Source organism: Enterococcus sp. LJL51 (assembly GCF_054871795.1).
Genome location: NZ_JBTXLW010000012.1, coordinates 1 through 57,671, shown reverse-complemented (window position 1 = coordinate 57,671; position 57,671 = coordinate 1). Strand labels below are relative to the sequence as shown.

47 protein-coding genes and 1 pseudogene (1 of these 48 running past the window's edge) are annotated in these 57,671 nt (G+C 41.0%); 6 read left to right on the top strand and 42 right to left on the bottom strand.

The window, feature by feature from the left end:
- The 6 genes from ACYSNQ_RS11820 to ACYSNQ_RS11795 form a co-directional block, all read right to left on the bottom strand.
- Positions 1 to 703 carry the 5' portion of a WxL domain-containing protein gene (locus tag ACYSNQ_RS11820; RefSeq protein ID WP_426083584.1) on the bottom strand. 59 nt of this gene lie to the left of the window's left edge, so the window shows 703 of its 762 coding nt (coding positions 1–703); it begins with the start codon at positions 701 to 703; its stop codon lies beyond the left edge, outside the window.
- A 31-nt stretch (positions 704 to 734) separates the two neighbouring features.
- Positions 735 to 1,532, bottom strand: coding sequence for a WxL domain-containing protein (locus ACYSNQ_RS11815; protein ID WP_426083582.1), 798 nt, complete (start codon positions 1,530 to 1,532; stop codon positions 735 to 737).
- Between the two features lie 4 nt (positions 1,533 to 1,536).
- Positions 1,537 to 1,905, bottom strand: coding sequence for an LPXTG cell wall anchor domain-containing protein (locus ACYSNQ_RS11810; RefSeq protein WP_426083580.1), 369 nt, complete (start codon positions 1,903 to 1,905; stop codon positions 1,537 to 1,539).
- Positions 1,906 to 1,924: 19 nt separating this feature from the next.
- Positions 1,925 to 6,322 (bottom strand): pectate lyase-like adhesive domain-containing protein, encoded by a 4,398-nt coding sequence (locus tag ACYSNQ_RS11805; RefSeq protein ID WP_426083578.1) that lies wholly within the window; start codon positions 6,320 to 6,322, stop codon positions 1,925 to 1,927.
- A 220-nt stretch (positions 6,323 to 6,542) separates the two neighbouring features.
- Positions 6,543 to 7,241: a winged helix-turn-helix domain-containing protein gene (locus ACYSNQ_RS11800; protein ID WP_426083576.1), complete on the bottom strand. Its 699-nt coding sequence runs from the start codon at positions 7,239 to 7,241 to the stop codon at positions 6,543 to 6,545.
- A 305-nt stretch (positions 7,242 to 7,546) separates the two neighbouring features.
- Entirely contained in the window at positions 7,547 to 8,638 is a 1,092-nt protein-coding gene (locus tag ACYSNQ_RS11795; RefSeq protein ID WP_426083574.1) for a tyrosine-type recombinase/integrase, read from the bottom strand.
- 531 nt (positions 8,639 to 9,169) lie between these two features.
- Here ACYSNQ_RS11795 and ACYSNQ_RS11790 point away from each other — a divergent pair.
- Positions 9,170 to 10,603, top strand: a complete 1,434-nt coding sequence (locus ACYSNQ_RS11790) for a helix-turn-helix domain-containing protein (protein WP_426083572.1) — start codon at positions 9,170 to 9,172, stop codon at positions 10,601 to 10,603.
- 228 nt (positions 10,604 to 10,831) lie between these two features.
- Here ACYSNQ_RS11790 and treR read toward each other — a convergent pair whose 3' ends face one another.
- From treR to ACYSNQ_RS11770, 4 genes are all read right to left on the bottom strand, one after another.
- The gene (gene treR / locus ACYSNQ_RS11785) at positions 10,832 to 11,545 is read right to left on the bottom strand and encodes a trehalose operon repressor (protein ID WP_426083570.1); all 714 of its coding nucleotides are present in this window, start codon (positions 11,543 to 11,545) and stop codon (positions 10,832 to 10,834) included.
- A gap of 102 nt (positions 11,546 to 11,647) precedes the next feature.
- The gene (locus ACYSNQ_RS11780) at positions 11,648 to 13,447 is read right to left on the bottom strand and encodes a penicillin-binding transpeptidase domain-containing protein (RefSeq protein ID WP_426083568.1); all 1,800 of its coding nucleotides are present in this window, start codon (positions 13,445 to 13,447) and stop codon (positions 11,648 to 11,650) included.
- Between the two features lie 147 nt (positions 13,448 to 13,594).
- Positions 13,595 to 14,245 (bottom strand): beta-phosphoglucomutase, encoded by a 651-nt coding sequence (pgmB, locus tag ACYSNQ_RS11775; RefSeq protein WP_426083566.1) that lies wholly within the window; start codon positions 14,243 to 14,245, stop codon positions 13,595 to 13,597.
- A complete protein-coding gene (locus ACYSNQ_RS11770; RefSeq protein WP_426083564.1) occupies positions 14,245 to 16,956 on the bottom strand; it encodes a glycoside hydrolase family 65 protein in 2,712 nt (903 codons plus the stop codon). Before ACYSNQ_RS11770 ends, pgmB begins: the two co-directional genes overlap by 1 nt.
- A 285-nt stretch (positions 16,957 to 17,241) precedes the next feature.
- Here ACYSNQ_RS11770 and treP point away from each other — a divergent pair, with 285 nt between their 5' ends.
- Complete coding sequence (treP, locus tag ACYSNQ_RS11765; protein ID WP_426083562.1) at positions 17,242 to 19,224, top strand: PTS system trehalose-specific EIIBC component; 1,983 nt, start codon at positions 17,242 to 17,244, stop codon at positions 19,222 to 19,224.
- Between the two features lie 57 nt (positions 19,225 to 19,281).
- Here treP and ACYSNQ_RS11760 read toward each other — a convergent pair whose 3' ends face one another.
- The gene (locus tag ACYSNQ_RS11760; RefSeq protein ID WP_426083560.1) at positions 19,282 to 20,169 is read right to left on the bottom strand and encodes a LysR family transcriptional regulator; all 888 of its coding nucleotides are present in this window, start codon (positions 20,167 to 20,169) and stop codon (positions 19,282 to 19,284) included.
- Positions 20,170 to 20,290: 121 nt separating this feature from the next.
- Between ACYSNQ_RS11760 and ACYSNQ_RS11755 the strand changes: the two genes are divergently transcribed.
- Both ACYSNQ_RS11755 and ACYSNQ_RS11750 read left to right on the top strand, forming a co-directional pair.
- Positions 20,291 to 20,866: a chromate transporter gene (locus tag ACYSNQ_RS11755; RefSeq protein ID WP_426083558.1), complete on the top strand. Its 576-nt coding sequence runs from the start codon at positions 20,291 to 20,293 to the stop codon at positions 20,864 to 20,866.
- On the top strand, positions 20,866 to 21,423 hold the full coding sequence (locus ACYSNQ_RS11750) for a chromate transporter (RefSeq protein ID WP_426083556.1): 558 nt from the start codon (positions 20,866 to 20,868) through the stop codon (positions 21,421 to 21,423). Before ACYSNQ_RS11755 ends, ACYSNQ_RS11750 begins: the two co-directional genes overlap by 1 nt.
- A 186-nt stretch (positions 21,424 to 21,609) precedes the next feature.
- Here ACYSNQ_RS11750 and ftsY read toward each other — a convergent pair whose 3' ends face one another.
- The 9 genes from ftsY to ACYSNQ_RS11705 form a co-directional block, all read right to left on the bottom strand.
- Positions 21,610 to 22,809, bottom strand: coding sequence for a signal recognition particle-docking protein FtsY (gene ftsY / locus ACYSNQ_RS11745; protein WP_426083554.1), 1,200 nt, complete (start codon positions 22,807 to 22,809; stop codon positions 21,610 to 21,612).
- Positions 22,809 to 23,636, bottom strand: a complete 828-nt coding sequence (locus tag ACYSNQ_RS11740; protein ID WP_426083552.1) for a Cof-type HAD-IIB family hydrolase — start codon at positions 23,634 to 23,636, stop codon at positions 22,809 to 22,811. Before ACYSNQ_RS11740 ends, ftsY begins: the two co-directional genes overlap by 1 nt.
- 18 nt (positions 23,637 to 23,654) lie before the next feature.
- Positions 23,655 to 27,233, bottom strand: a complete 3,579-nt coding sequence (gene smc / locus ACYSNQ_RS11735; protein ID WP_426083550.1) for a chromosome segregation protein SMC — start codon at positions 27,231 to 27,233, stop codon at positions 23,655 to 23,657.
- Between the two features lie 253 nt (positions 27,234 to 27,486).
- Positions 27,487 to 28,179: a ribonuclease III gene (rnc, locus tag ACYSNQ_RS11730; protein ID WP_426083548.1), complete on the bottom strand. Its 693-nt coding sequence runs from the start codon at positions 28,177 to 28,179 to the stop codon at positions 27,487 to 27,489.
- Positions 28,180 to 28,478: 299 nt separating this feature from the next.
- On the bottom strand, positions 28,479 to 28,718 hold the full coding sequence (gene acpP, locus ACYSNQ_RS11725; protein WP_426083546.1) for an acyl carrier protein: 240 nt from the start codon (positions 28,716 to 28,718) through the stop codon (positions 28,479 to 28,481).
- A gap of 163 nt (positions 28,719 to 28,881) precedes the next feature.
- Positions 28,882 to 29,877 carry a phosphate acyltransferase PlsX gene (plsX, locus tag ACYSNQ_RS11720; RefSeq protein WP_426083544.1) on the bottom strand — a complete coding sequence of 332 codons (996 nt, stop codon included), beginning with the start codon at positions 29,875 to 29,877 and terminating at the stop codon, positions 28,882 to 28,884.
- A gap of 54 nt (positions 29,878 to 29,931) precedes the next feature.
- Positions 29,932 to 31,971 carry an ATP-dependent DNA helicase RecG gene (gene recG, locus ACYSNQ_RS11715; protein ID WP_426083542.1) on the bottom strand — a complete coding sequence of 680 codons (2,040 nt, stop codon included), beginning with the start codon at positions 31,969 to 31,971 and terminating at the stop codon, positions 29,932 to 29,934.
- A 483-nt stretch (positions 31,972 to 32,454) separates the two neighbouring features.
- Positions 32,455 to 34,134 (bottom strand): DAK2 domain-containing protein, encoded by a 1,680-nt coding sequence (locus ACYSNQ_RS11710; protein ID WP_426083540.1) that lies wholly within the window; start codon positions 34,132 to 34,134, stop codon positions 32,455 to 32,457.
- A 68-nt stretch (positions 34,135 to 34,202) separates the two neighbouring features.
- Positions 34,203 to 34,565, bottom strand: coding sequence for an Asp23/Gls24 family envelope stress response protein (locus ACYSNQ_RS11705; RefSeq protein ID WP_086348579.1), 363 nt, complete (start codon positions 34,563 to 34,565; stop codon positions 34,203 to 34,205).
- Between the two features lie 454 nt (positions 34,566 to 35,019).
- Here ACYSNQ_RS11705 and rpmB point away from each other — a divergent pair, with 454 nt between their 5' ends.
- Positions 35,020 to 35,208, top strand: a complete 189-nt coding sequence (rpmB, locus tag ACYSNQ_RS11700; protein ID WP_426083538.1) for a 50S ribosomal protein L28 — start codon at positions 35,020 to 35,022, stop codon at positions 35,206 to 35,208.
- 232 nt (positions 35,209 to 35,440) lie between these two features.
- Here rpmB and ACYSNQ_RS11695 read toward each other — a convergent pair whose 3' ends face one another.
- The 16 genes from ACYSNQ_RS11695 to ACYSNQ_RS11620 all read right to left on the bottom strand — a co-directional run bounded on the left by ACYSNQ_RS11695 (position 35,441) and on the right by ACYSNQ_RS11620 (position 52,015).
- A complete protein-coding gene (locus tag ACYSNQ_RS11695; RefSeq protein WP_426083536.1) occupies positions 35,441 to 36,349 on the bottom strand; it encodes a DMT family transporter in 909 nt (302 codons plus the stop codon).
- Positions 36,342 to 37,163 (bottom strand): helix-turn-helix domain-containing protein, encoded by an 822-nt coding sequence (locus ACYSNQ_RS11690; RefSeq protein WP_426083534.1) that lies wholly within the window; start codon positions 37,161 to 37,163, stop codon positions 36,342 to 36,344. The genes ACYSNQ_RS11695 and ACYSNQ_RS11690 overlap by 8 nt, the downstream gene beginning before the upstream one ends.
- Before the next feature lie 158 nt (positions 37,164 to 37,321).
- Positions 37,322 to 37,960: a thiamine diphosphokinase gene (locus tag ACYSNQ_RS11685; protein WP_426083532.1), complete on the bottom strand. Its 639-nt coding sequence runs from the start codon at positions 37,958 to 37,960 to the stop codon at positions 37,322 to 37,324.
- Complete coding sequence (rpe, locus tag ACYSNQ_RS11680) at positions 37,957 to 38,610, bottom strand: ribulose-phosphate 3-epimerase (protein ID WP_426083530.1); 654 nt, start codon at positions 38,608 to 38,610, stop codon at positions 37,957 to 37,959. Before rpe ends, ACYSNQ_RS11685 begins: the two co-directional genes overlap by 4 nt.
- Before the next feature lie 60 nt (positions 38,611 to 38,670).
- Positions 38,671 to 39,591 carry a ribosome small subunit-dependent GTPase A gene (rsgA, locus tag ACYSNQ_RS11675; RefSeq protein WP_426083528.1) on the bottom strand — a complete coding sequence of 307 codons (921 nt, stop codon included), beginning with the start codon at positions 39,589 to 39,591 and terminating at the stop codon, positions 38,671 to 38,673.
- Between the two features lie 139 nt (positions 39,592 to 39,730).
- Positions 39,731 to 41,908, bottom strand: a complete 2,178-nt coding sequence (gene pknB, locus ACYSNQ_RS11670; protein WP_426083526.1) for a Stk1 family PASTA domain-containing Ser/Thr kinase — start codon at positions 41,906 to 41,908, stop codon at positions 39,731 to 39,733.
- Positions 41,905 to 42,654 carry a Stp1/IreP family PP2C-type Ser/Thr phosphatase gene (locus ACYSNQ_RS11665; RefSeq protein ID WP_426083524.1) on the bottom strand — a complete coding sequence of 250 codons (750 nt, stop codon included), beginning with the start codon at positions 42,652 to 42,654 and terminating at the stop codon, positions 41,905 to 41,907. The genes pknB and ACYSNQ_RS11665 overlap by 4 nt, the downstream gene beginning before the upstream one ends.
- Positions 42,655 to 42,668: 14 nt before the next feature.
- Positions 42,669 to 44,033, bottom strand: a complete 1,365-nt coding sequence (gene rsmB, locus ACYSNQ_RS11660; protein WP_426083522.1) for a 16S rRNA (cytosine(967)-C(5))-methyltransferase RsmB — start codon at positions 44,031 to 44,033, stop codon at positions 42,669 to 42,671.
- 1 nt (position 44,034) lies between these two features.
- Positions 44,035 to 44,976 carry a methionyl-tRNA formyltransferase gene (fmt, locus tag ACYSNQ_RS11655; protein ID WP_426083521.1) on the bottom strand — a complete coding sequence of 314 codons (942 nt, stop codon included), beginning with the start codon at positions 44,974 to 44,976 and terminating at the stop codon, positions 44,035 to 44,037.
- Positions 44,969 to 45,463 carry a peptide deformylase gene (def, locus tag ACYSNQ_RS11650; RefSeq protein ID WP_426083519.1) on the bottom strand — a complete coding sequence of 165 codons (495 nt, stop codon included), beginning with the start codon at positions 45,461 to 45,463 and terminating at the stop codon, positions 44,969 to 44,971. The genes fmt and def overlap by 8 nt, the downstream gene beginning before the upstream one ends.
- Before the next feature lie 163 nt (positions 45,464 to 45,626).
- A complete protein-coding gene (gene priA / locus ACYSNQ_RS11645; protein WP_426083517.1) occupies positions 45,627 to 48,053 on the bottom strand; it encodes a primosomal protein N' in 2,427 nt (808 codons plus the stop codon).
- Between the two features lie 241 nt (positions 48,054 to 48,294).
- A complete protein-coding gene (gene rpoZ, locus ACYSNQ_RS11640; protein ID WP_426083515.1) occupies positions 48,295 to 48,600 on the bottom strand; it encodes a DNA-directed RNA polymerase subunit omega in 306 nt (101 codons plus the stop codon).
- 4 nt (positions 48,601 to 48,604) lie between these two features.
- Entirely contained in the window at positions 48,605 to 49,219 is a 615-nt protein-coding gene (gmk, locus tag ACYSNQ_RS11635; RefSeq protein ID WP_426083513.1) for a guanylate kinase, read from the bottom strand.
- Positions 49,220 to 49,461: 242 nt separating this feature from the next.
- A complete protein-coding gene (locus tag ACYSNQ_RS11630) occupies positions 49,462 to 49,995 on the bottom strand; it encodes an FUSC family protein (protein ID WP_426083511.1) in 534 nt (177 codons plus the stop codon).
- Positions 49,996 to 50,259: 264 nt separating this feature from the next.
- Positions 50,260 to 51,162 (bottom strand): glycosyltransferase family 8 protein, encoded by a 903-nt coding sequence (locus ACYSNQ_RS11625; RefSeq protein WP_426083509.1) that lies wholly within the window; start codon positions 51,160 to 51,162, stop codon positions 50,260 to 50,262.
- On the bottom strand, positions 51,155 to 52,015 hold the full coding sequence (locus ACYSNQ_RS11620) for a glycosyltransferase family 8 protein (RefSeq protein ID WP_426083507.1): 861 nt from the start codon (positions 52,013 to 52,015) through the stop codon (positions 51,155 to 51,157). The genes ACYSNQ_RS11625 and ACYSNQ_RS11620 overlap by 8 nt, the downstream gene beginning before the upstream one ends.
- 416 nt (positions 52,016 to 52,431) lie before the next feature.
- Between ACYSNQ_RS11620 and ACYSNQ_RS11615 the strand changes: the two genes are divergently transcribed.
- Complete coding sequence (locus ACYSNQ_RS11615; RefSeq protein WP_426083506.1) at positions 52,432 to 53,307, top strand: hypothetical protein; 876 nt, start codon at positions 52,432 to 52,434, stop codon at positions 53,305 to 53,307.
- Positions 53,308 to 53,381: 74 nt separating this feature from the next.
- Here ACYSNQ_RS11615 and ACYSNQ_RS11610 read toward each other — a convergent pair whose 3' ends face one another.
- The 6 genes and pseudogenes from ACYSNQ_RS11610 to ACYSNQ_RS11585 form a co-directional block, all read right to left on the bottom strand.
- Positions 53,382 to 53,669, bottom strand: coding sequence for a hypothetical protein (locus ACYSNQ_RS11610; protein WP_426083504.1), 288 nt, complete (start codon positions 53,667 to 53,669; stop codon positions 53,382 to 53,384).
- A 74-nt stretch (positions 53,670 to 53,743) separates the two neighbouring features.
- A complete protein-coding gene (locus ACYSNQ_RS11605; RefSeq protein ID WP_426083502.1) occupies positions 53,744 to 54,628 on the bottom strand; it encodes a YicC/YloC family endoribonuclease in 885 nt (294 codons plus the stop codon).
- 16 nt (positions 54,629 to 54,644) lie between these two features.
- Positions 54,645 to 54,863, bottom strand: a complete 219-nt coding sequence (locus ACYSNQ_RS11600; RefSeq protein ID WP_426083500.1) for a YdbC family protein — start codon at positions 54,861 to 54,863, stop codon at positions 54,645 to 54,647.
- Positions 54,863 to 56,554: a patatin-like phospholipase family protein gene (locus ACYSNQ_RS11595; RefSeq protein WP_426083498.1), complete on the bottom strand. Its 1,692-nt coding sequence runs from the start codon at positions 56,552 to 56,554 to the stop codon at positions 54,863 to 54,865. The genes ACYSNQ_RS11600 and ACYSNQ_RS11595 overlap by 1 nt, the downstream gene beginning before the upstream one ends.
- Before the next feature lie 206 nt (positions 56,555 to 56,760).
- The gene (locus ACYSNQ_RS11590; RefSeq protein ID WP_426083496.1) at positions 56,761 to 57,090 is read right to left on the bottom strand and encodes a hypothetical protein; all 330 of its coding nucleotides are present in this window, start codon (positions 57,088 to 57,090) and stop codon (positions 56,761 to 56,763) included.
- A gap of 244 nt (positions 57,091 to 57,334) precedes the next feature.
- Positions 57,335 to 57,671: pseudogene (locus ACYSNQ_RS11585) on the bottom strand (transposase); the annotation flags it as partial.

Here is a 57,671-nt window from a genome sequence, read left to right as displayed (position 1 = left end):
CGTTAGTTCCTGGTACATTCAATGTAATCCCATCGTATGTGCCAGCTTGTGCATTTGCATTATCATCAAACATTAACTCAAAAACACCGAAACCTTTACCAGCTTCTCTGTTAGTGTAAAATTCTTTTTCTGCATTTAGTGCTAATGTTTGAGTCGAAGTTGCTGGAGCTAATGGTTTAGTTGCTGCATTTGTACCTGTTACTAATGTGATGTCTTTGTAATCCAAAGTTGCACCAGTTAACTCTTGGTTATTAGCGTTTGTGAACTGTTTAGTCATTTTAGCTTTTACTGTCCACCAGTTGTTTGTTGTTGCTGCATCCGCACGAATATCTTGGAAACGGATGAAGTGAGCAGTCGTTTGACCAGTACCTGGATCAGTAAATGGTAGTGCATCATAAGACTTATCTGTATCATTTGCTACGATTTTATGTGTATCGAAGTCCATGTTTGTTACAGAAACGATTTTCAATGGTCCTGGATTTGGGTTTTGTGTTGGTTCAGTCATTGGTGTTCCAGTAGATTGACCTGGCGGCAGGTTCGTTGGGTTTGTTGAATCGTCTGTAGTAAATTTGATTTTACCTTCGCCAACGCCTGTTTTTGCATCTGGATATCCTGGTGCTGCTTTTGTCATTGATGGTGCTGCAAGTCCTAGTCCTAGTGCTGCTAATAGTGCAGCTCCAGCTAATTTGTGTGAAGTTTTCATTTGTGTTTTCCTCCTAATATGTGTGTGTTATTTATGGTAGCTCGGACAAAATCCAAGTTATCACCGTTGAGTAAGCTACCGGATCTTTTTTGGTTGCCCCCGGTATAGACAAGCTTAATGCTTTATTTTGATAAATCGCTTTGTTATCGAACGTAGGATCAGTCACAGGATTGCCTTCAGCATCCAAGCGTGGAATTAGGGTATCTGTCATGCCATTTTCATTTTCAATTGATGCCCCGAAAATGATTGCCCATGAACCTTCTCCAGTTCCAGTCTTTGCCTCAGCCAAATTGTAGGTCTGTCCAATATTATCGATACGAATCACATCTTTTTGGACGATGGGTGCCTCATCAGCACTTCTCGTTGAATTTGCCCAGGAATCCCCAAGCGAAATCACCGCACCATCCAGTTCTTTACTCTCTGCTGTATCATTTTTGAGCTGCGTTTCTTGGCGAACCTGCAGCAGCCAGCCTTTACCAGTTCCGCGAAAATCCGATACTTGGACAAAGTTGCCTCGAGCACCTGTATCTCCGTGAAACAGCTGCGCATTGCCGTAAATCATTACATCTTCATCCACCTTGGCATTTGCCCAGAAGTTGAATTGCGGGACAAAATCGATACGTAGATCGCCGTCTGTTGACGGGCTGTCGCCTGGATCAGCAGCTTGATCAGGATGTTCCGGGTCTCTAATTTCTTTTTCATACGACCCTTCAAAACCGACCTTTCCGTTGCCAGACCATGATTCTGCTCTGGCCGTTTCAGAAAAACCAAACAGGGCTGCAGAGAATAGCGGCAGCAACAACAACGTTGCCAGTTTGACTTGCTTCATGTTGTTAAGACCCCTTTCCTTCTCCAGATGCCTGTTCTTTTCTCCGTTTGACGTAGAACAGAATTAGCGCAATCAGTACTAATGCCGCTCCGCTAATACCTAAACTTTTCTTCACCAGTTCACCGGTTGAAGGGTATTTTCCAGCCGGCTTAGAGCCGGAAGGCTTTGTTGGCGTAGTGGTTGGCTCTGTTGTAGTGCTGGGTTCTGTTGAACTACTTGGTTCGGTTGTCTCTTCATAGAAAGAGACAACACCGTTCGTTTGTACTGCACCGCCGTTTTCTGCTGCCAGGCTAATTGCTGGTCTGCCCATAAAGATAAACGCCATGACGACAACAGAAATAAAGAGCGATGAGAATAGCTTAAATCGTTTCATGTTTCTTTCCTCCATTGCGTTATTTCGTTTCTCCTAATGTCCAGACGATGGTTGCTTTGTATTCGCCTAGCTCACGAACAGCTCCGGCAGGAACATCCAGCTTGAAGCCGCGTTCGCCTGTCGCCCATTTTTCACTGACATCATATTGACCTGGTGTTGAATGGGTGTCCACCGTAATATCTTGATCCGTATCGTTCAAGATAATTTCACTGTCTTTCCCGTCACCAACTCGATAGCGAATAGCATCTGGTAAGACTTTTGTGCCTGTACCGCTGCCGCTTGTCAGATAATCATCTAACCGTGCTTTTAGAGTCCAGCTAGTTGGTGTTGTTCGGTTATCCCAAACAACGAGTTTGTCATCAAAGCTTGGATTATCCACACGAACACCAAAGATTCCCGCATTTCTTGTACCGAAATCGATTGATGTCGGATAAGAATAGATGAATAAAGTACCGTTAAATACATACTGAACAGTTGACGCATTTTCCGTTACCGGAATGGCATCTTCTGGAGATGGGCTTGTCTTCACTTGATAATTCTCTCCAAGTAATGCAGTTATCACATCTTGAACAGCTGTATTCGTAGTCAAATCAACTGTACCGCCAATATTACCGCTGACAGCAATTGGATCACGGAGCTTTTGACCTTTGTCATCGATAAATTCCACATTTACTGTAGAAATACTCTTATTGATTGTAACTGTAATTTCTTTTTCAACCTTCGAAGTACCACTTCCATACGAAAGAGTTACTTTATAGGCGCCATCTGGTACAACACCGCCGCCAGTTGCCGGTCCAGGCAATGTACCTTTATCGATGGAAATTAATGTTGGATCAAGTTTAGTATTTGATGTAGCATCAAATTCCCAAAGCTCCAGCTTTCCTTTATCACGAATCATCGTTAAAATATCCGCATCACTGGTTGGGTAATCCTTCGCTGCTACGGCGAAGTCTGAACCATCCAAAATATATTTATCACTTGAAACAGCTTTATCCTTCACAAAGATTGGAACAACCACTTCTCCAACATTTCCGGCTTCATCTGTCAGGTTGACAATAAATGATGCATTGCCTTGTTTAGATACAATATTTGCAATATCCTGCCCAGGTTTCAAAGAAGCCGTAATCTTATCGTTCGCTGAAATGTTATCTGAGTATGCATTTAAGAATGCTTTGTAATCAGCGGCATTTTCAATTGCAGCTTTGTCACCTAAATCAATAATTGTAAATTTACCTGTTCCAGTCGGTTTGGTCTTATCATTGAACGTTACGTAAATAGTATGGGTTGCTGTATCACCATTTGACGTGACAGTCAATACAATCGGATAGGCTTGCTCTTCATCTGTTCCTACAGCAGAAGCATCAATAGTCAATTTAGCCTTGTCATCTGTGACATTTTCCAAAGCATTGTTAATAACTTCCCAGGCTCGAACATTCCCTTGGGCAATCACATAAGCTCTCAAGGTATCCGCAGTTGCCGTATTCGTCGTCCAATCTGAATAATCAACTCTAAAGTCGTTACCCTCGACTGCTACTGAACCATTAGGCATACTATCCACTACATAAACCGGCACTCTGATTGGTGCACTGTCATTGCCAGCCAAGTCGGTAAGAATAACGAAGAACTCGCTATCACCAGTATTAGCAACAATGGCATCAAAATCAGTGTTATCTGCAAAACGCACAGTAACTTGATCTTTCGGTGTTACATCATCATTCCAGTCAAGCAGGAATTTAGTTAAGTCTGTTTCATCCCGAATATATGCAGCATTTCCTTTCGGCGCCAGTGTTAGTTTTCCCGTTCCTGTTGGCGCTGTCTCATCTAAGAAAGTCACTGTGATTTCCTTCGTTAAGTCCGTCGCCAAACCAGAATCTGCTGCTGTAACAGTTAGAGTTACTTTGTAGGAACCACCCGTTGAGCTGGTTGTTAAACCACCCAAATCTGTTACTTGAATTTTATCGGTTAGATCCGTTTGAACCCCATCCACAATCTTGTAAGATGCTGCTTCACTTTCTTGAATAATATATGCCTTAAGCTGTGCTTCTGTCATACCATTCAAGATTGTTGCGCTAGCTTCGACATCTTTCGCTGTAAGTGCATTTAATGTTTCATGAACAATCAGCTTCGATTTAATCTTTGTTTTGTTTGGAGCAGGAGCGCCAGTGGCATCTACTGCTTCATCCAAAAGATAAACATACACATCATACTCTCCCTGAGTTGCCATCATTGCAGCAACCTGAGCTGGCGTATTTTCTTCAGCAAATTCATAGCCAAAGTTTGGTGTTACAGGGTTAGTATCTGTTGGATTTTGAACAAACTCACTTGGTGCTGGAGCTGTTTCTCCCACCGCTGAATGAACAGTCCGGGGATCTCCTGCAGGTGGCGTTGTATCCAAAACCGTCTTGATATCAAATGCTTCTTTCCCGTTTAACCAACCAACAGCTTTAATTTTCTGACCTGCTTCCAGAGTAACGCCTGCAGGTAATGTATAAGAAAAGCTACCAGTTGTTGGATCAGCAATTGTATGGAACTTTCTTGAATCTCCTTCAATTGGTGAATCTGTTGTTGCTGGTGTTAACAGCACATCCTTGCTCGGATCATTTTCATCCACAACCAGATAGAACAAAATCGCTGTTCCGTTCATATAGTCTGGATCGGGATTCACAACCCCCGAAAGAACTTTGCTGGATGTTTCCGCTGGATTATCTGTTGGTTGATTCAAACCGATAATAACATCCGGAATATACTCATAAAGTACCCTTGAAAACCCAGCATGTGGTGTGCCTGTCGCAGTTGTTCTGTAGTTTGCTAAGAAATCATTTGTAACTAGCGTCGTAACACTTTGTCCAAGAACATTTGTAGTATTTCTTCCACTATAGGTTACATCTACTCCGTAAATCGGGTTCCATATTTTAAATGGATCGTCGCTTACTGGTGTTTTCACCCAAGCAGATACCTTTTGAACATCTGCAATAAAGTGACCAGGATTAGTCATATTAATTAGATGAGCATTAGTGTTCGCACGAGCATCCAAATCAATAGAGTAGGCATCCGCGAAGCGGAAGATCCCCCGAGCGCCAACATTAATTAGATTCCTCACACCAGTACCGTCATGAAGTTTAATATTGAAGGTTGATTTCTTACCAACAACAAACTCACTATCTGCACCTGCTGTGATAACATCACGTGTATTTGTTCCCTGATTTTTCAAATCAATTGTTAGCTTTCCTTCATCAGAAACGTTAAACTTGGAGTCACTTCCCAATGTAATGGCATTTTCACCATCCATTGGTCCATTAATCGCAATATTGAACTCTGCACGGTCGGCAATAGAGATGGACGTATCCGAACGAAGCCACACACCGCCACGAGTCGTTCCGTCTCCAGTAGTAACCTTTACTTTGGCATCTTCTTCCAAAGTTAGACTTCCTTTATAAAGACCCATTGCATTATCACCCGTTGAAACAGCTTCTCCGCTATTTCCATTTGTGGTAATATCCAATACTGCACCTTTTTTTACTTGAGCATATCCTAGCTGACCACTTGTTGACCCTGTGTTTCCAAGGTAACTTGCCAAAATAAAGCCGTTACCGTTTTGTACAGTAACTGTGGTGTTGCTGCCTTCTTCATAGATAGCGCGGAAAGCTTCTAATCCAGACTGATTCGCCCAAGTATTTTTAGTAGTTCCAGGATTCAATGGCGCCTCATAAGAGTTCACTGAATGAAATTCGTTGGTACCTTTAAAGTACATTGTAGCCTGCCATGAAGCACTCAACTGAGACCCTCTGTAATACACATTGTCATAAGTAATTGTTGAAGTAATTGTTGATGTATCACCAATCGCAAATGGTCCATAGGCACTTTGTCCATACATCTTAATATCTTTGATATAGATGTTTCTATCTCTAGATGTACTTGCTGCCCATGTATATCTAACTGTATTGAAATCAACGATATGATTTTGTCCATCAATAACATAATCCACACGAGTCGCTGGTGCATTCCTTCTCGTATCACCTGTACCAAGGTTCCCAGGATTTTCGATATCCGCAGTTATTTTGATATAATCCGCATCATTTTTGTAAGCCTCTGCTCCTGTATAGGTGTTCATAATGGCTTTATTCAGTTCATCCCAAGTACTAACCTCAACAACATTTGTCGCTGCAGCTTCTGTCCCCCATCCTGCCGCAGCCATTGGCGCAACTGCATCTAGTGTCTGAATTGGCGACTCCAATGGTTCCAGTTCAACTGATTCTTCAGAAGTCTCACTTTCTACAGAAGCCTCCTCAGAGCTCATCGTGGAAGAAGTATTCGTCTCCTCGTTTGCCTTGATTGGTTCAGAAATACTCCAAAAAGCTGTTAGCAGTAATCCTACTGATACTATCCCTATAAGATAACTTTTTTTTCCGATTTTCATTATTTTTCTCAACTCCTCCCTTATATAGATAGTTGTGTGTCTTTGAAAACACACTATATTTCAATTTTTCAATCCTTCATCTCTACTACTAGAGTGACTGATGAAAAAATGAAACCTAATTTACTAGATTTTGTTATACTTGTTAGTCAATGTAAGCTATCCAAATTTTATTTCTACTATTGGATATAGTAGAAAAATTCTCACACCACCGAAGCTCAGACTAAGTCAAATTAAGAAAGTAGCCTTTTGACCGCACTGTAATAATGAACTGGGGCTGATCAGGATTATTCTCCATTTTTTTTCTTAAATGGAAAACCAGATTTGATACTCTGAACTTATAATTTTTATCCGGCTTTTTCCAAAGCCTCTTAAACAACTCTTCATAGGTGAAAGCCACATTTGGTTTACTATACAAAATTTTTAAAAGTTGGTATTCTAATTTGGTTAATGGTATTTCCCGTTCGTTGTCGATGACGACACTAACATTCTGATCTATCAGTTCGAAGCTACTTTGCTTTTCAACAACAGGCGTTTTCTTTAATTGATTGGATGGTACATTATTCGCTTGACGATTGATGGCATTATTAATAATCAGTTTAAATTCATTTGGATCTACTTGAGAATTCAAATTTCCGTCTGCGCCCAGCTGCAAAAAAATCAGACGGTTAACTGGATTTGGTTCCTTTGTCATAACCCATACCAAGGGATTCCTATCTGCTTTCAGCTCCAATAGAATACTGCAAATTTGCGCAACATTTTCCTGAGTGTCATCATTAATAATGACTGCATCGACCTGCTCCATTTTTTTATTAATTTCAGATGGGAGAACTTCGATGACTTGGGTTTCGTTGGTTTTTAGTGCATTTATGTAATTGTCGCGAATACTACCTGAAACTGGAATTACTCCTATGTTAAACATGTCTATCCCTCCAAAATAAAAAGTCGGTATTAACGTAATGCTTCAGTTTCTTGTTTTTTATACAAACAAGAAACTCTCTTAAAAACCTTTAATGCAATTATAGTTTTTCATTTGCTGACGGCGATTTTGACGATGTATCTTGGATTATTTTTTTCATATCTTAAAAAAAAAACATATTTTTAAGATAATCAATAGATTGCCTATATTTTTTTATTTCTATTCAAAAAAAGACACAACAAAAAAGCTAGTCTATATAATATTTCTTACAAAAACTAACTTTTTTTAACTAATTCAATTTTATCTAATTATTCAGAAACTAGTTCAATTGCTCTTCGTTCATTGTTTCTATTTGAGTTCGCATAAATATCTAATGTAGTTTTTACTGATGAATGTCCTAACAAAGTTGCGATAACAGCAGCACTTACACCTTTTTCTAAACATTTACTAGCAAAGGAATGACGTAGAGAGTGGAAATTCATCCAGCTCATATTTATTTTTTTCATTATTTTTTTAAAATAATTTGTTATCGTTCGAGGTTCTGTCGGTTTATTATTAATTGAAATGACATAGTCACCCGCACTAACTGCTGCCCTCTTTTTAAGAAGCTTTACCATTTTTTCTGACAAAGGAATTTCTCTTTGAGACAGAAAAGTTTTAGGCGTATTCTCTATAATGATTGTTTGATTCATTTCATAATTTTGTATTCTTTGACGGGTCCTATTAACAACCAAAGTTTTGCTAATGAAATTGATATCCTGCCATTTCAAACCAGCTATCTCTCCAATGCGCAAACCAGTCTCCAACGCTAGTAAAATTGGTAAACCTTTTTCGTCTTCGTTTGCTAAATGACGAATTTTTTTTTCATCTTCTGTTGTTAATGTTCGAATTCTTTTTTTATGAATTTTTGGTAATGAAACAAACTGAAGAAGCCCTCTTTTCACAAGGCTTTGCTTTTCTGCTTCATATAGTCCAGTTTTCACCACTTGAAAGACAGACTGCACAGAACTTGAAGAGATTTTTCGGCCTACTTCTTTTACAAAATTGTTTAAATCAATACTAGTTAGCTCATTAAGTCTTTTTTTCCCTAAAAAAGGCTTGATATGCTTTTCAATTTTACTTTTATAACTGCTGTAAGTACTTTGTTTAATTTCTTTTTTAGCAATTTCTTCCAACCAATAATCAAACCATACACCTGTAGTCCCACAAAAATCTTTAGTAGTCGGATCTGTTTGGCGAAGGAGCAATTTCTTTTCAAGTAATTTTTCTTTTACTCCTCGATAAGTCGAATCATAGACATACCCATAGTATATACGACCATTATTTTTTCTTCCTTTAATAAATCGACCTTCCCAGCGACCATCTTTACGTTTATAAATGTTCTCCCCTTTTCGACTCATAACTCTTCCTTCTTTCCTATATAATTGACGGAGATTTTGACGGCGAAAAAAAAATTCTAAATAAAAAAAATTTGTTTTCTCTCATTTTTTTATTTTTTTTGTAAAAAAATTGATAAAACTTTTCCGAAAGAATGTTGTATAATGATTTTCGAAGTAAAAAATTAGAATTTTTTCTCTGTTTCCTATTATTTTACCTATCAAAAAATCATTTTTTTGATATAATTGCTTTTTTGATGCTTTGCTATTCAGTTCTTGTTTGTATAAAAAACAAGAACTTTTTTTATTTTCTATATAGTTATTATTTAAAAACGCCGCTTCTCCATCCTCATTCCACACATCAACCTGATTTGTTATACTTCTTTTTCTGAAATTAGTATGATAGTTTTTGTTATTTTTTTCACTTACATTTTTTGTAAAAGATAAAACAGAAACTGATAATAACTAAATATAACTGATGTTACACTAAAAAGACTTGTTTTTCTTTTTATTTACGGTTATAATCACTGATATTTTAAACTAGGGAGATTAGTTATGCTATTAGATATACAAGACCGCAGAAAATTGAAATTGCTGCACTCTTTATTTACCTATGAACCTCATGAAGAAATTTCTTTAAAAGAACTGGCACAAGCTATTCATATGGATAAACGTAGTATCATTTCTCGAGTGGAAGAACTTTTTGAAGACATTGTAAACAGTAAATCCGGTCATGCTGAATATTCTATTTCAGGCGGGCAATTAACAGTTTACTTTTCAAGTGATTTTGATGAGTGTAAGGTATTAGCTTTTTATTCCCAGAGATCTGTTCTATTTATTTTAAGTCTTCAATTATTGAAGGGTGAATTCACTACTATAGAACGTTTTTCCGAAGAGCATTACATTAATCCGCTGACTCTTTACCGCAAGCTACCGATTCTAAAAAAAGAACTGGCAAAAATGAACATCTCCATAAATTGGAAAACCTCTGAGAAGTTGATTGGAGAGGAACGTCAAATCCGCCTGTTCTATTACTATCTTCTTATTGATATATTTAACTATCTTGACTTTGATTGCGAATCGTTGATGATGAATAATTCAGTCTTTCTTTCCACGGAAAAACTTTGGTTATTTATTACTTATCATCGATTGAAAGGAAATCACTTTGTTAAAATAAAGGATGAGATTGATAAAATAAGTACATTTCCTGTTTCTTATGAGCAATTTACTCTGAAATATGCTGCATCCCTACATACTTTTTTTGAAGAATTTAGTCTTACTAAATCAATCTTAACTATTGAACTTCGGGTAATGTATAACTTTTTTGGCTATTACTTTCTTATTACCTCCGACTACCACACTCTGTCCGCCACAGCTCTTAGCCGTAATGCTGACGATTATCTCAGCCTGATTGAAAAAAATTGTGTATCCTGGATTGATCTATTTTCTGAGTTTTTTGGTCTAAACCTCAATAACCAACAATTTTCTTATTTATTTTTTTTGATTTTAGCCAAACAAACAACTGAATATTATATTAATAAAGAAGACATGCACTGGTTTTTTAGAGATATTAATATTGCGCTTTTACATCGACCTGTATCTATGCTCAAACAGAAAATTACTGCCTTTTTAGATTTTCTAACTACTCGTCAGTGGTTTGAAAAAGACTATGACCAAACCAGCAAAGTTTGGTATGGCGAACTACTCTTATCCGTATTGCCTCAATTAATACCTCCGTTGAAAGTATCAATCCTTTCAAAACATAAGCCAGGTCATAATTTTTACATACGCAACTTAATTGAATCTATCAGTACCGTCCCTATTAAAATTACCAATAATTTCTTTGAAGATATCCAGTTAGTTATTTCTGACTACCATACTGATTTAGATTTTTCTGTTAAAGTTATTAGAATTGGGGTCCGACCTCATATTTTAGAATTAAATAAAATCAAAAAGTTACTTGAAGAACTTTATTACCAACAATTATAGCGGCAGTTGTTAGATTTCATACTCATCGGGCATAGAAGATGAGGCAGTCGCTAATTTTTTGATGGTTTATATTTTACTAACTAAAAAACACAGAAGCGGTCAACCTATAACTGCTTCTGTGTTTTTTAGTAGATATAATTTTTGGGTATATATCTGATTAAGTTATTCAATTGGGTATTGCCGCCACATGGCTAACAGCTTTTTATCGCATTTACACCAGTCTCTCTCTTAGCCTTTACGACGTCGGGCAAATTCAATAAAACGAAACTTGTCTAGCCGGTGAATCGACTCAGTGTATTCAAAGCAATTCGTATCTTCCAAGTAAACCAGACTGCGGACAACAACGACATGACTGTCACCGTGGAGCGTCATCAGCTCCTGCATCTCTTGAGTAACCGGTTCGACAGTAATCTCTTTTTGTGCATAAGAGATGGCCAGCTGCAAGTCATTTTCAAAGTAGTCATAGATTGAGTCCTGCGCCCGCTCCTCAGGCAATTCCGGTATCACCGATTTCAACAGATAGTCCTTATCCAAAATAACGATTTCTCCATCAATTTTACGTTGACGAATAAGCTTCCAGGCTGGCTGCCCCACTGTCCAGCCAGTTTTTTCATTCAGCTTTTCTGTCACAGGAACCTCCTCCAGCACTCGGACAATGGTTTCACTGGGAATACGCTGAGCTTCTTGAAGTTCTTTATAGCTGGTTAGTCCAGCAATTGGAAAGTCAAAACGATTCATATCTAAAACAATCGAGCCTTTCCCTTGTTTCTTCTGAATGTAGCCGGCATTCAGCAGCAGGCTCAGTGCTTTACGAATCGTTTCTCTTGAAACACCGTAAATCTGTATTAGCTGATTCTCGCTAGGCAACAGGGTATGCGCAGGATATTCATTAGCTAGTATTTTCTTTTCCAGATCCAAAAAAATCTCATTAAACTTATTCATCATGATCCTCCTACTTCCATAGGGTAATTATTGTAAGTTCTTCTTTAAGTAGTCTACAGACTGATTTGGGTTATTCTAGTATGCTGTACTAATACCAAAACCTTATTCAGTCTTTTCTCTAATTGTCATTGCCCGTGTCAACATATGGTTGGAGACACTTGAAATGATATCATTTGCGGTTGTACCATCTAGATTCGGCGCTTTAATCGTCATGTAGAAAATGTATTTAGGGTCTTCTCTCGGAACAATCTGTACCACTGAATGGAGATACTTCTGCTTATTATACGCACCATCTTCAAAAAACTCAGCTGTACCGGTTTTAGCGGCAACATTTATGCCATCGATGGCATATTGTTTTCCTGTCCCGTACTCTGGATCGTTTACTACATCTCCCATGTATTCCAGCACTCTGCCGGCAACCTCTTTTGAAATCGGGGTGCCTACTTTTTCCGGCTCAGTGATTTTTTCGCTGCCGTCTGGATAAATAATCTTATCAATCAGATACGGCTTCATCATGTTTCCTTCATTTGCTACTGCGGTATACGCCTGCTGCATCTGCAAATGGGTGACTGAAATTGCCTGACCGTAAGAAGTCATCGCCCGGTCAACTGTTGTTTCATTTTGAATCGTACCTGGAAGCTCATTAGATATGCCAATGCCGGTTGGCTCTAAAAAACCAAAGGCCTTAATGTATTCCTGCCATTTTTCCGGCATTCGTTCATGGAGATTGACCATGCCCACATTACTTGACCAGGCAATCGCCTGACGAAAAGTCATGGCGCCTTTCCCTTCACCGTTATTCCAATCATTGATTACACTGTCATAGAACTCTAGGCTTCCAGAAAGAAATTGTTCATTCTCCTCAAAGACACCTTCTGACATTGCTGCTGCAACTGTGAATGGCTTCATCGTTGAACCGGGTTCATAAACATCCTCGGTTAATAGATTGAGCCAGACGGCATCCTCCTCATCCAACCCTTTCAGTGTTTCCGGCTCAAAGGTAGGACGCTGGGACAATGCCAACAGTTTGCCGGTTTCCGCCTCCATTAAGCTGGCCGTGATTAGCTGAGGCTTATACTTCTCAGCTGTTTCCCGCAGCAGCTCTTCCAGATTAATCTGCAGCACGCTATCTAGTGTTGTCACAATCTGAGCGCCGTTCTGAGCAGGTTCAATGACCTGCTCCGTTCCTGGAACACTCTTTTGATTTTTATCTTTTTCATAGGTGATGGAGCCTTCCGTCCCCTTCAGTATCTCATCATAGGCTGCTTCGATCCCCATGACACCTATCTCTTCTTCATCTACTATATTCGTATAGCCTAAAAAGTAAGAGGCAAATTCACCATTCAGATACAAACGTTTTTTACTTTCTCTAAAGTAAATACCAGAAATCTTTCCTTTTTTCAGTTCATCCTCAACCTTCCGCTTTACTTCAAAGCTGAGTCCTTTTCCTTTTTTACCGAACTCCACAGTCGTAATTGCTTCACCCGCTTCATTTTTTTGAGGGGTCAGCTGCTTTATAATCAAATCCTTTTCGATGCCGACGTGGCGATGGAGTATATCTGCAATTGACTGTCTGTGCTTTTCCTGTACGTATAATTTTGTACCATCTACCTGTACATATTCTTCGTCTAAAACCGCATACAAAGAAAAGGAGACTGAATCCTCCGCCAAAATATTGCCCGTGCGGTCTAAAATACTGCCCCTACTTGCCCGAACCGTGTCCATACCATTATATAAATCATTGGTTTTTTCTTTTAAGGATACTCCTGCAACCTTGCCGCTTCCTATAATAACAGATAGCCTAACTGCAAATACTACAAAAACCAGCAATGTTGTAAATAATAGAATAATCCCAACTCTTTTTCTATTTTTCTGCGGACTATACTGATTTTTCAATTTCATACCAACACCTCCAACTTTTTTATTACTTCATTATTTCACCTTTTTGATTATCTCCCATTTTAGCATAAAAAAATGATCCCTTGGCACTCTGAAAATAAAAAGTCACCCTCTTCTGAGATATCTTTACAGAAAAGGGTGACTGTTTAATTATCTTTTCAGCAGCTGTTCAATGTCCAATTCGTCCAGTCTGTGTACCTGCTCATCTGCACCAATCAGCTTCTCCTTTTCAATGACGCCTACTGCATACATCCCTGCAGCCTTGACGGCATCAATTCCAGCTTGTGCATCTTCAAAGCCAACAGCTTCCTGTGGTGTAATCTGCAGTGCCTCAGCAGCCTTCAGAAAAATTTCCGGATCCGGCTTTCCTTTGTCTAGGCTGTCCGGATCAACAATAGCAACAAAATCAGCGATAACACCCAATTTTTCTAAGATGACCGGTGCATTTTTTGAAGCTGAAGCCAGTGCACAAGGGATTTGTTTGTCCTTCGCTTGGGCCATGAACTCACTCACGCCGGGAAGTAAGTCCGCTGGTGTTAAAGATGCCAGCAACTGAACATAGTGGTCATTTTTCTTTTTCGCTAACTCTTCCTTTTCTTCAGCAGAGAACTCTTTTGCTTTGCCGCCATATGCCAGAATTCTATCTAGTGAGTCCATACGGCTGATCCCTTTCAGCTGCTCATTAAAAGCTAAATCAATAGTTATTCCTAAAGAAGCTGACAGCTCTTTCCAAGCAATATAGTGATATTTTGCTGTATCTGTAATTACACCATCTAAATCAAAAATAAATCCTTTTCTCATCACACGTTGATCCCTTCATAAAAGACTTCCTGTACTTTATTTTTCTGCAAAGCAATTTCTCTACCGGCTATTGTTAACAGTGCATCCTGATCTGCCTCAACCTGAACAGCTCTCTTACTGATTTTAACCTTGTAATGAACACCACGGATATTTAAACGGAAATAAATATTCTCCCATTGTTCTGGTAAATGTGGATTAATTTCAACCTCCTTTTGGCGGATATCGATTCCCCCAAACGTGGTCAGTGTGATGAATAATGTAGCTGCCATTACTCCTGCATGAATCCCCTCAGCAGTTGTCCCGCCTTGTATATCCTGATAATCAGAATAAAGTGCTTCCTGATACATCTGCCAGGCAAGTTCTCGATCCCCGACGATGGAAGCCAGTTGAGAATGAACAATCCGCGACAGAGTAGAGCCATGAGAGGTTCTAGCTAAATAATAGTTCAAATTCTTATCCACGTAATCTGTCGGCAGCTGATAACCCAAATCGGTCAAAATCCGATCCACTGTATCTTTGCGGAAATTATAAAATATCATCAAGCTGTCTGCTTGCTTGGCTACCTTATATTCATCTGCTGAGTGACCTTCTGCACTAAGGATTCGGTCCATTCGATAGATATTGCCATACTTTTCTTTATAGTAATCCCAGTCTACTTCTTTCAAATCAAAGTATCCAGCATATTGGGCGATAATCCCGTCTTCATCAATTTCAAGGTGTAGTTCTTGACGAATTTGATTCATCTGAGCCAAGTCTTCACGAGTAATCCCGACTTTTTTCTGCACCGTTTCAATTGCCTCAGCTGGATAGTCAATATACAGCTTTTCAATCTCTTCAAATAACCAGACTATCATCATATTGGTATACGCATTATCGGTTAAACCGCCATGCGTACTGTTAGGATATGCTTCGTGAAACTCATCTGGTCCCATCACACCGCTAATCGAATAACGTCCATTGGTTTCGTTGTATTCAGCTGCACTCAGCCAAAAGCGGGCAATTTCCATTAACAATTCAATACCGTATTGAATCATAAATTCCTGATCCTCTGTATTATTATTATACAGCCAAACATTATAAGCAACTGCCAATGATACATGCCGCTGCAAACTACTATGGTCCTCTCCCCACTCCCCGCTAATCGGATTCAAGTGAAGCTCCTGAGATTGCTCTGTTCCATCCAGACCAGACTGCCAAGGGAACATAGCTCCTTGATAGCCGGCTTTCGCTGCCCCGGCTTTGGCCGCAGCCAGCCGCTGATAACGGTACATCAACAGCTGACGGGCTGTTTCAGGAAAATGGATAATATAGAATGGCAAAATGAACAGCTCATCCCAGAAGATATGTCCCCGATAGGCTTCCCCATGAAGTCCGCGGGCTGTTATAGAAACATCCAGAGAAGGATTAGCTGTTGGCGAACCAGATACCAGCATATGATAGGTATGCAAATGAAGCATCTTTTCCGACATCATATCTCCGTCGACCATGATTGCTGCTTCCTCCCAGTAAGTCTTCCAAACCGCTGAAGACGCTGCATACATTTCCTTAAACGCTGGAATTTCAAAAGTGGTGAGAGAATGTGACTTCTGCAGTTCATCAGCCCGATATAAATGTACTGCTACACTCTTCTCCAGTGTATAGCGGTGTCCTTCCTGCAGTTCAGCTGCAACTGTCTGAATAACCTTTTCAGACGTCCGTTCGGATTCAATTTGAGCCAAATTCAGTTCTGGACTAAACAAACAGGCTTCCTGTACAATTGTCATTCCTGAATCCAGTGTTTTAGCTGTTAACAGACTTTTCTGTCCCTCCACAACTGTATCCAGCACCTGTAAATGCTCCTTGGTTAGGCTCCGGTAGCGAGCAACATTATAATTAAAAACTGTTCCGTCGGCTTCTGTTACAAATTTAACCTGTCCGCTAAAGTTTAACGGCGTTACTTCATAATGCAGACTATACTCATGCATATTTGCCATGCTGACTATACGCTTAGCTCTTATTTTAACTTGTTTACCTGTCTGCGTTTCCAAGATACTGACAGCTTCGAATAACCCCGTATACATATTCAGTGTTCGCTTGAAGAACTTAACCGTCTCCTTTGACCAAGTCAGTAGTTCTCCATCGATTTCTAAAGAGATATATTGAAGATTTGGTGCATTGACAAAATCCTCGTTCTTTATTTCCTGTCCTTCAACAATTGAGGTCGCTGTATTATAAAGTCCAGCTAAATAAGTTGCTGGATAGGTATCTTCTGTAATACACATTTCCGGAGAAGTTCCTCTTAAACCGATAAATCCATTTCCCGTAGTCAGCAAAGATTCCGCTGCATATTCGTCTTTACCTTCTTTATAGCTATAGTAAACGAGGTTCCAGCTGCAGGATTTCCGTTCTTCTGCCAATGCTGATTCGAAAGACCCGTTAGACTGATGAGCAAAGACCGCAGGTATATTCAAGCTTTCTTCCAGTAAAAGCCGAAAATTGTCAGCTTTTTGTAGTTCTTTTGAAACAGTCTCTTTTTCTAAGTAAATGATAACACCTTCAAAACATTCACCTTCTAAATGCTCCCTTATACTGTGAACCGTTTCCTCTGTAAATACATGCGGGAACGTATATTGACTATCAGCAGCTTTCACAGTCAATTGATTGGTTCCTTCAAAAATTTCTATATACATTATGCGCCACCCCTCCACTTGTCTATACATGTTCAAAAACATTATACAACCCTCCATCTTTTTTTTCAAGCGTTATCATACGGAATATTTCTGAAGTCTTTCGTTTTTTTATGTTAGTAGAAATAGTGGAAATTCTTTAACAAACATGATAATAAAGATTGAAATACTTACTATCAATAAAGTGTATAGTCATCAAAAGTTATTTAATAAAAAAATACGATTAAATAATTTTTTTGCTGTAAAACGCTTGCATTTTTATTTCTAAGCAGTTATGATTAAAGCGAAATAAACAACTTGCTTATACAAGTTACGAAAGGAGTTTTTCTGATGGGTAAATACAAAGCAGATGCAGAACAGCTGTTAAAGGATATCGGCGGGAAAGAAAATGTCGCAGCTGTCAGTCATTGTGCCACCCGTATGCGTTTTGTACTAAACGATCCGTCTTTAGCGGATGAAAAAGCAATTGAAGACATTCCAAGTGTAAAGGGTATGTTTACAAATGCCGGTCAATTTCAAGTCATTATCGGAAACGATGTGCCATTATTCTTTAACGATTTTTCAGCAGTTTCAGGGATTGACGGTGTTTCTAAAGAACAGGGGAAAGCAGCTGCAAAACAAAATCTGAATCCTGTCCAGCGGGCAATTGGAGTTTTAGCAGAGATTTTCACACCGATTATTCCAGCAATTATTGTCGGCGGACTTATCTTAGGCTTTAGAAACGTATTGGAAGGTATTGGGATGGGCTTCCTGGATGGCAAAACCATCGTCGAAGTTTCTCAATTCTGGAGTGGAGTCAATCATTTCTTATGGCTGCCAGGTGAAGCAATTTTCCACTTCCTGCCAGTCGGCATCACGTGGAGTATCTCGAAAAAAATGGGAACCACACAGATTTTGGGAATTGTATTAGGGATAACGCTTGTCTCTCCTCAGCTAATCAATGCTTATGATTTAGCAAATCATGGTACCAAGTTTTGGGATTTTGGTTTTGCACAAATAGACATGATTGGTTATCAGGCTCAAGTTATTCCAGCTATGCTGGCCGGATTCATGCTGGCTTATCTAGAGATATTCTTCCGTAAGCACATACCACAGGCAATCTCAATGATTTTTGTACCGTTTTTCGCTCTGTTGCCTACTATTTTTGCCGCTCATGTCATTTTAGGCCCTATTGGCTGGACCATTGGTAATTTTATCTCCAATATTGTGAATACAGGTCTGACTTCTGCCCTAAACTGGCTGTTTGGCGCGGTCTTCGGCTTCCTATATGCACCATTGGTTATAACTGGTCTTCATCATATGACCAACGCAATCGATACTCAGCTGATTGCAGATTTTCAATCTACAAATCTATGGCCGATGATTGCTCTTTCTAATATCGCACAAGGATCTGCCGTTTTGGGAATTATCTTCCTGCACCGCGGCAATAAAAAAGAAGAACAGGTCTCTATTCCTTCTATGATCTCTTGTTATCTTGGAGTCACAGAACCAGCAATGTTTGGTATTAACCTAAAATATGTCTACCCATTTGTTGCCGCGATGATTGGTTCCGGCTTAGCTGGTATGTTTGCAACATTAATGGGTGTACGAGCAAATGCAATTGGCGTCGGCGGACTGCCGGGTATTTTAGCTATTCGAGCACAGGACTGGCTGGCATTTGCAGCAGCAATGCTGATGGCAATCGTCATCCCGTTTGTTCTAACAGTTGTCTTCCGTCGTCAGGGTATCTTCAATAAAGTTGATCCAGTAGACGAAGCAACTGGCGAGCTTTATGCCGATGAAATGGCGATGGCTGGAAACGTTCCTCAAAGCTTTGCTGGAACAACTACAGAAACTACTGCTTCAACAGCTGCAAAAGCAGAAGCTCTATTTGCACCAGCACAAGGAGAGGTCCTTCCAATCACTGCGGTTAATGATCCGGTATTTTCTCAGAAAATGATGGGTGACGGTTTCGCAGTCAAGCCAGTTAATGGAAAAGTGTATTCTCCAGTCAACGGAAAAATTACAAATATCTTTGATACAAAACATGCGATTGGTATTTTAACTGATACTGGATTAGAGGTCTTGGTTCATATCGGTTTGGATACTGTAGAGTTAAATGGCGCACCATTTACAGTTAAAGTTGCTGTTGATCAGCAGGTGACACCACAAACGCTGTTGGCAGATGTTGATTTCGATCAAATCAAAGCAGCAGGAAAAGAAACAGATATTATTGTTGCTGTCACAAATATGGAAGTCGTTAACACCGTCACACTAAGTAAAACTGGTACGGCTTCTGAAGGTTCAGAAATTGGTACAGTTAAGCTAAAGTAAAGTAATCAAACAACAGCCCTGAAAGCCTTCCGCTTTCAGGGCTGTTATTATTTTCATCTATAAAAGTGATTTATGCTTTTCTGACTGACTAGCTATCGTCCACAAATACTGCAGTGCTTGGTTTCGATACTTATTTTTATTCAAGGCAACTGTTAAATCGTTTGTTAAGTGTACGTCAGATAGTTTAATTTGTTCCAGTCTGCCAGCAGCAAGCTCTGACTCTACTAAAACCTTTGGCAGAATACTAATGCCCAAACCAGCTTTGGCGGCTTCAATCAATGTCTGAGAATCCACGCTTGTCCACTGTGGAATTACTTGATAGCCGGCTAGAGTAACTGTTGATTCTAATATCTCTCTGACAGCACTTCCCCGCTCTCTCAACAACAGTTTCTCTTCCAGCAATTGTTTTATAGTCATGCTGCGTACTTTTTGACCATCAGGCGCCCGCACTGCCCAGATGTCATAAGAAGCAAATTTCTTGGTCAGAATATTCGGCTCCAACACATCTCCTTCTAAAAAAGCGATATCTGCTTTCCCCTGCTTTAATAGCGCTAGTGATTTTTCCGCACTGTTAACCATGACTTTTACCGGAGTTTTAGGATACTTTCTTTGAAAGTCTTGAATAATTGCCGGCAGCCATATTTGGGCAATCGTAATACACGAAGCAATCTGAATCGGAGCCTCTTTTTCAATAGTCTGCACCCGTCGCTCAAGCTTTTTATATTCTTCTAAAACCGGCAGAACCTCACTTAGCAGCAGTTCGCCCGCACTAGTCAGCCTCACACTCTTATGAAGCCGTTCAAATAGCTGTGTCCCAGCCTGTTCTTCCAATTCCTTCACTGCATGAGAAACCGCCGACTGAGTAATAAATAAATTGCCGGCAGCTTTAGTAAAATTTTCAGTCTTAGCTACTTCCTGAAAAATAAGATACTTTCTTAAATTCATACGATCAGCTCCTTTTTAAAACATGAATAAAATTCATGCCAACTATCATATTTTAGCATTTCACAAATGTCTATTCAATCAATATAATAAAGGGTATACGTTTTAAAGAAAGGGGCATTCTATGACTAAAAATTTGAAGTTATATCTATGGCTCTGTTATGTCAATTTATTTATCAGTACCTTCACTTTCGGAGGAGGCTATGTTGTTGTTCCCATGATAAAAAAATACTTTGTAAAAGAAAAACAGTTATTTACAGAAGAAGAGCTGATGGAAATGGCAGCCATTGCTCAATCCTCTCCCGGAGCTATCGCTGTAAATTTAAGTATTTTGGCTGGAAAACGAACAGCCGGTTTTTTCGGTGTGCTTATTAGTGCCGTAGCTGCATTGATTCCACCTATCGTCATCTTAAGCTTTATTTCCGGATGGTACATCGAATTTTCTGCTAATCTATACGTTGCAGCAGTTTTAAAGGGCATGCAGGCTTGTGTTACTGCCTTGATCATTGATTTAGTTATTGATATGTATCAGATGATTCGAAAGGAACGTTCGACACTTTTGACTTTACTAGTTCCAGGGGCTTTTATCGCCTCATTCTTTTTCAACAGCAACGTTATTTTGATACTGATTGTCAGCTGTATCCTCTGTGTAATAAACCTCTTCATCCGCAGCAATAGAACTAAAAAGGAGGATTTCTGATGCTTGCTCAATTATTTTGGATTTTCTTTAACATCGGTCTTTTCAGTATTGGCGGCGGTTATGCTATTATCCCGCTTATTCAGGAACAAGTGGTTTTTCAACAAGGCTGGATTAGTGAGCGTGTATTTACTGATATTATTACTATTTCACAAATGACGCCGGGGCCACTGGCAGTTAATACCTCAACCTTTGTCGGCATTCAGATTGCCGGCATTCCCGGAGCCATCATTGCCACTGTTAGTACAGTCATTTCAGGAATCGTAATCTCTCTTGTCCTTTATGAATTTTTCAAAAAATACGGCAGCTCCTCCTATGTCCTCAGCATATTGAACGGCTTGAAGGCATCCTCGCTAGGTCTCATTATCGCTGCAGCCGCCACAATTGCTTTACTGACTTTTTTCGGCACCTCTACTTATCAGGAGATTGATTGGCTAAAGGATATTGATTTCGCGGCAGTCATTTTGTTTTGCGGCTCCCTATTCTGCATCCGAAAATACAAGCTCAACCCCATTACTCTGATGGTGATTTCAGGCTTGTTAGGGCTGGTTATTTACTAAGTTCACATGTAAAATAACTTGCTGTTAACATTGCTTAAAAGAAGAAATTGTTGACGTCATCCCTTTTAGGCCGTTGTCTACAGTCTGCAGTTTTCATAATATGAAAATTTTTTTGTACTAAAAAGAGAGCGGGACAATAGTCAGAAGAAAATCTGATTATTGTCCCACTCCCTTTCCATCTCTCTTCTATTCTTCCTTCAACAAGCCCTTAAACAAACCTAAGGCAAAATCATTAGCATCAAATGGTTCTAGGTCGTTGATGCCTTCTCCTAAACCGACCAGTTTTACTGGTAGATGAAGTTCGTTACGGATTGCCAGAACAATCCCACCCTTGGCGGTACCGTCCAGCTTGGTCAGCACCAGTCCAGTAACATCTGTTGTTTCTTTGAACTGTTTGGCTTGTGCCATTGCGTTCTGTCCAGTTGTTGCATCGACTACTAATAAAACTTCATGAGGGGCATTAGGGATTTCCCGCTGAATGACCCGCTTGATTTTTTCCAGCTCGTTCATCAGATTAACTTTGTTCTGCAAGCGACCCGCTGTATCAACCAGTAGGATATCGGCGTTTTCTGCTTTTGCTCGGGCGACTGCATCAAAGACAACTGCCGCTGGATCGCCGCCGGCATTGCCGCGAACGACTTCTACTCCGGCCCGTTCGCCCCAAACAACAAGTTGATCAATGGCGCCGGCCCGAAAAGTATCGGCAGCTGCCAACAGAACTTTTTTACCGTCTTCCTTAAATTCATGGGCCAGCTTACCAATACTGGTTGTCTTACCAACACCATTCACTCCTACAAAAAGAATAACAGTTAGCCCGCCTGCCTGAATATTCAGGGCATTGTTCTCATCGACACCCTCAGCTTCATACAGGTTTACCATTTTTTCAATGATTGTATTTTGTACTTCTGCCGTTTTCTTCGCATTGCGCAGTTTTACTTCCTGACGCAGCTCTTCAGTAATTTTAATCGCTGTCTCAAAACCGACATCAGCACCGATTAGTGTCTCTTCCAATTCTTCAAAGAAATCTTCATCCACACTACGGAAATTTGCCATCAGCTCATTGAAGCGCTGAGAAAAAGTTTTTCTGGTTTTTTCCAGTCCTTTTTCATATTTCTTCTGAACCTGAATTTCTTCTTTTTCCTCTACTTCAGCTACTGGTTCAGTAAAAGGCGCAGGCTCTTCTGATATCGGCTGTGCAACAGATTCATCGGGTTCAGATAACTGATGATCAGCTGTATTTTCAGTATGTCCATCCGCCGTCGGGACAGTTTCCACTGATTCTGGTTGTTCTGGTTCGGCCTGAACTTCTTCTTTTAGCTCTTCTTGCTCCTGCTCGGCCTTTTTATCCGCTTTAAAAGCGTTTTTTATCTTATCAAAAAATCCCATCACTCTGCTCCCTTCAGTGCATCCAGCACATATTTCTGCACGGCATAGGCTACACCGGCCTGATCGTTTGTTTTGGTTACTACATCTGCTGCAGCTTTAACCATTGGTACAGCATTTTCCATTGCCACGCCAATTCCGGCATATTCAATCATTGGCAAATCGTTTTCTTCATCACCAATTGCCATAACTTCTTCTTGGGAAATAGTCAAATCTCTAGCTAGCAGTGAAATTCCATACGCCTTTGTAATGCCTTTTGGCATAAATTCCAATAAATTACTACGGGTTTTAATCACTTCATACCGCTCGTAAAATGCCGCTGGAATTTCTTTAATCCGTTCATCCAGATAATCTGCATCAATTGCCACAACTGCCTTATTATAAATCCGATCTGTAGTCATTTGTTCCAGCTTCGTCGGTTCAAAAGTCAATAAATTGTTCAACTGTCCGTAAATAGACGTGTACTCAGATGACGTAGGCAGTTGAAGAACTGTTCCGTCAGACAGAACGTCTAATGGGACATTTAATGCTACTGCCAATTCATGAAGCTCATGAATATTCTCCAAAGGCATCAATGCCTTTTCAATGATTTCACCCGTATCATTCTTTTGAACTAATCCTCCGTTAAAGGTAATACTATAATCTCCCGGCTCTGTTAAAGCCAGCTCTTCCAAATAAATTTCAATACCAGCCAAAGGACGGCCTGTGCAAAGGACAACCTTTATCCCTTGTGCTTTTGCCTGCTGCAGGATTTTTTTATCTTCTGCGCTAATTTGCTTTTGGCTATTCAGCAGTGTTCCATCCAAATCAATGGCAATCAGTTTGATCATTTCATTTCCTCCTGCTTTCTATGCACTGGTGGAGATTGCTCCGCCTTCTTTTACATCCTCCAAACGAACCGAAACTATCTTAGAGACACCTGACTCCTGCATTGTTACACCATACAGTACATCCGCAGCCTCCATTGTTCCTTTTCGGTGGGTAACCACTATAAACTGTGTTTCGTCTTCAAAATCACTAAGGTAATGACCAAAGCGGGAAACATTGGCATCATCCAATGCTGCCTCAACCTCATCCAGAATACAGAAGGGAACTGGTCGAACACGAATAATTGAGAACAGCAGCGCAATGGCTGTCAACGCCCGCTCACCGCCGGAAAGTAAACTCAGGCTTTGCAGTTTTTTACCTGGCGGCTGCGCTTCAATTTCAATCCCTGTATTTAACAAATCATCTGGATTGGTCAAAACCAGCTCGGCTCGTCCACCACCAAACATATTCGGAAAGACAACCTTAAACTGAGCACGAATTGCTTCAAAAACTTCACTGAAACGAAGCTTCACTTCCTGATCCATCTCCTCCATTGTTTCAAAGAGCTGATCCTTCGCATCCAGTAAATCGTCCCGCTGTGTTGCCAGGAACTCATGACGTTCGTTTACTTGCTCATACTGCTCAATCGCATTCAAATTGACTGGTCCTAGTCGATCAATTGCCTGCTTCAACCGTCGAACCTCAGTTTTAGCCATTTCAGCAGCCATTGTCAGCTGGTAGTCCATTACAGCCTTTTCATAGGTCATATTATATTCTTCCTGTAGATACTGCAGAGCATTATCCAGCTTAATCTCAGAACGATTCTTAGTAACTTCTATCTGTGTTTGATTCGTTAAGGTCTGCTGCTGCAGCTTGTGTTCTTCTGTTAAACTATTGTCCAAAGCGTCTACCTGATCCTGCAGTCCCTGACGTTTTATTTTCCCGTCCTGAATACTTGTTTCCAGATCAGCTCTTTTCGCTGCCAGCTGTTCCAACTGCACTTCTAAACTGCCTTCGGTTACCTGATGGTCAGTAGAATGATTACTCAGCTGCTGCAGCTGCTGTTTCAAGCCGCTTTCCCGCAAAAGCATTTCATCCAGCTGTGCCTGCTTGTCCGATGTTTGTTCCTGCAAATGCGTCAGCTGTTCACCGACAACTGCCTGTTCTGCCTGAATCCGATTTAGACGTTCCTGAGCATTAGCCTTATAGGTTTCCATCTGACTGGCTTCCTGATCAATCTGCTTCATTTCCTGATCAAGGCGTTCTTTTTCACCTGTCAGCTCCTGCTGCCGCTGTTCAAGCTCTTGATGTTTTTCCTGATATTCCTCTAAGAACTGGTGCAACTCCCGGCTTTCAAACTCAAACAGTCGTTTTTCCTTAGTCAGGCGGTTGACTGTTTCTTCTTTATTCGCCCGTTTGTTTTCCAGCTCCTGCTGGTTCAATCGGCTTTTTTCTCCAGCTGAACGCAGCAGTTCCAATCGCTCTGTCGTTCCTTTGACTTTTTCTGTCAACTGCTGAACCAATGCTTCACTATCAGCAAGCTGCTGTTCTAAGCGCTTCTGCTGCTCAGTTAACGCCTGAAGCTCTTGAGTTTGAGAAAACAGACTTCCCTGATTTCCCTTTTTGGTTGCTCCTCCAGTCATTGAACCGCCGGGGTTCATAACATCTCCGTCAAGTGAAACTACACGATACTGATAATGAACCAGCTTAGCTAAGCGATTGGCACTTTCCAAATTTGCGGCAAGAATAGTAACACCTAGCAAATTTTGAATAACTGGACTAATCTTCTCTGGATATTGAACACGTTCACTGGCAATTCCTAGAAATCCTTCTATACTATCTATTTTTTCGCGGACTGCTGCAGACATTTGTCTCGGTTTAATTGTTGTCAGCGGCAAAAAAGTGGCACGTCCGCTATGCTGCTGCTTCAAAAAGGTAATCGCAGCCCGGCCATCGGTTTCATTTTCAACAATAACGTTTTGGGCAGCCCCCCCCAGAGCAGTTTCCACTGCTAGTGCGTACTCTTTAGGTACTTCAATCAGCTCAGCTACAGCCCCGACAATCCCATTCAGCTGATTCTTTTGCTTCAGAACTGCTCGAACGCCTTGATAAAAGCCAGCATAATTCTCCTGAATTTCCTGTAGACTCTTTCGGCGAGCCTTCACCTGCTGCACCTGATTCATCATCTGATACATTTGCTTCTGTCTGGTTCCCAGCTCCTGCTGTTCCTGCTCCTGCTGCTTTCTCGCAGCTGTATATTCTGAACGCTGCTGCTCCAGCTGTGCTTCTGATTCTGCCAACTGTTCAATAAGTACTTCCTGCTCATTAGAAGCTGCGGTAAGCTGTGCTTCCAGTGATTCATGTTTTTCCACAGCTTGCTGATTTTTAGCTGTTTCCTGCTGATACTGGCGCTCCAAATACTTCAAGTCATTCGTTGTGTTTGCCTGGGACTGCATGACCTCTACATATTCGCTACGCAATTCTTCCAGCAATTCTTTTGAAGATTTGCTGTACTTCTCGACTTCCTGCTCCGCTTTTTCTATTTCGATAGTCAGCTCCTGCTGCTCCTGCTGTTTTATATTTCTTTTTTCTTTCAACTTTTGGAGCTCTTCACGAAACTGCTGAATCTTTTCTGCCGTTTCTTCCAAGGACTCCTGGTACTCACTAGTGGTCTTCAATGTATGCTTAGACCGTTCAATCAGTACCTGTTTCTGACCTTCTGTCTGCTTCAAAGCTTCGGTAATTTTTAAAAGCTGCTGCTGTTGTTGTTCCAGCTGTTCGTCCAGACGGTTTCTCTGACTTCTCAATTGAAGCAGTTTCCCTTCTGAATGATGAATCCGCTGACTGATTTCAGCTAATCCGGCTTCTACATCTGCCAGCTCTTTGGCTTTGCCTTCCCAGACAGCCTTGGTTTCTTCAATTTCAGAGACAGTTAAGCTGACATCAATTTCCGTCAGTGTTTTTTTCAGCGCTAAAAACTCCTTAGCTGCTTCGCTTTGCGCAGCAAGAGGAGTCAGCTGATCTTCCAATTCATAAATAATATCCTGAACACGATTTAGATTATCTTCTGTTTCAAATAATTTTTGTTCAGCCTTTTTTTTCCGCTGCTTGTACTTCAACACGCCAGCAGCCTCTTCAAAAATACCGCGGCGGTCTTCTGGCTTACTGTTGAAAATCGCTTCGACCTTCCCTTGAGAAATAATCGAGAAAGATTCCTTTCCTAAACCGGAGTCCATAAATAAGTCCTGAATGTCTTTTAAGCGGCATGCCTGCTTATTGATAAAGAAATCACTTTCCCCCGTCCGGCGATAACGTCGCGTTACGCTTATTTCAGAAAAATCCAAGGGTAAATAATGGTCTCTATTATCAAGAACCACTGTTACTTCTGCAATGTTTAACGGCTTTCTGCCTTCCGAACCGGCAAAAATAATATCCGGCATCTTACCGCCCCGCAGACTCTTGGCTGACTGCTCACCCAAAACCCACCGGACAGCTTCCGTGATGTTGCTCTTGCCGCTGCCGTTCGGTCCGACAACTGCTGTCACGCCGTTTTCAAATTCTATTACTGTCCGATCGGCAAAGGATTTGAATCCCGCGATCTCGATTCGTTTTAAAAACAAGAGTACATGCTCCTTCCAAGTAGTAAAAGCTAAAAAAGTCGGGTAGTCCACGAGCAATGTAGGAAACTAGACGATGATGCCCTTCAGCATCAGATAGAGTTTCTCTTATTGCCGCAGTGGGCTGACTTTTGAAGCTGGATAATGTAAAAGCTGAGCAAGCTGTCAAACTTTGAACAAATCAATAAATTTTAAGTAAGCCGCTGGCAGTCAGCTCATTTAAAATTCATTGATTCATATTTTACAGCTGCTTCTGTTATTCAGAGTATTCCTTCAATGCTCTTTCGGCCGCATCCTGCTCCGCTAGTTTTTTCGATTTCCCTTGACCTGTTCCAATCAGTTGATCATTTAGGAAAACCTCGATATGGAAGACACGTTCATGAGCCGGGCCCTCCTCCTTCACTAGACGATAGTCAATCGTCACATCTCCCTGACGCTGCAAAACCTCCTGCAGCCGGGTTTTATGATCCATCTCATGTGAAAAAGCACCTGCATCGATTTTCGGGAAGATAACTTTGGCTGCAAATTCCCTAACTGCTTCCAAATCCTGATCCAGATATAACGCACCTAAAAATGCTTCGAATACATCACAAAGCAATGCCGGGCGCTCTCTGCCGCTTGAATTTTCTTCACCTTTACCTAAAAGAACATAGGTATCAAAGTGACATTCCTTTGCGAATTTGGATAAGCTATCTTCACGGACAATTGCTGCCCGCATTTTTGTTAGTTTCCCTTCAGAAAGCTCTGGAAAGCTATTGTACAAATATTGTGAGACCAATAACTCAAGGACTGCGTCCCCTAGGAATTCCAGACGTTCGTTGTCGGAAAGCTTCATATATCGATGCTCATTCACATAGGATGAATGGGTAAAAGCCTGCTCTAATAAATTGACATCATGGAAAACAATGCCGTAACGCTCTTTCAATTCAACTGTTAACTGATTGTTCATTCTCCACATTCCTTTAAAATTATTTGCAACCTTCTCTATTATACTTTTTTTGATGGAATATTGAAAGGTTGTCACTTAAACTGTCCGCAATACTTATGAAAAAACAGCTGCTGAATCGTTCTAACTAAAAAAGCAAAGAGCAGGACTGTAACCACAAAGGATTACGTCCTGCTCTTTATTCACGAATACATAACTGGGTAAGCCAAGTATCCCATACTAACCATTTGACAAGAAGCACTCAGCAAAGCTCAGTATTTGCGAAATTCTTAACCTATTTCCAGCCTGCTCTATTTTATCAATTATAGATGATTGACAATATAATCTACAGCGGCACCCACGGTTTCAATTTGCTCTGCATCTTCATCAGAAATTTCTGTTCCGAATTCATCTTCCAACTCTAAAACAAATTCCATCACACTGATTGAATCTGCATTCAGGTCATCTTTAATATTCAGTTGATCTGTCACATTCTCTGCATCAACATCAAAGTGATTTGAGATAATCGTCGCTACTTTTTTTAATACTTCTTCACGAGTCAACTGCTTTCACCTCCACTGCTTTAACAAACATTAATCTTTAAAAGTCTTAAGCACTATGGTACATTTTACTCAGAAATTTATCATTTGTCTACATTTTTTTCAATTTTATTACAGTTGAGTTGCAATTCAACTGCAAAAATCAGCATTAGAACGCTGTTTTTACCTACTTGCCTTCGTAATATTCCACTAGCTGAGCAACAACATCCGTAATCAGCATTGTCCGAATTTGGCGAATCGTATAACGAACCGCTTCCGGCCCTGTAGCACCATGCGTTTTAACAACTGGAGCTTTCAGTCCAAAAAGAACCGCACCCCCATGCTTGGAATAATCCATCTCTTCTTTCATACCCTTTAAGGCATTTTTCAGCATCAAGGCACCCATCTTACCCTTAACACCTTCTGCTAAAATTGAAGTTTTTAACAACGACATCATGTTCAGCGCTGTGCCTTCTATTGACTTCAGTACTGCATTCCCGGTAAACCCGTCTGTCACAACAACATCCGCAGGTCCATTCAGTAAATCTCTAGCTTCTACATTACCAATAAAATTAATCGTTTTATTTTCAGACAGCAGCTCAAATGATTTCTTAGTTAGCTCACTCCCCTTATTTTCTTCTGTTCCATTATTCAACAGACCAACTTTAGGACTTTGAATTCCACGAACTCGACTTGCATAAAATGAGCCCAGCACTGCATACTGCACAAGATGCTCCGGCTTATTATCGGCATTCGCACCTAAATCCAGCATATCAAAACCGCCATTTGGCTGACCTAATACAGGTAGCGTAGACATCAAGCCCGGACGCTCCACATTTTTAATCCGTCCGACAATAAACAAGCCTGCCGCCAGCAAGGCACCTGTATTTCCTGCTGAGAATACTGCATCTGCTTGACCTTCTTTTACTGCCTGAGCCGCTAGAACCATAGAAGCCGTTTTTTTACGGCGAATTGCTTTGACTGGTTCGTCATCACTCGCTATTTTTTCATCTGTATGAATAATCGTAATATTTTTTTCATCTGTTACATATTCTCTGATTGCTTCTTCTTTACCATAAAGTAAAAACTCAATATCTGGAAAATCTTTCTTTGCCAGCATCACACCTTCAACGATTGCTTGAGGTGCATTATCTCCACCCATCGCATCAACGGCGATTCTCATAAATGATTCCTCCTATTTCTTTGCTCAATCTAATTAAGTATAGCATATTTTCTGCTAATCAAAATACTGATGCTCTCCTTCAGCGGGCTGAACCTCCTCAGCCAAATCCCTATAGTCGGGAAGCAGCCACCATTGCTTTTTCTTCCAGATTAAGCTGGCTTCCTGACGGGCTGCTTCCAGAATATTAAAGTCTGTCACGATATCGCCAATTGCAAACTCGGGCAAGCCTGATTGGCGGGCACCAAAGACTTCTCCAGGCCCTCTAAGCTCCAAATCTTTCTCACTAAGAACAAATCCATTGTTTGTTTCCGTCATAATCTTCATTCGCTCAATTCCCATCTCATTTTTAGGATTGGCAACCAAAATACAATAAGAGGCTTCTGAGCCACGACCAACACGACCTCTAAGCTGATGAAGCTGAGCCAATCCAAAACGGTCCGCATCCATAATCAGCATAATTGTTGCGTTTGGAACATTGACTCCCACTTCAATTACGGTTGTGGACACGAGCAGTTGCAGCTTATTCTCTTTAAACTGCTGCATAATCTCATCTTTTTCCTGATTTTTCATTTTTCCGTGAAGCAGTCCTACTTGATAGTCAGGGCTAAAAAATTCCGACATATGTTCAAAAATTTCTGTTGCATTTTTAACGTCTAATGCCTCAGATTCCTCAATTAGCGGACAAATTACATATGCCTGATGTCCACGGGCCAGCTCTTTTGTCGTCCATTCCAACACTGTATCCAGCTGAGGCGGACGTATCCAGCGGGTCTCTATGGGAATCCGGCCAGCCGGCATCTCATCAATAATCGAAACATCCATTTCTCCGTAAGCAGTAATTGCTAACGTTCTTGGGATTGGCGTAGCTGTCATAAACAGAACATCCGGCTTTTGTCCTTTTTCCCTTAAAATTTTCCGCTGATTCACACCAAAGCGGTGCTGTTCATCTGTAATAACAAGTCCAAGACGTCGAAAAACCACATCATCCTGAATCAAGGCATGAGTACCAATAATCACATCAATTTCTCCAGAAGCCAGCTGCTCTAAAATCTCCCGACGTTCCTTCGCCCGGGTCGAACCTGTCAGAAGTGCTGTACGAACCTCTAATGGGTCAAAGAGCTGCTGAAGGCTTTCCATATGCTGCTGAGCTAAAATTTCTGTTGGAACCATCAGGGCACCTTGGAAACCAGCCGTCATCACAGCATACAGCGCAATAGCTGCAACAACGGTTTTCCCGCTCCCAACATCCCCTTGCAGCAGCCGCTGCATATGTTGAGGACTCATCAAATCCCGACAGATTTCATTGGTTACTTTCTTCTGCGCCTGCGTCAACTCAAAAGGCAGCCTTTTAGTAAAAGCCTTTAACCGCTGCACGTCATATTGAATAGCTAAACCGTTTTTTTCTGCCTTCTCCTGCTTCTTCAGCCCCTGCATCTTCAGCTGAAAAAGCAAAAATTCTTCAAAGACCATCCGCCGCTTGGCTAAATGACTTTCTTCCGGATTTTTCGGAAAATGCATAGCAAACATTGCTTCCTGACGATCCATCAAACGATATTTCTGCATCAGCTCCAGCGGCAGAGTCTCTTCCACTAGATGACCATATGTATCAAATCCAGTGCGTATCAGCTGAATCAGACTGCTTTGGCGAACACGTTTATTCACATGATAAATAGGCGCAAAATCTTCGCCTTCATTTTTAGAAGCAAGAATCTTCATGCCATTTAGCGCTTTTCTTTTGGCATCCCACTTCCCGTAAACAGCAATTTCCTCTGACAAAATGATTTTGTCTTTTAAATAGGGCTGATTAAAGAAGGACACATTAATCACCGCATGATCCTGCATGATTCGAAAATTCAGCCGGCTTTTTTTATAGCCGTAGCGACTGAGAACAGGCTCTGAAACAACTAACCCTTTTAATGTAACTTTTTCCTGATCTTGTATTTCTTCTATTTCCTTCTCCTGAATATCTTCATATCGGAAGGGATAGTAGGTAAGCAAATCCAGCACCGTATAAATGCCCAGCTCACTAAATGCCTCAGCTCTTTTCGGCCCTACGCCTGAAAGAGTATGAAGAGGATCTGTTAGCTTCATCATCACGCCTCCTTTCTCATTATGTTTGTCTCTCTATGTATCACTCATTTACTCTTCTTAAATATCAGTAAAAACGACAGCTACTGTCATTAACCCCAACTGTCCGTACACTACTTGAATCAACTAGAAAATCTGCAGGAGTTTGTTCAGCTCTTGAGCAATTGGCAGGATCCAGTTCCATAATACTCCTTACCATGCATGCTACCAGCTCGGCTCATTGCCGAAAAGTGCTTGCTCATGAAGCTGGATATTCGCTAAATACTCCCTTATTTCTCCTTGATATTACCGATTTTATAACTATAAGTAGTTTATACTCCCTTTACCAATAAAATAAAGAATAGGACAGAAGCAGCCGCTAAGACAAGAAGTCTTGTAGAATTCTTCTTGTCTCCTGAAGCGAATCACTTCTGTCCCAATCGCAGGCTCTTTATAATTGTACGAGTAAAACGGTTATTTTAAACAATTTTTACTCACAGATGTACTCAATCATTCAGCTGAAAACAGGTACGGATAAACCGGCTGATTTCCTTCGTGAATTTCTGTTTCTAAATCTTCATACTCAGTGGTCAAGTCGGCAGCAAGTTTTTCAGCTTCTGCGGCAGTTCCGCCTTCACCGATGATGATTGTTACAATTTCTGTATCCTCATCCACCATACGCTTCAATGTATCTAAAGAGGCAGTATACATATCCGGCTCAGAAATCACTATCTTGCCGTCAACCATTCCCAGATAATCATCTTTTTTGATTTCAACATGATCTATTGTTGTATCACGAACTGCTGTCGTTACTTGTCCGCTGACAACACTATCCAGCATCGCAGTCATGCTTGCTTTGTTTTCCTCAAGTGTTTGCTGTTCATTAAAGGCCAGCATCGCAGTCATGCCTTGAGAGATTGTTTTAGATGGTACAACAACGACTGGAATATCTGCCACCTCAGCTGCCTGGTCTGCAGCCATGAAGATGTTTTTATTGTTTGGCAGAATGACTACCTTGTCGGCATTGACTTCTTTCACCGCTTTAAGGATATCTTCTGTACTTGGATTCATTGTCTGTCCGCCGCTGATAATGTAGCTGGCACCTAAACTTCTGAATAACTCTTGTACACCTGATCCAGCAGCAATTGCAATCACTGCGTATGGAACACGGGCTTTTTTCACAGGAGCAGCAGTTCCCTGCTGGTCATGCTCAAGAATTGTTTCATGTTGCAGGCGCATGTTGTCAACCTTTACTTTTACCAGAGAACCAAATTTTTGTCCGTAATTCATTACTTCACCAGGGTGTTCCGTGTGAACATGAACCTTGATGATTTCATCATCGTTGACTACTAACAGCGAGTCTCCCAGACCATCCAGATAATTTCTAAATGTATCGTAGTCAAAGTTGCTGTCTACAGTTGGTCCTTCACCAATCTGAACCATGATTTCGGTACAATAACCAAACGTAATATCCTCTGTTGACAGCTGTCCTTGCACACTGCGGTGATGCTCTGCATTCACCATCTCATCCATTTCACCTGGTGTCGGTTCATAAACTGCTGCTGGGTCATAATTACCGGAAAGAGCGTCTAAAAAACCTTCATAAATAAACAGTAGACCTTGGCCGCCGCTGTCGACTACACCGACCTCTTTTAGTACAGGAAGTAAATCCGGCGTCTTATCAAGGGCACGCTTGGCTCCCTTAACTACAGCCTCCATTACTTCAATACAGTCATCTGATTCCTTTGCTTTGCGTTCACCAGAACGCGCTGCTTCACGGGAAACCGTCAGAATAGTTCCTTCGACTGGCTTCATTACCGCTTTATAGGCTGTTTCCACTCCATGTGTAAGAGCTGCTGCCAAGTCCTTGGCATTCAAGGTTACAACATCTGGAATATGCTTTGAAAAGCCTCTGAATAATTGCGACAGAATAACACCGGAATTTCCCCGGGCTCCCATCAGCAAACCTTTAGATAACGCAGTTGCTAATTCCCCAACTTTCTCAGAGGGAGAATCGGACACTGCCTTTGCACCGCTGGTCATCGATAAATTCATATTTGTTCCTGTATCGCCGTCCGGCACAGGGAAAACATTCAACGAGTTGACATACTCTGCATTTACGTGCAGACGAGAAGCACCTGCCTGAACCATTTCTTGGAACTGACTTGCGCTGATTTCTGTTACATTCACCTAAAATATCCTCCTTTAGATCACTGCAGGTCTATTGAGCTGCTGCTCATTTCCGGCAGCAGGCTGTCCTAGTCTGGCAGCACACGAACCCCTTGCACAAACACATTGACAGAATTTGCAGTAACTCCCAGTAATGTTTCAAGATTATACATTACTTTTTCCTGCACATTGCGGGAAACCTCAGAAATTTTCGTACCGTAGCTTACGATTGTATAAACATCGACAGCCACGCCATTTTCTTCCTGACGGACCACAACGCCCTTCGAATAGTTTTCTCTACGTAAAATCTCATTCAGATTATCTTTAATTTGATTTTTACTAGCCATGCCGACGATTCCGTAAATATCTGTAGCGGCACCACCAACCACAGTGGCAATCACCTCATTGGTAATCTCAATGGTACCTGCTGATGTTTTGATTTTTACAGCCATTGATGAAAAGCCTCCTTATAAGAGCATACTTGCCCTATTTTCTTCCTTAACATTCTAACATAGCTGAAGGTTAATGAAAAGAAAGGAAATCCAAGAATCGAGGGAAAGCGCTCGGCTTTATACAAAAATAAACATTCGTCATTAGAATAAATAAGTCAATATGTCACTATTATTTTAGACGGCCTATGGCACATTCACCTATCAGGAAACACATTAAAACAGGATACCATCTAATAGAGTCAAGTACGCCCGCCGCTAACCCCTGTGATTTCAACCTTGTTTCTCAAAATAGGATGCTTTTACCTCAGTGTACATCAGTTGTTCTCATGGAAATTTTCAGGAAAGACCTGTAAAAACAAAAATTTTCTTGCAAAATTAATCTGAATATGATAAATTAGTCTGGTATGAGCAGAAGACTATCGCTCCAAGATCAAAGCAAAGGAGGAAATTAACAATGGCAAAAGTATGTTACTTTACTGGTCGTAAAACAAGCAGCGGAAATAACCGTTCTCATGCTTTGAACGCAACAAAACGTACTATTAAACCAAATCTACAAAAAGTTCGTGTATTAGTAGATGGTAAACCTAAAAAAGTTTGGGTGTCAACTCGTGCTTTGAAATCTGGTAAAATCGAGCGTGTTTAATAGATTATAATTCAAAACCTGTTTCCGATACGGAAACAGGTTTTTTTGTTTGGGCTGGGTTGACTTCTACGGGAACTTTTAACTACCAGCTGCAACTGAAATAGAACTGAAATTGTTAAAATCACTTTCTCTAAGGAGCCTCGCTGAGCACAAAGAATAGTATCTCCTAACAGCATAAGCAACTGGAACAGAACCCAGTAGAATTTCGTTACGAGGCGTATACAGCCCGATTTTAATCATACTCGATTTCTTTGCTGGATGACTTCTCGGAAAGAAACAATCCTGCTGTTGTCAAAAACGTACCCAGTGCCACTGCCGGTGTAAAGCTTTCTTTTAGAAACAGAACAGAAGTTATCACTGTAATGGCTGGAACAGCATAGATATACATACTTGCCTGCACTGCACCCAACACACTGACGCTGTAGTTCCATGTGACAAAGCATATTGCAGAAGCACCAATCCCCAGAAATAGGATATTGAGTACCGCATCGCTAGACCATTCAGAAATCCGAGGAAAAGATTCTTTTGAAAAAAGAAGAATCGGCAGCATAAAAAGAAGTCCGTAAAAAAGAGTCCGGCGTGTCGCCAACAATAAGTTATGTCCAAATTCACTGATTTTTCTGGATAAGAGCGAATATGCTGCCCAGATAAATGCTGCTAAAATTCCTAAAAAATCGCCAACAGGGTGTATTTTCAACTCGGAAAAGCTACCAAAGCTAATAATAGCAATACCTGATAAAGCCACTACTAAGCCCACATAAAAATAACCATTCACTTGCTTTTCCGCAGTCAGCCATTTTGCAAGTAATACTGTGAAAAAAGGGGCCAACGAAACAACTACGCCTACGTTAGAAGCATTTGTATAAGTCAACGCAATGTTTTCCACAAAATAATACGATGTAATCCCCAGCAGTCCGGCCAAAGCAAAAATCCCTTCCTCTTTTTTCCCTTGAGGCTTCAATACTTTGGGGCAAATCAGCCATAGAAAAAGATACCCTAATAAAAATCTGGAGAATAATAACTGAAACGGAGTAAATTCCGCGAGTAAAAGCTTGGAGGAGATAAACGTTGTCCCCCATACGCCTACTGTAAAAATCGCTCCAATGTGTCCTCTTACTTTTCCATTTATCCCTTTATGCATTTAATCCCTCCTGATGAAAAATATCCATATACTGTTTTGGTGTCACACCAATCAAATGCTTAAAATATCTTGAAAAATGACTCTGATCTGAAAAACCGCTGTCTGTTGCTGCCTGGGCAGGCGGAATTCCTTGTTCCAACAGTTTTTGTGCTTTACTAATACGAACTGTCCGCAAGTACTGATGAGGGGTAACCCCTTTATCCTTTACAAATTGGCGTATCAATGTAAACTGATTAACTCCGAACTGTTCACTAAGCTCCTCCATCACGATTGCTTCAGCATAGTACTTGTTAATATAGCTGCACACCTGCTCAACCACGTCTGAATATTCATATGCTTGTGTCCCCTCATAGTCAGAGTATTCAATAAGTATTCTTTTTAAACATTGATCAAGAGCCTCTGTTTTCCTATGACTATCAGCTGATGTCACCATGAGAGAATGCAGCTCTTTTAACGCTGTTAGATTTGTATAGGCTGGGATGACATTTTGAGAAAACAAGAGCCGTTTTCTCAACCCAATAATTCGTTCCGTCAGCTCCAGCATAACCAGCGGACTAATGTGAATACTTCGATAATCCAATGTCTCTTCACCTAGCTGTTCGCAAAAATGATTATCGTAAGGATTAATCAACAGCAAATCGCCAGCTTCAACTATATATTCCTGTTGCTTACACGACAAAAAGCGCCGCCCCTTTTCAATAAATCCAATAACGTAAAATTCATGAAAATGATTAGGGAATTTCTGTTTAACGCCTTGAAACTGATAAGCTTCTATAGATAAATCTGAATCAAATACGACAAGTCGTTTTTCCATACTACCCCTCCCCTTTGCCCTATTATACTTAAAATGACTTTAGTGTATTGTACAAAATTGACATTTTTCTAAAAAAATTACCGATCTCCGAAAGCTAGATTTGGGTCTAGCTTTCAGAAATCGGTTTAAATGAAAAAATTTGACTATTTTTATTAATGCTAGTCTTTGCTCTGGATCACTGCAATCACACCCGCTGTAAAGGTAAAGCTTGCAGTATCTCCAATAAACTCATTACTGGCGTACGAGGTAGGCACAGGTACTTGCTGCTCATGAAGTAAATACCTGCTGTCTTTTAATGTAAGATCACTAACAGCTGTTAAACAACAATAAGCTAGATAAGACATCTCAGGTTCACGATAAACAGTATACTCTCCTGGTAAGTAATAGCTGATTGTATTCTGCTGATTCTTCAAGTGAATCTGTCGAATAAACGGCTGAAAACGAGGCTCCAGCGGCAGCCATAAATTGGCTAAAAAGTGATCCAGCCGCCCGCCGGCAGCTCCAATTATTGTAATCTCAGCATTTGGCATCTGTTCCAGCACCTTTGCCAGCGCTAATTGGGTGTCAGTGTCATCTTTTTCCACTTGGGCCGGATAGAATTCTTTCGCTTCCTTTTTCACAAGCTGCTTCTCCTGATTGGACAAAGAATCAAAATCTCCTACAGCTAGATCCAATGGCCAATTATTCTCCAATATAAACAAGCTGCCCCGGTCTACTCCTGTAAAAAAGTCATAATCTGTTTTCTCAAGCGGAGGCCAGTCAGCAGATGAGCCTCCGGCGACAATCAAAACCTTCATTTATTCAACACATCTCTTAACGCATCGATACGTTCCTTTGGATTTTCCGCATTATAGATATAGGAACCGGCGACAAAAACATCGGCACCAGCTTCCTTACACTTCGCAGCTGTTTCAGGTACGATACCGCCATCTACTTCAATCTCATACGTATAGCCTTTCGTTTCCTTCCATTCCTTCAGTTGAGCAATTTTATCCAACTGACTCTCGATAAAGCTTTGACCTCCAAAGCCCGGATTCACCGTCATAATCAATACTAAATCAGCCATATCCAAAACATGCTCAATAGTGCTCAAAGGAGTCCCTGGATTAATGACTACACCAGCCTTTACACCAGCTGCTTTAATCATCTGCATCGCCCGATGAATATGAGGCGTAGCCTCCTGATGAACGGTAATAATATCTGCTCCTGCCTCAGCAAATGCATCAATGAATTTTTCCGGCTGCTGAATCATTAAATGAACATCCAGCGGCAGCTTTGTTACTGGACGAATCGCTGAGACTACATTAGGACCCAGCGTAATATTCGGAACAAATTGACCGTCCATGACATCTACGTGAATGTAGTCTGCCCCCAGTTTTTCTACTAACTGGATGTCTCTTTCTAAATTCGCAAAATCTGCACTTAAAATCGATGGTGCTATTTTCATTCTTGCTCTCCTCCTAAATTGCAGCGTTCCTTTCTCCCACACGAAGGGTAAACGCAGCAGCTAATTTCCTTTACTTTTTTTCTTATACACAGGTCTACGATCCTCTATTTCAGATAAAAATTGTAGATAGTTGTCATATCTGACTTGAGCAATAGTTCCTTCTGCTACTTCTTTTTTGACTTCACAGCCCGGCTCTTTTCGATGCATGCACTCTCTAAATTTACAGCCTGTTGAGGCTTTAACAAATTCGGGAAACTGTTTTGGCAGTTCAACTGCATCCATCTCCAAAAATTCAATCGAACTAAAGCCTGGTGTATCCGCCACCAAGCCATCGTACAAGGGAATTAATTCCACGTGACGCGTTGTATGTTTCCCACGGCCCAGTGCTTCGGAGATTTCTCCAGTCGTCAGCTGAAGTTCAGGTGATATCTTATTCAAGAGTGTCGATTTTCCTGCACCAGACTGTCCCATAAATACAGTCAGCCGATCAGGGAAATATTGTTCCAGTTCACGAATTGAGCGCTGATCTTCATCAGAGCGGTCGCCAATAATTATTGGATACGACGATTGATAAACCTGCCGGATATTATCCAGCTGCTTAAGTCCTGCTTCCTCTAGTAAATCAATTTTTGTCAAATAAATAACTGGCTGAATTCTTTTGTGTTCCAAGGCAACTAAAAAACGATCAAGTAAATTATACGAAAAATTCGGTTCGATCATACTCATAACTACAACACCAATATCAACATTCGCTACAGATGGACGGACCAGTTCGTTTTCTCTGGGAAGAATTTCCAGCAAGTAGCCATCTGTCAGGTTATCGCTTTCAAAAATCACATCATCCCCTACCAAAGGTGTAATTTTTCGGTTTCTAAAATTCCCTCTGGCTCTGGTTTGATATGTTTCACCTTCTGCATATACATAATAAAAACCACTTAGTGCTTTTCTGATTTGACCGTTCAATCTATCACTCCTAACCACTCCGAATATACAAGAAAAAAAAAGAAAAAGCAAGAACAGCACTGAAACAGCTCCACGGTTCTTCACTCAAAAAAACATAAAAGAGCTTGAAGTATATCACTCCAAACTCTTTTATTAAACGAAACATCCAATAAACAAATTACTGATCTGTCTCTTCTTTATTTTGATCATTCTGAGGCGTAGGGTCAGCTGGACCACTTGAATAGATAATTGTCACTGTGGATCCCTTCTTGATGCTTGAACCAGCAGCCGGGTCTGTTCGTATCACCGTATCCTTGGTCTGTGTTGAATTTTCCACTTGCTCAACGACCACAAAACCTTCTTTTTCCAACTCAGATTTTGCAGCCTGTCTAGTCATTGTTCCTACATTAGGAACCTTAACTAATTCTGCGCCCTTACTTACAATCAGCTTGATACGACCGGTCTTAGGGTCGAACGTAGAGCCAGCAGCAGGTTCTTGGGAAATAACAGAACCGCTCTCTACAGAATCACTGGCTTGTTCTTCCTTAGTAATCCGGTCGGCACTAATTCCCTCTGCTGCCAAAGCATTTACTGCATTATCATAGCTGTAGCCAGCATAATTGCCCAGGGTAATCTTATCTGAGCCAGTACTAACAGTCAGGGTAATCTTATCATTTGATGGATCAAACGATGTTCCTGCTCCTGGATTTTGAGAAATAACCAGCCCTGGACCTACTGTGTCACTGGCTTCTTCGGCATAATTGATATTACCTTCCTTGATACCTAAAGTCAGCAAAGCTGCTACCGCATTATCATAGCTATAGCCCACATAGTTATCCAACGTAACATTTTCAGGTCCCATGCTGACCACTAGTGTCGCCTGATCGGTCTTTGGATCGACCTCTGTATTCGCTTCAGGTGTTTGACGGATGATCTTATCCGCACTAACTTCAGAGCTGTTTTCCTTTTCAATCTTGATATTGCTTTCAGGGAAGCCTAATTTCTTCATTGCTTCAATGGCATCCTTATAGTTATCGCCCGTATAGTCTGCCATATTGATTTTCTTATTTCCAGTGCTGATGTACAGCGTCACTTCCCGGCCTTTTTTAACCGATGATTTTGCTTCAGGGTCTGTTTTAACAACGTTTCCCTCGGCGATTGTATCATCAGGCAGTTGCTTCACATCGTCAACTACAGTCAACTCAGCATCTTCCAACAATTTGCGGGCCTCCGCTTCTGTTTTGTCCCGAACATCAGGAACCTTCACTTCGCCTTTACTGCTGCCTGCATAAAATAAGCCTACCCCTATCGCTACAAGTGCCAGCAGCAGGAGACCAACGATTATGATAATCTGTTTTTTCTTCTTTTTTGGTTTCCCAACAGTTACTTCTTCTGGTGTTTCTGCTTCTATAGCGGCTTCTTTAGGTTCTTCCATCGCTGCGAAGGCCTCTGGCATCTCCTCTGGCAACGGCGTCAGTACCTTGGTCTCTCCCATAAGTGCTGTTGGCTCCCACCTTGGTTCATTTAGACGATTAGCGGCTAATACCGTATATAAATCTTCAGACATTTCCTCCGCTGTCTTATACCGGTCAGCAGGATCTTTAGCTGTCGCATGTAAAACAACGTTTTCCAGTGATTGGGGAACATTTGCATCAAATGCCCGAACAGAAGGGATTTCCTCTTGAAAATGCTTCAATGCAATCGTCACCGCAGACTCTCCATCAAACGGAACGTTTCCTGTCAGCATCTCATAAAGTATTACACCCACGGCATAAATATCTGACTGATTGGTTGCCATGCTTCCTCTAGCCTGCTCTGGAGACAGATAGTGTACAGACCCCAGCATTGTATTAGTCTGAGTAATCGATGTTTCAGAAAGAGCAATTGCAATCCCGAAATCCGTAATCTTTACTACGCCATCTTCGTCTATCAGAATATTTTGAGGCTTTAAGTCACGGTGAATAATCCGATGTTCATGAGCCAGTGCAACTGCAGATAAAATCTGCTCCATAATATCTACAACTGTACCATACATCATTGGGTAACGGGTTTGAATATAACGCTTCAAATCCATGCCTTTAACGTACTCCATTACCAGATATTGTAAGCCGTCTTCCTCACCCACATCATAGACACTAACGATATTCGGATGGACCAACTCAGTAGCGGCAAGAGCTTCACGCTGGAAGCGCCGAATAGCTGCCTGATCGTTTTGGAAGTCAAAACGCAGTACCTTTACTGCTACATCCCGATCGAGAATCAAATCATGAGCTAAGAATACATTGGCCATACCGCCGCTGCCAATATTTCCAATAATCTGATAACGGCCATTTAGTTTTCTGCCGATTTCTATCATTGGTTCCCCTCCTTATCCTTATCAAAGTGTATGACTAATACCGTAATATTATCCATACCTCCAGCCTCATTAGCTAGAGAAATCAGCAAGTTCACTTTTTCCTCTAAAGAGTGTTCGGAAAGCAGTGTTTCCAAAATCAGCGCTTCAGGAACCATGTTGGTTAATCCATCAGAACACAACAATATATAATCATCATCTACTCTTAAATGACTAGCTACATCAACTTCTACAGTATTCGGCATACCCAGCGAACGGGTCAAAACGTTTTTTCGAGGGTGATTTGCTGCCATCTCCTCTGTAATTTCACCGGATTTCACCAGTGCGTTGACGAGCGAATGGTCTTCTGTCAGCTGGACCAGTTGTCCGTTGCGGACTAAATAAGCTCGGCTATCGCCAATATTTGCCAGCACAAAGGACTGCTCCAGTAAAACTGCACCAACGATGGTTGTTCCCATCCCGGCATACTCTGGTACGGATTGTCCTTTTTCATAAATCGCTTCGTTTTCTTCCTGAATCAGCTGAATCAGCCACTGTGCTGCTTTATCGGCACTGCTGATATCAGCTGCTGTCCAGCGCTCGCCAAGATGATTGACAGCCATTTCACTTGCCACATCTCCGGCAAGATGGCCGCCCATCCCATCAGCTAAGATAGCCAGCGGGATACCCGCCTGATTCTCGAATACGCCAGCGTAATCCTGGTTGGTATTACGTTTACGCCCAACATCTGTTTGAAAATTGATTTCCACTTGTTTCACCTCATTTAAGAAACTTTCTGCATACAGCAAATAAAGAATCCATCTGTTAAAAACTGATGGGGATAAATCGTCAGCATTTGATCTGTGACTGCCTGTTGAATCAGCTCATTACCTGCTATATCGATTTTTTTAAATTCAGGATGTTTTGCTAGAAATGCTGCAACGACCTCCTGATTTTCTTCTTTCGCAATCGTGCATGTGCTATAGACCATTATACCCCATTGCTTTAATGTATGTGCAGTACTTTCAAGAATTTCTAACTGAATCTTAGGCAATTGCTCAAAGTCCTGCTCTGTTTTATGGTATTTGATATCCGGCTTTCTTCTCATCAAACCTAAACCTGAACAAGGTGCATCTACTAGAATGCGGTCGAAGGTTTCCGCCGGAAAATTATCTTTCACTGAACGTGCGTCCATCTTTTCTGGAATGACCACGTCTTCAACACGCAGCCGAACTGCATTTTCCTCTATCAGCTTCACCTTATGCTGGTGAATGTCTAATGCTGTAACCCGGCCTCCTGCTGAAGCTTCTAAAAACGCAGCTATATGGGTTGTTTTTCCACCTGGTGCTGCACAAGCATCTAGAACCTGGTGATTTTTTTCTATCTGCAGAGCTGGAGCAACCAGCATAGAGCTTTCATCCTGAACAGTAATTTGTCCTTCTTTAAACAATGTACTTCCAGCTAGAAAGCCTTTTTCAGCGATAATTCCATACGGGGAAACCACACTTGGGACTGCTTGAATTTCTTCTTGTTCAAGATGCTCAATGGCCTCTGCACAAGTTAGATGACGTACATCTACCCGTGCACTGGCATGGCTGCGTTCAAAAAGGGACAGCCCTAATTTTCGAGTCTCCTCCAAGCCAATCTGATTAACAAGTTTTTGGGTCAGCCAAAGAGGCATACTGATTTCTACAGACAGACGCTCTAATGGATCAGCAATTTTTTCTATTGAAGGAACTCCTTGTCGCTGAATACTTCTCAATACACCATTAACAAACTTGCCCGCCCCTACATTTCCTCTTTGTTTAGCAATTTCTACTGCTTCATTGATAATAGCGTGATCTGGAATTTTATCCAGATACTGTGACTGATACAAGGATAAAATCAGCAGATTCTTCACCCAGCTGTCCACTTTCTGTGGCTTCTTGATAAAAGGCGTCAGAAAGTATTCCAACAGCAGCTTGCGGCTGACTGTTCCATAAACAAGCTCTGTAAAAAGCCGAATATCATTTTCCTGTAAATTGGATTTTTCAATCATTTCACTCAAAAGCAGATTTGAATACGCTCCGCCCTTATCAATTCGTTCAATAGTCTGCAGTGCAGCGAACCGTACAGACTTTTTGACCTTTGCCGACATTCGTTTTCCCATACTAGTCCACCTTTTCTGATTCCTTAACCCCTTGGCCGGAACCGTTCAAAAACTCCTGAATAGATAATTTTCCTTTACCTGAAGGCTGCAAACGATTCACTGAAAGAACGGTTCCAGCTCCACAGGCGATCCATAATTCTTTTTTGCTTCGTTTAATAATTGTGCCGGGTTCAGCGGTGGTTGTTTCCAGCAACGGCGTTGTTTCCCAGATTTTCCAATTCGTTCCCTGATAAACAGCAAAGGCTGTCGGCCAAGGACGCAGCCCGCGAACCTGACAATCAATCTCAGCGGCGGTTTTCTGCCAGTCAATCCGTTCCTGTTCCCGCGTGATATTCGGCGAGAAGGTCACCTGTGATTCATCCTGAGGAACTGGCTTGGTTTCCCCAGACAGAATCCCCGGCAGAGTTACCAGCAACAGCTCTTTTCCAACTAAGCTGAGTTTATCAAACATCGTTCCCACATCATCTAGTTGTGAAATCGGTATGCTCTTTTGCGCATAGATGCCGCCTGCATCCATTTTTTTAATCATTTCCATAATGGTTACGCCTGTTTCCTTTTCTCCATTCATAATGGAATAATGAACAGGTGCTCCGCCACGGTATTTCGGCAGTAAAGAAGCGTGAACATTCACTGCACCAAACGCTGGAACCTGCAGCAGACGTTCCGGTAAAAACTGGCCAAAGGCTGCTGTAACAATTACATCTGGAGCCAATGCGATGATTGTTTCCATTTCCTCTGATCCGGAGATTTTCTCCGGCTGCAGAACCTGCAGACCATGCTTCACCGCTGCCTCCTTAACAGGAGGAGGCGTCATGATGCGTTTTCTCCCAACTGGTCGATCCGGCTGTGTAACCACAGCCTGTATATCATACCCCGCTTCAATCAGTCCTTCTAATATTGGAACTGAAAAAGCCGGTGTTCCCATAAAAATAATTTTAGTCATCTAACTGTTCCTCCATATAAGCTTCTAAATCTTCCGGAGCAATCTCTTCGATAATTTTATCAATGAACAGTTCTCCGTTCAAATGATCGATTTCATGCTGAAACGCCCGTGCTAAATAGCCATAGGCAGTTACCTCTATTTCTTCCCCTTCCCGGTCAAAATAGCGGACAGTTATTTCCTCAGCACGCTGTACTGTCCCATACCGGTTGGGTACACTAAGACAGCCTTCCACGTCAACATCCTTACCGACACGCTCAATAATTTCCGGATTGATTAGTTCAAACAAACCGCTTTCTTCATCAATTTCAACTACCGCCAGCTGTAAATTTTTACCAATCTGGGGCGCAGCAATTCCGATTCCGTCATGAGCAGTCATTGTTTCATACATATCGTCCAGTAATTGAACGATTTCATCCGTAATTAGCGTTACTGGCTTCGTTTTTTTCGTCAGCTTAGCATCCGGATAGATTACTATTGGATAGCGCATGCGTACCTCCTTTTGTTTATTAACTACTGTTCACCATTCTGAGTACTGAACAGCATAATCGTTCCATCAACAGTCATTTTAAATTGGTTTATTTTTGAAAATGGCAAACATTCTTTTTGAAACTTTCTATAGTATCGCTTTCAATAATTTTGCAGCATTTCGGTTAAATAAAGTTCATCGGCTCTGCATCAATTGATAGTTTCATCCCTTTTGCGGTTGCCGCCTGCGTGTCTGATAGAATTTTTTTCAGAATCCCGTGCAGCTGCTCTTCTTTTTTATACTTAATAATCATTTGGTAGTAATACCGGTTGTTCACCCGCATAATTGCATTAGGTGTTGGACCCAGCAGTATACTCTGATCTGACAAACCCTGCTGCAGCTCTTTCATAATAGAAAACATCTGCTTAGCAGCATAGCTTTCTTCCGGATGACTGGCTGTAATTTGTACAGTGAAGTAAAACGGCGGATAATCTCCTCTATGGCGAATCTGCATCTCCTGCTGATAAAAGGCTTCGTATCCCTGCTCCTTCGCCAGCTGAATAGCATAGTGCTCTGGATTAAAGGACTGAATTACCACTTCACCCGGTTTTTCAGCCCGGCCAGCCCGGCCGCTTACCTGCGTCAGCAGCTGGAAGGTGCGCTCACTAGAACGAAAATCCGGCAGATTCAACGCTGTATCAGCATTCAACACCCCAACTAATGTAACATTAGGGAAATCCAAGCCTTTAGCAATCATCTGAGTACCTAGAAGAATGTCTGCTTCCTGACGTTCGAACGCTGAAAGGATTTTTTCATGGGACCCTTTGCGTCTAGTGGTATCCACATCCATCCGTAAAACCCGGCTATCAGGAAAAAGCGCCTTTAATTCTTCCTCTACTTTTTGCGTTCCTGTTCCATAGTAACGAATTTTATCGCTTGCACAATTAGGACATTTGTAAGGAATCCCTTCTTCATGACCACAGTAATGACATTTCATCGTTTTACTATCCATATGCAGCGTTAATGAGATATCACAGTTCGGACAAGGCAATACATAACCGCAATCCCGACACATGACAAACGAAGAGTAGCCGCGCCGGTTCAGCATCAGTACACTTTGTTCTTTCCGCTCCAGACGTTCCCTGATTTTCTCCTGCAGCAGCCGTGAAAATGAAGAAACATTTTTCTGTTGAACTTCCGCACGCATATCAACCACATCGATGGCAGGTAAGCTTGCTGAAGTATTCGCCCGCTGAGTCAAAAGCAGATGCTTGTAGACCTTCTTTTGCGCCCGTGCTCTGGATTCCAATGATGGTGTAGCACTTCCCAGTACAATGGGACATCCATGAAACGCTCCCCGCCAGATAGCAAGGTCTCTGGCATGATAACGCGGTGTTTCCTCCTGTTTATAGCTTGCTTCATGCTCCTCATCAATAATAATTACACCTAGACGAGACAGCGGAGCAAAAATAGCAGAACGGGCACCAACCACAACTTGTGCTTCTCCACGTTCGATTTTACGCCATTCATCATATTTTTCTCCTTGGGACAAACCACTATGGAGAACCGCAACTTGTTCGCCAAAACGGCTTTTGAAACGCTGAACCATCTGTGGTGTTAATGAAATTTCTGGTACTAGCATGATTGCTGTTTTCTCTTGAGCCATTACTTCTGCGATAACTTGGAGATAGACCTCTGTCTTACCACTGCCGGTTATCCCTTCCAGCAAATAAGTGTCTGGCTGTTCTGTTTCCATCGAGTGGAGAATATCCTCAACAGCTATCTGTTGCTCTGCATTCAACTGCAGTGCTTCCGTCTTCGCAAACTCCTGGTCTGCAAAAGGATCTCGATAGGTTTCTTTTTCGATAAAACGAAGCCAGCCTTTTGCTGTGCCATCATTCAAAACAGCTGTGCTAAAGCCTTTCTCCTTCATGTCTTTAACAGCAATCAGCTGCTCTTCATTTAATTTTTGGAGAAACTGCAGCAGCTGTTCCTTTTTTCTTGACCCTTTTCGCAATGACTCTTTTTCTTCTTCCAGTCGTTCAAAGGACATTGCTGTCTGCACATAACGGGTCATTTTAACTCTATTTTTCGTCTGAACCTCATAACGAATATCGACCTTCTGCTGTGTACGGAGCTTCATCAACTGAGGCAGAATATTTCTGGCTTCCGCCTCCTCCCAGGATATCTCCTCCAGTCCGTAAAACAACTCATCTTGAAGGGCTTCATCAATTTCATCCGTTAAATAAATATATTTATGATAGGCAGAACGCATTACACTGGGAAGCATCGTTTGAAGACAGGTGATTTTAAAGGCAAAGACCTTTTCTTTCATATAATCAGCCAATGCCAGCATTTCCTGATTCAACACAGGCTTCAAATCTAAAACTGACGTAATCTCCTTTAGTTCATAGGCAGAATCCTCTGCTGCTTCTCGATCATCAAGAGCAACGATAAAGCCCTGAACGTGTCTATTGCCCATCCCAAAAGGGACTTCTACCCGCATACCTACTCTAATCTGTTCTCTCAGCTTTGAAGGAACCAGATAGGTAAACGGCTGATCTGTCTGCATGGTTGGTACATCAACAATGACTTGTGCAACTTTTTCCATATCGATCCTTCCTTTCTATGTACTGAAAATCTCTTTGCCTATTGTACTAAAGAATCGGCTGTTTGTCTTGTACCTCTGTCGGACAATATTAGACGAAAAAAAGCCGGGACGCAGATTCGTTATCTTTGCCCCCGCTTCTAACTATCAATAATCATTGAACAAGCTGAGGCTATTCTCCTTAAGCTCATGAATTAATGAGAAGGACTGCCGCCCTCTATGCCTGATTTCACCTTGTTCATTTCTATAAATTGCTTTCTTCCCGAATACGTTCTTCCAGTTCCTTTTGTTCCTGTTCTTTAAGCATTTTCTGCTCTTCCTTAGCCATCCGCAGACGTTCACGCTTATCTTCTGGATTCGGATCATTGATAACCATTGCAGCATCAATTTCTTCCAGTGCTTGTCCAACACTTTTAACAGACTCAAAGCTTTCGATTGTCGGCTGTGCGCCAGCTTCTAATTCATGGGCACGTTTACTTGCCAGAATAACTAGTGAATACTTTGAAGGAACTTCTTTTAATAATGAGTCAATAGACGGTTTCAACATCATTTGGCTACATCTCCTTTAACATTTTAATATATTTTCCAATCACTCGATCAACACGGAAATGTTCGCTTGCTATAATCCGCTTGATTCGTTCTACTGCTAATGATACTTTATCATTCACCACAGCGTAATCGTATAGTGCCATCATTTCAATCTCTTCTTTTGCGACCTGCATCCGCTGCTCAATCACAGCCATATCATCTGTTCCCCGATTGACTATCCGGGATTTCAGCTCAGCCAAATCCGGCGGTGTCAGAAAGATGAAGACGCCGTCAGGAACTTTTTCTTTAACCTGCTGCGCTCCCTGCACCTCAATTTCCAGAAAAACATCTTTTCCTTCATCCAGTGTCTGGTTTACATAAGAAAGAGGGGTCCCATAGTAATTGCCTACGTATTCTGCATACTCCAACATTTCCCCTGCTTCAATCATTGCTTCGAATTCTTCCCTGCTGCGGAAGTAATAATCGACGCCCTCTACTTCGCCCTCGCGCTTTTTACGAGTCGTCATAGAAACAGAATATTGAAATTCATGTTCTTCGCTTTCAAAGATTGCTTTGCGAACTGTACCTTTGCCAACGCCAGAAGGACCTGACAATACTATTAGTAAACCGCGATCTGCCATGATGACTTCCTTTCAATTATATGTCTTTGTCATTATTTCTATAATGCACTTTTTTTCAGCAATTTTCAAGACTTTATCATTAAGGTTTTCTAAGAAAATCACTTCTTACACACAAAATAGATAGCTGCGCTTGATTTCCACTATTTTTCAATGAAAAAAGCCTCCACCTAAGTTGCTCTTTCTCTCTTAAACAATACTCTTACTGTTTGCAGAGCTGTCAAAAGCGTTAAAGAAGACCTGCACTATTTTGTTTCCTGCTGTTTTTTTCTACTAAGCTTGTCCATAAACGTTGCCAATACCGGTTCAAATTTTGTTGGAAGCAGATAATTGACAAGAATCGCCACACCCAACCCAATAAAGCTGTCTACTACTCTATTAAGCGCATAAACATAAGAAGAATGGGCAGGAATCATAAATACAATGGTCAATAATGTGGCAGTTGCACCGACTACGCCCTCTTGAAATTGAAACCTTACCAGAATCGTAATCATCGCTACAATTGTCAGCGGAACAGCAATCAGCTGGACGAGTTCTGAATCCCCAAACAGATTAAAGATGAAAATCACAAAAACTGACGTAAGCGCACCGATTGTATTGCCTGCTACTCGATGCTTGCCAAAAGAAAGGGTGTTGCTCATATCCTCTCTAAGGGTAAATACCGCGGTAATAGCCGATACCACATACGTTTCTCTACGAAGCAATATACTTAATAAAATACAGATAAACACACTAACTCCAGTTTTTATGGTCCGCAGACCAATCTTAAACCCAAACATACATACTTCTCCTAATCAATACCATTGCTTTCCATTCTAGCATAAAAACCTATTGAAAACCGCTGATTTTACGACAATGAACCAGGAAATGAAGTGAATCTCTTTTTTTATTAATAAAAAGCATAGAAACAAGAAAGCTGTCCAGATACAGGACGAATAAACATCCCTTCTCTAAACAGCTGATTATTTGTTCGATTTTCTCCTTAGTACAAATATCTCTTACTCATCCGCTGCTTTTTGCCTGCAGACAGCATTGAAATGCATTTAGCCTTCTAGCGAGCTCTTACTGCGGATAATCTGTGCATGGTTGTACTTCTTGATCAGAAATTGCTTATGAGGAGGAAATGCGGTTAAGTTGTAATATCTTTCATAATACTTCACAGTTGGGGAATCAAACTCCTCGTGCCATGGTTTAATGTGTCCTGAATAATGGATAATTTTAGGCTGCTTTCTGGTTTCTCTATATTCCTGTTCACCTTGGGCAGTTGGATGCTGTTTGCTCCTTTCCATTATATAGCTTTGTGCATTCCAGCTGGGATGCAGCCGCAGCCAACGATCATGCAAAACAGCATTCAATGCGTCCTGGTCATGAAAACGCAGTTTTTCTGGGTATTTGTCGATAAAGTTCAGGACTTTTTGGGAAATATCATTTTTCAGCCATGCATCAACATTAATCAGCATCAAGCCTGAATTGAAGTAGCAGGTGGATACAACGGGAAGCTCCATTTTTTCTAAACGATGATGGAAGCCTGCATCCTCTACCGCAGCCAATAAATAGTCGGATAGGTCAACGGACCAGAGATTGGTAATGTCTGCTGCAGCAACCATATCGCAATCCAAATAAAGCAGTCTCTCTACCCCTTTGTCTCGAAATAGTTCAGGAATAACAATCCGGAAATAAGCGGTTTTCGGTATTCGGTCACTTTCCACCGCATTTGAAAAGTACTCCTCGTTTACGTTTAAAAAAATAGCCTGCACATGGTAGGGCGCTAGACTTTGCTGAAGGAGTTCCTTATTCTTATAGCTAATATTGTCTTCAACAACATAGAATGCAAAATTAGAAAATGGTTCACAGGTATTTTCCAAAATCGATATAAACAAAGTGGTTAGATGAGGGACAAAAGCATCGTTACAGCAGGAGACAATAGTGATTTTTTCTTTATTCATTAGAAACCACTTCCTTTTTAGTATTTTTAAAAATGCTTGCTCCCAGTTTCTCCATGTACAGCTGCTGATATGGATGATCCACCAGGGTATTCCACGGCTTGTCATGGCCAGTAAAATGAATGATTGCAGGATCATCATTGCCTTCTTTATACAACATCTGATAATGCTCATTTGGCGCCGGATGTCTTTCAAAAACCAACGAAGTCTGCATATTCCAGCGGGGATGCAGCGGCGCCCATTGCTCATAAAGAACAGCATTCAAGGCATCCTGATCATGATAAATGATTTTATCTCCATGTTCAGTCAAAAATGCCAGAGTCTTTTCTGTAATCCTTTTTTCATTCCATTTTTTTAGGTCTACCAGTAAGACACCTGAATTAAAATAGTAATCCTGCGATTCAATCCCTAGACGCGCCAGCGCTTTTGTTTGTCCTGGATCAATCACTGCACCAATCACTTTATCCTGCAGCGGGCAATCGTACAATTTTCTGACATCATCCAATATTAACGTATCAGCATCAATGTAGAGAACCTTAGTATACTCATAATCCTTTAGGAGTTTAGGTAGAGAAATTCTAAAGTAAGCTGTTGTTGTAATGTGGTCGCTGACTAGGAAATCGGCATACAGGCTGTTATCAACTGGTAAGAAGCTGATTGAGGCTTGATTAGAATGGATTTTGACAGTTTGCTTCAAATAATTTTTACTTGTCCTGGATATTTTATCATCCAGTATATAAAAATCGATGGCTTCATTCGGAGAAGTGTTTTCCAATAAAGAAGTGATCATTACACACAAGAATGGTGCATAATGTTCATCGGAAGCACTCACAACAGGTATTTTTTCAAATTGCATATAAGATCTCCCCTTTCTTAAAAATAAGATTAAAACTAAATGATATTTTTTTCAAAAAAAACGACTTAAAACCAAAAATACAGGAACAAAAAGCGAGAAATAAGGGAAATTTATTGTTTTCCTATGCATATTTTTGAGTATAAATTAAAACGAGGAATTATTTCAAGGTCCTATAGCTTATCTCCCATCTCACAAATTGAAATGAAAAAATCACTAAATTTCTAACAGCTTAACTGCTAAAAAAAACGAATAAAGATTGAACAAGAAAACTTACACCTGTTATGATAGTTTTAGGAATCAACCAAAAGTAATGACTATCTCTCTTGTAAAATAGAACCTGGAAGCATTTAAAAAGTCGAGCTGATAGTCTAGCTTTCGGCATACCATTAGCCAAAAAAATACGCGAGGTGAAAATCATGGATACAGCCTTAACATTACGGCTGGCTTGTGAAAAAAATCAGCCAGTTGATGACAAAACAGCGTTGCAGCTCTTAGAGACATCTTCTTTGGTCAGCAAATTGACTGAACAGCCAACCTCTGAAAATAATTTGTCTAACCTGTTCAACTTGGTAGCCTTAGCAGAAATTCCCTTTGCCGGTCATTTAGAACATACGAAAGAACTACTGAATAAAATAGAACAGACCTTGGCTACACCTGAGGGGTTTTCCTATACAGGTGCTGGAAATGATATTGTTCCATGCTATAATGCTATGCTGCTGGAGGCTTATACCCGTTTAGGTCTGAGTCAATCCGCTTCCGCACAGAATGCGTTAAACTGGATTAAGAAGTATCAGCTATTTGAACGGGAACAACAAAGTACTTGGAATGGAACAGGTATTTTTAAACACGGCGGTTGTCTAAATACTGTACCCTGTTATATTGGTATTGGAAAAACCATGCGGGCGCTGCTGACCTATCGGGAATACCAACAGGAACCTGATTTAGAAGTAGCTGAGCTTATCAAACAAGGCTTAGCTTATATGCTGAAGCATCGTTTTTTCCTACGTTTGTCAGAAGAACGACCAATAAGCAAACATATCACTGCTTCAGCTTTTCCCCAAAGCTATTTTTTAAGCCTGACTGATTTAGTCTATATCATGGGAAAAGGCAGTGTAACGAATGACTCTCACGCACAACCCTTGCTTGAACTGCTTCAAAAAAAGCAGATTGGCAATAATCAATGGAAGCTTGAATATATATATTCCTATAAAGGCTATGTTAGCTTCGAGAGCCGCAGAAAGCCTTCTGAATGGCTTTCCCAACTTTACCCTCTCTGGCTGCTGAATGGCTGAAAAAAGAAAACCGTTGAGGCTGCAGCATTCCCTGCAATAGCCTCAACGGTTTTTTTAATATTTTCCAAGCTTCTCTAAAAGCCCATGTTTGACAATGTATTAACAACACCCATAAGCTCATCATGACGACGAATCTGCTTTTCCGCTGGTCCATCGACTTCTTCGGTATCAATCCGAACGACAAAGCGGCGGTTCAACGTTACAAAAGTGTCTTCGTTAATTCGCAGGTTAAACGCCTCTTCTGTGTATGAATCACAGGCATCCTGCCAGACGTCAAAGACCTCTTTCTCGGAAGAAATCTCTCTTTTCACAACTGACTTTCCGCTTAATTCATGAAATGTTACATCGTAGTATTTTATCATTACTGCCACCTCAGTTCAGTTTTTCTATCTCTATTATTATAGCTTGAAAAGGCAGAATCATAAACGAATAACCCTTATTCTACGTTCTGGATTTGTTCACGGATTTTTTCCAATATGGTCTTGAGCTGAACAACAAAATTCTTAATTTCAATCGGGCTTGACTTAGATCCGATTGTATTGACTTCACGATTCATTTCCTGAATCATGAAATCCAGCTCCCGACCAACAGGCGCAGTTTGCAGCAGCAGCTCTTCCAGTTTTTCAATATGAATAACCAGCCGATCCAGCTCCTCATGAATATCGCCTTTTTCTAAAAGCAGTGCCATCTCCGTCAACAGACGACTTTCATCCACATGAGCACCCAACCATTCCTTGAGCTTCGTTTCAAAACGCTCTCTATAATCTGTTTCATAAGCAGCAGTGAACGTCGTTAGCTCTGTCACTAGTCCGGAAAAATCATTCGTATATTCCTGCAGAACCTGTTGGATTTTCTCGCCTTCCCGGCAACGGCTCTGATCCGCTTTTTGAACGCCAGCCTCAACAGCTGCCAGGAAAAGCTGTGCAAAGTGTTCATCCGTTTCCTTACTCTCTATAATTTCCACATATTCCGAGTTGTTCAACAATTGATTAACACTAGCAGCTGGATTAAATTCTCCAATAGAATAGCAGTTCTGAAGCTCTGTCTGAATGTCTTCCAGCAGCTGATGAATCAAGTGCCAGTGAACCTGAACCTCTTTGCTGCTGTCGCTGTTTTTTTGAATATTTACATAGACCTCTACACGGCCCCGCTGAAGCTTTTCTTTAATCAGCTGACGGACATCCAGCTCATAAGCATTTGTTTCTTTAGGCATTCTTAGCTGTATGTCCAGAAACCGATGATTGACTGTTTTTATTTCTACATCAATCTGATACTGCTCGTTTTGTAGTGTTTCTTTTCCAAAGCCGGTCATACTTTTCATTGACAGGGTGTCCTTTCTACATGGATTTTAGTGTTTCACGCAATGTCTCAAATTCTTCATTGGTTAAGGTAATCCCTTTTCCCATTTTTTCATGATCAGGTGCCCAGTCTCTTAAATCAAATTTTGGCGGACGGTCGTTCCAGCTGACTAGATTCAATTCCTTACGCCAGCCTTTTGCATTTTCTGAAAGTACAGCTATTTCTTCTACAATTTCGTATGAAAATTCTTGAGCCACTAGTTATCTTCTCCTTCTTCTCGTATAAATTCTTTAAGTAATACCAGTAAAACCATTACTGGAAAACGGTCAAACAATAATTTTAATCGTTGGTTTTTTTCTACTTTTTCCACGCTAAGGAAATCAGTCAGCAGCTGCAGCTGTCTTCGCTCAGACAATAAGAAAAACTCCTCGTAATATCTTCCCATCCATTCCTGTACAGAAACCATTCCCAGAAAATCATTTTCAGCGGTTTTTTCGGTCTGGTTCTTAATCGACTGGATAAACTCAGCGAATGTATATAACCGGTTAGGCAGTAAATCAGCTGATTTACCCAACAGCTCCAGCAATGCCATACTGATGTTTTCTTCGTACACCCTGTCTTTATAATATTTACGCAGTTTTTGGTAGAACTTTTTTCGCTGCTCTCTGTTTTTCCATAACGACAGCTGATAATTTTTTCGGAGATACTTGAAAAATTTTTCTTGCAGCTGTTCAGACACCTCCACCGAGTCACTAAACGTGTACCAGTATCCGCTGTATTTTTCTAAGGCTTTCATCATTTCAAAATACCCAAGCTGAATGTTGACAGCAGAGCGTGCACCATCAAAAAGTAATACAGTGCCTAAAGACCAAGGTGTTTTTAAATAGAGTACCGGATGGGCATCAGGGAAACTAATCCGTTTAGTATAGCCAGGACCCTTAACATCAACAATTATCGATTCTGTCCCGCCATTTGCCAGGGCCACATCTGCTGGTATATTATTTTTATAGCCTCCGTCAACATAGTATTTTCCATCAATGTTAGCAGCTGCCATTGCCGGAAAAAAGGAAGATGAGGCTAACAGCCATTGCTGCCACTGCTGATCTTTACAGGTATTGAAATGAATGACTTTCTCCGTTACTCCCGGAAGCTCGGTCGTCACAAGATAGAAATCCTGTACAGCATTATTTAGTTTTTCTTGTGAAAAGGTATCTTTCAACAGCTGCTGCAGAGGCTGTGTAGAAACACCTCTAGTCTGAATAGCTGCTATAGTAAATGAAGCAATTTGGCTAAGCATATCGGAAAATGTATTACTTGAACGCTCTTTCATCGGAAATGAGAGAATTTGATTGGTTTCAATTCTTTCCCACATCGTTCTAGCTTCTTCCAAATCATCTTGAATAATCAACGCGCCATTGAGCGCGCCAACAGAAGTTCCTGTAATCAAACGAATGGAAATCTCCTGTTCCTTTAGCGCCTGCCAGACACCAATCTGATAAGCGCCCCGTGCACCTCCTCCGCCTAAAACTAATGCGGTATGATAAGTTAGTTCTTTACTTGCGACACGGTTTCCTTGAATCTGATACCCTTGTTTAAACAATCTATATGTTTCCGGTTCTGTCAGTAAGCGATAGAATTTTATTATGATTATCCGCTCAAAACTGCGCTTGCTTATATTCTCGATGCAGTCAAAAACAAACTGCCAGCCGATCGTTAATAGACGGGGCGTCAAAAGATTCAGCAGCTGCCCATCTTTAATACTGAGAAACACTGTCGGGGTATTATCTTTAAAAATAACATAGGTCTTCGTTTTATAATCAAGCAGCTGTTCAAAGAAATCCTGCTGTGCTTCAGAATGAGTGCCGTATAAAGGCAAAACACTCAGTGACTGACTGATGTCTAGTGAGAAATCGTAGCTATCCGAGGGAAATAATCTTAGCACCTTCATTGAGTCCGCTCCAATCTGAGAAGTTTTCTATAACTCTTACACATAATTATAACAAAAATTACAGGTTTCCCGCTGATTTTACTGTTTGTGTCAGCAAAAAGGGCGAGGGAAGCACCCTAAATCTTTTATATGAAATAAGCAGAGCAATCAACGATACTACAACCAATAGCCGAACCACACCTAAAAATCCGCTTCTTGATTGAGCCTTATTCTGTACCCTTTTGTTGTTCTTCACGCCATTCTGTATATGCATCATTCAATTGCTGAATATAAAAAGGAATCCGTTCAGGAGTATTTTTTAACAAACCTAACGCTCGTTTTTCTGCCTCCAGCATTTTTTGATCCACAATGTGCATGAGTTTCTGCATCTCGACTTCAATTTTGTGAAGCTCATCTGCAACGTGAAGCTCATCCGCTACTCTTTCAGGATTATCCGGATAATGATTTTCCAGCTCCTTTTTCAGCTGTTCACGTACAAAGGGATAGTGCTTCACATGGTCAATCTCCACGTTTATTTGCGGTCGTTTATCGTCCATACAATTCCTTCTTTCCTGTTTCAATAATTACAATTCAATAAAATATTAGCAGCTTGATAATTCAATAGTAGACACTCATGTTTTCACTTTTTCTTTCAGTTCCCTTACAGTGTATATACCGATAGTTTTTTTGCAAGCAACGGAAAAACCAACCAAATAAATCAGTAATAAACTCGATTATCTATGCTAAAAGCAGCATTTATATCTCCCACTAATTAAAACTATTCTAACATATATAATTCTATTAAATAAACGAATGAAAAATAGGCAAAAAAGTGAGTGGGAGTGGGACATAATCCACTCTCAAAAAGAAAATAAGCTCGATTTTGATGATGAATGTCAAAATCGGGCTTGTTTTTTTTCTTCCCTTCTCTTTCTCTCCATATATTTTCCTAATTTTCTTAGATTTAGTGCCATGAGAGCCAAACCAACATCAATCTTCGCTCCTTGTTTTCCACGTAAATGGAAACGATGGAACGCCAAATGAGCCTTTAGATGCCCAAACACTGGTTCTACATCGATTTTCCGTTGTCGATAAATCGAACCTGTTTTTTCATCTGAAAGCTTCTTCTTGCATTCTG

Coding starts and splice junctions, on each gene's coding strand:
- ACYSNQ_RS11610 (WP_426083504.1), bottom strand. CDS start 53,669: ATGATAAAATACTACGATGTAACATTTCATGAATTAAGCGGAAAGTCA.
- pgmB (WP_426083566.1), bottom strand. CDS start 14,245: ATGAGAAAAGGATTTATTTTTGATTTAGATGGTGTAATTACAGATACA.
- ACYSNQ_RS11795 (WP_426083574.1), bottom strand. CDS start 8,638: ATGAGTCGAAAAGGGGAGAACATTTATAAACGTAAAGATGGTCGCTGG.
- ACYSNQ_RS11630 (WP_426083511.1), bottom strand. CDS start 49,995: ATGTTTGGGTTTAAGATTGGTCTGCGGACCATAAAAACTGGAGTTAGT.
- ACYSNQ_RS11595 (WP_426083498.1), bottom strand. CDS start 56,554: ATGAAGGTGCTAAGATTATTTCCCTCGGATAGCTACGATTTCTCACTA.
- ACYSNQ_RS11625 (WP_426083509.1), bottom strand. CDS start 51,162: ATGAATAAAGAAAAAATCACTATTGTCTCCTGCTGTAACGATGCTTTT.
- ACYSNQ_RS11695 (WP_426083536.1), bottom strand. CDS start 36,349: ATGCATAAAGGGATAAATGGAAAAGTAAGAGGACACATTGGAGCGATT.
- gmk (WP_426083513.1), bottom strand. CDS start 49,219: ATGGCAGATCGCGGTTTACTAATAGTATTGTCAGGTCCTTCTGGCGTT.
- ACYSNQ_RS11800 (WP_426083576.1), bottom strand. CDS start 7,241: ATGTTTAACATAGGAGTAATTCCAGTTTCAGGTAGTATTCGCGACAAT.
- priA (WP_426083517.1), bottom strand. CDS start 48,053: ATGGAAAAAGTTGCACAAGTCATTGTTGATGTACCAACCATGCAGACA.
- recG (WP_426083542.1), bottom strand. CDS start 31,971: ATGATGAAGCTAACAGATCCTCTTCATACTCTTTCAGGCGTAGGGCCG.
- rpmB (WP_426083538.1), top strand. CDS start 35,020: ATGGCAAAAGTATGTTACTTTACTGGTCGTAAAACAAGCAGCGGAAAT.
- rpe (WP_426083530.1), bottom strand. CDS start 38,610: ATGAAAATAGCACCATCGATTTTAAGTGCAGATTTTGCGAATTTAGAA.
- treR (WP_426083570.1), bottom strand. CDS start 11,545: ATGAATAAGTTTAATGAGATTTTTTTGGATCTGGAAAAGAAAATACTA.
- ACYSNQ_RS11750 (WP_426083556.1), top strand. CDS start 20,866: ATGCTTGCTCAATTATTTTGGATTTTCTTTAACATCGGTCTTTTCAGT.
- ACYSNQ_RS11620 (WP_426083507.1), bottom strand. CDS start 52,015: ATGCAATTTGAAAAAATACCTGTTGTGAGTGCTTCCGATGAACATTAT.
- ACYSNQ_RS11590 (WP_426083496.1), bottom strand. CDS start 57,090: ATGGACGATAAACGACCGCAAATAAACGTGGAGATTGACCATGTGAAG.
- ACYSNQ_RS11705 (WP_086348579.1), bottom strand. CDS start 34,565: ATGGCTGTAAAAATCAAAACATCAGCAGGTACCATTGAGATTACCAAT.
- fmt (WP_426083521.1), bottom strand. CDS start 44,976: ATGACTAAAATTATTTTTATGGGAACACCGGCTTTTTCAGTTCCAATA.
- ACYSNQ_RS11685 (WP_426083532.1), bottom strand. CDS start 37,960: ATGAAGGTTTTGATTGTCGCCGGAGGCTCATCTGCTGACTGGCCTCCG.
- ACYSNQ_RS11805 (WP_426083578.1), bottom strand. CDS start 6,322: ATGAAAATCGGAAAAAAAAGTTATCTTATAGGGATAGTATCAGTAGGA.
- ACYSNQ_RS11770 (WP_426083564.1), bottom strand. CDS start 16,956: ATGTTTTTGAACATGTATAGACAAGTGGAGGGGTGGCGCATAATGTAT.
- ACYSNQ_RS11615 (WP_426083506.1), top strand. CDS start 52,432: ATGGATACAGCCTTAACATTACGGCTGGCTTGTGAAAAAAATCAGCCA.
- rsmB (WP_426083522.1), bottom strand. CDS start 44,033: ATGGGAAAACGAATGTCGGCAAAGGTCAAAAAGTCTGTACGGTTCGCT.
- ftsY (WP_426083554.1), bottom strand. CDS start 22,809: ATGGGATTTTTTGATAAGATAAAAAACGCTTTTAAAGCGGATAAAAAG.
- ACYSNQ_RS11815 (WP_426083582.1), bottom strand. CDS start 1,532: ATGAAGCAAGTCAAACTGGCAACGTTGTTGTTGCTGCCGCTATTCTCT.
- rnc (WP_426083548.1), bottom strand. CDS start 28,179: ATGAACAATCAGTTAACAGTTGAATTGAAAGAGCGTTACGGCATTGTT.
- ACYSNQ_RS11740 (WP_426083552.1), bottom strand. CDS start 23,636: ATGATCAAACTGATTGCCATTGATTTGGATGGAACACTGCTGAATAGC.
- pknB (WP_426083526.1), bottom strand. CDS start 41,908: ATGATAGAAATCGGCAGAAAACTAAATGGCCGTTATCAGATTATTGGA.
- rpoZ (WP_426083515.1), bottom strand. CDS start 48,600: ATGATGTTGAAACCGTCTATTGACTCATTATTAAAAGAAGTTCCTTCA.
- treP (WP_426083562.1), top strand. CDS start 17,242: ATGGGTAAATACAAAGCAGATGCAGAACAGCTGTTAAAGGATATCGGC.
- ACYSNQ_RS11790 (WP_426083572.1), top strand. CDS start 9,170: ATGCTATTAGATATACAAGACCGCAGAAAATTGAAATTGCTGCACTCT.
- ACYSNQ_RS11755 (WP_426083558.1), top strand. CDS start 20,291: ATGACTAAAAATTTGAAGTTATATCTATGGCTCTGTTATGTCAATTTA.
- def (WP_426083519.1), bottom strand. CDS start 45,463: ATGCGCTATCCAATAGTAATCTATCCGGATGCTAAGCTGACGAAAAAA.
- ACYSNQ_RS11760 (WP_426083560.1), bottom strand. CDS start 20,169: ATGAATTTAAGAAAGTATCTTATTTTTCAGGAAGTAGCTAAGACTGAA.
- ACYSNQ_RS11605 (WP_426083502.1), bottom strand. CDS start 54,628: ATGAAAAGTATGACCGGCTTTGGAAAAGAAACACTACAAAACGAGCAG.
- ACYSNQ_RS11690 (WP_426083534.1), bottom strand. CDS start 37,163: ATGGAAAAACGACTTGTCGTATTTGATTCAGATTTATCTATAGAAGCT.
- ACYSNQ_RS11780 (WP_426083568.1), bottom strand. CDS start 13,447: ATGAAATTGAAAAATCAGTATAGTCCGCAGAAAAATAGAAAAAGAGTT.
- plsX (WP_426083544.1), bottom strand. CDS start 29,877: ATGAGAATCGCCGTTGATGCGATGGGTGGAGATAATGCACCTCAAGCA.
- ACYSNQ_RS11810 (WP_426083580.1), bottom strand. CDS start 1,905: ATGAAACGATTTAAGCTATTCTCATCGCTCTTTATTTCTGTTGTCGTC.